This is a genomic window from Petrotoga sp. Shatin.DS.tank11.9.2.9.3 (assembly GCF_003665005.1).
In the GTDB taxonomy this organism is placed as follows: domain Bacteria; phylum Thermotogota; class Thermotogae; order Petrotogales; family Petrotogaceae; genus Petrotoga; species Petrotoga mobilis.
Window position 1 is genome coordinate 230,686 of sequence record NZ_JGVT01000006.1, and the last position, 57,671, is coordinate 288,356.

Genomic DNA, 57,671 nt, shown 5'->3' on the forward strand with positions numbered 1-57,671 from the left:
AGTACGGAAGAAACGGCAGGAAACGTAGAAGAAGTGACCTCAGGTGTAGACGAAGTAGCAAGGGCAGCACAAGGTGTATCCCAAGACGCACAAAGACTAAGTGAAGAAGCAGATGAAACAAGTAAAGCTGCAGAAGAAGGAAGCAAAACGATAGAAAGTATAAGTCAAGCGGTGAAAGAAGCGGTAGAAAGGACAAAAGAAAGTCAAAAAGAAGTAGAAACACTCGCAAGCAACGCCAAGAACGTACAAAGTATAGTAGAAACGATAAACTCGATAACGGAACAAACGAACCTTTTGGCACTAAACGCAGCGATAGAAGCAGCAAGGGCAGGGGAAGCGGGAAGAGGATTTGCAGTTGTAGCGGATGAGATAAGGAAATTAGCGGAAGAATCAAGAAATGCAACGGATGAAATATCCCAGATACTAACCAACATAACGCAAGGAACGAACAAAGTAAACGAATCGACGAACAAGGTAGTAGGAACGATAGGAGAAATAAACGAAAAGATGGTAAATGTACAACAAAGTTTCAACAGGATAAAAGAAAGGATAGAAAGGATGGACCAAGGGATAGAAAACATGACGGCAAGTGCAGAGGAACAAAGTGCGAGTGCACAAGAGATGAGCACAGCGATGGACAGGGTAGCGAAAGCTGTGACAGAAATAAGTGAACAACTAGAAAGGTCAAGAAGTGTAATAGACGAACAAGTAAAACAAGGGATAGGGATAAACGAAGAAGCGAAAGAGTTGAGTGAGTTAGCCACAGAGTTAAAAGGATTAGTTGGAAGTTTTAAGATATAAAAAGATCTATTTTGATAAAAGGCAGACTTAATTAGTCTGCCTTTTATAATTGACAAATTAAATTCACTTAAAAACAAGTGCTATTTTTATGATATAATTTTATTGAAGATAAAAATACAAGGGGGTGTGTAAAATGAAGAAGAAATTTTTTATTTTCATTATCACATCTTTATTTATCAACTTGTTTGCTGTTCAAATAAATATCGCCGTTGAATCAATAGAAGATCAAATTCAATTACTAACCTCCCAAATAGAGAATTTTGAAAAACAAAATCCAGACATTGATGTTGAAATTTATTCGATTCCAAGTTACCCAGGTTCAACTTACAAATTTTACGGGACATTTGTAGTTACCAATGCGAAAGAACCTACGATCTTATCTCTTGATATGGAGTGGATAAATGAATTTTCACCTTTCCTGGTAAACTTAAATCAAGATTCTGAATATTTTGATGTAAACAATCTTGATCCACAAATCTTAGAAATGGTAACAATTAACGGTGAATTAAAAGCAATTCCTTATTATGTTGAAACAGGTGTTTTATATTATCGAAAGGATTTATTGGAAAAATATGGATATGAAGTGCCGACAACTTGGAATGAATTGATTACAATTGCAAAGGATATTTCTCAAAAAGAAGGAATAGAAGGATTTGTCTGGCCTGGTGCTAGATACGAAGAATTAACGACTTTTTTTCTCGAAATTTTGTATTCTCATGGAGGCAAGATATTTGAAGGAGATCACTTAGTTCTAGAACAAGCAGAAAATAAAGAAAAGGCTTTACTTAGCCTAAACCTGTTAAATAACATTATATCTGAAGAAATTAGTCCAAAAGGTGTAACAACTTACAGAGAAGAAGAATGCAGAAACATATTTCAAAGTGGTGATGCCGTTTTCATGAGGAATTTGACCTATGCTTGGCATTTATTAAACAGCGAAGATTCAGCTGTTAATGGAAAGGTGGGGATCGCTCCTATTCCAAAAACTGAATTTACAAATCAACATGTATCTGTTCTTGAAGGAAAAGCATTGGCTATCAACCCAAACTCCTCTGATGAAGAAAGAGAAGCTGCAAAGAAATTTATAAAATACTTGACTTCTAATGAAAGTCAAACACAAAGATTAATACAATTAAACTTTTTACCAACTAATTTAGAAGTATTTAACGAACCAACTATCTCTGAAGTTGATCCCAATTTATTGAATTTTAGATCATCTTTAGAAAATTTAGTTTTAAAACCAAAATCTCCTATATACACAGAGATTTCTTTTGCTATACAAAATAATGTGTATGATGCCTTAACTGGAAGAATTTCAGTTGAAAGGGCTTTAAACAACATGATATCAGAAATAGAGTTTTTATTACGTTAAAGGATTCACTTAAAAAATTAATATCGGAGGTGTAATTTAGTGAACAGTGTAGATCGACAACAAGTTATAAAAGACTTAGTAGTTAAGACAGATTCAAAAATAGTATTACTCGTCATGGATGGATTGGGAGACCTGCCAAAAGATGGTAAAACTCCTCTTCAAGCGGCATACAAACCCCACATGGATGCTTTAGCGAAAGAAAGTGATTTAGGGCAAAGTGTACCTGTTCTACAAGGAGTCACTCCTGGCAGCGGTCCAGGGCATCTTTCCCTTTTTGGCTATGACTCATTAAAGTATGACATAGGAAGAGGTATATTGGAAGCCCTTGGATTAGGAATCAAAGTAGATAAAAAGGACGTTGTTGCAAGAGGTAATTTTGCAACAATAAAAGATGGAATAATAGTTGATAGAAGAGCTGGAAGGCCATCCAGTGAAGAATCAAAAAAAATTGTAGAAATTCTCTCTGAAAATATTAAAAAAATAGACGATGTTGATATAACTTTCTACCCAGGTAAAGAACATAGACTTGTAGTTAAATTTACAGGAGATGGCTTATTTGATGAAGTCACAGATGCTGACCCACAAAGAGAAGGGCTACCAATGGAATGGGCTAAGGCAACTAATCCCGATTCAGAAAAAATGGCTAATATTGTCAACAAATTGATAAAAGAGATAGGGGAAGTCTTGAAAGATCAACCAAAAATGAATTTCGCACTATTACGAGGATTTTCCAAGCATCCTCTATTGCCATCTTTTGAAGAGAATTATAAATTGAAAGCCGCGGCTATTGCTACCTATCCTATGTATAAAGGGCTTGCCAAATTAGTAGGAATGGAAGTCTTAGAAGCAGGCCAAACAACAGAAGATGAGGTCGAAACACTGAAAAAAGTATGGAATGATTATGACTTCTTCTACTTTCATGTGAAAAAAACTGATTCCTATGGTGAAGACGGAAATTTCGAAGAAAAAGTGAAAGTTATCGAAAACACCGATAAAGCCGTGAAAGAAATTTTAAACCTGAAACCAGATGTTTTAATCATCACAGGAGACCATTCTACCCCTGCTTTACTAAAAGCACACAGCTGGCATCCTGTTCCTGTTTTGCTCTATTCAAAATATGTAAGAAAAGGATTGTCTGTTTCTTTTGATGAGTATGAATGCGCAAAGGGAACCCTTGGAACGATATCAGCCTTGGATATTATGCCGTTAGCTTTGGCAAATGCTTTAAAACTAGAAAAGTACGGAGCTTAATCAAAGTGGGCCATATGGCCCACTTTTTAAATTATATTTGAAGTATCAAAAATAAACAATTTGTAACCGATTAAATTGCAATCTTGAGAAAAAACCTTTACCATTAGATCTTGTGTTGATTCCAAGATTACTTTATCTTGAAAAATACTGATTGTTATCTTTGCTCCCTTCCAGTAGATTTTGAAAGATAATTTCTCCCATTTTTCTGGTATCCAAGGGTTGAGATTCAAAACTCCACTCTCATCTACACTCAATCCCCCAAAACCATAGACAATGCTTTGCCATGAACCTCCAGTAGATGCAGCGTGTAAACCAAACTCCGTGTTTCCTTGATTATCTTCCAAATCAGTCATCACTGTTTTCATAAAATATTCATAGGCATTGTGATGATCTCCCACTTTCAAACCCATTATTGAATACATAGACGGACTCAAAGAAGATTTATGCATAGTCCTTTTCTCATAATAGTCATAATTCAATTTTTTCGTACTACTATCAAATTCATCTTCCAATAACAATAAAAGCATTATCACATCTGCCTGTTTCACAAGTTGAGTTTTATCTAATTTATTGATCTCTACACCTTTAGGCCACAGTGGCATTTTGTTTTTGTCCCACTCATTGATAATATAGTCCTTCAGTTTAAAATAGCCCTCAAATTGTTCTATAAGTTCTGTGTCGTCAAATTTTGGGATAAATATCTTTTCCGAAATTTCTTTCCAGTTCTTGAAAGCTTTTTCTGATAAACCCAAATTATTACACAGTCTATCATATTTTTTGAAATCTCTTTGTTTAAGTAAGTTAGAAATCTCATAAGCTTTTTTTAAATTCCACCTAGCTAGATAATTCGTATAGGCATTGTTATTTACGTGCTCATGAAACTCATCAGGACCTATAACATTATTGATTTCATATCTTTCTTTTTGCTCATTATACTCTAATCGAGATTCCCAAAATTTTGCGGTTTCAAAAAATATTTCTGCTCCATAATCAAACATGAAGTTCTCATCGTTAGTAGCTCGAAAATATTCCCAATAAGCAAAAGGAATATCTGCTGTAATATGTATTTCTTCATCACCGGTCCATATTCTCACTGGATTACCCAAATAATCTTTTCCCCACTTTGGAGTAGTTTCTAAACCATTATCTGTCGACTCCCATGGAAATTGGGCACCTTTGTATCCATTCAAAATGGCATTTTCCCTGGCTCCGTTTAGTGTATTATATCTGTATAGTAGAAGCGATTTTGCTGTTTCCGGTTGAGAATATATAAAAAACGGAACCATAAATATTTCGGTATCCCAAAATATGTGCCCTTTATATCCTTCCCCGTGTAATCCTTTAGCGGCTATACTAACACTAGTATCATTTTTATTGGCACATGAGGTTAACTGAAAAACGTTGAATCTAAAGCCTAACTGAGCTTTCTCATCACCTTTTATTTCTATATCAATATCATCCCAAATCTTTTCCCATTCTTCACAGTGTTTTTTTAACTCTTTTTCATAACCTTCAAAGGCAAATTCTACTAAAGCTTCTTCTGATACTTTTTCAACATCACTTATGTTATCTCTCGTTGTGTAAGTTACTCCGTATTTATATATAGTATAAACTTCATCTTTTTCAAGAAAAATCTCATAAAGTTCTTTTACTTTATCACCTAAAATTTTAAAAGAACGATTTCTTAAAAGGTTATTGTTATTTCTATAGCAACGCAACGTCGTTGCTTCGACTACGTCAATTGCTTTCTCTTTTGTAGAAGATTTTAGAAATATACCTGGCTCCAAATCTTTCATTTTTAGAACATTATAATGTTTTACCTCTTTATAAGGATCGTGAACAGAATTTGTAATTGATCCATCTATTGTGTTTTCGATTATAAGTTTTCCTGAAAAATTCTTCGGTACTATTTCATATTTAGTTGCCCATCTGTGGACATCATTCTTGCTGACAAATCTTTCGACGTTGATCGTTAATATTTCACCAGAAGTCAATTCAACTTCTAAGTTTGTTTTTAAAATTGCTTTTCTCATATCAAGAAATCTTTTGAAATTTCTAATTTTGTGATTATCTAAATTAATCCTTTTTCCATCGATATAGAATTTTATTGTTAAAGGGTCCGGATTATTCACGATCTCCTGTACTTCTGCTTCTGATTTGTCATATATACCAGCAATAAAGTTACCTTTCCAACCGTAACTTGAAAATTCATTGAACCCTCTAAGTCCTCGATAACCGTTTGCTAATGTGAAAATAGTCTCGTATTTTTTGTTTTCTTCTGGATTGTATTCATCTTGTACAATTTCCCAAAGGTTCAAAATTTGCTCCCTCCCATAAAACATATTTTTTAAATAGATTCAATTAACGTTAAATTAATGTTTTCAAAATTCTTAATTACTTTATCCGCACCTTTCAATACTTCTTCTTCTCCCACACCAATAACTTTCATTCCGGCTCTTTTCGCAGCTTGTATCCCTGCTACAGCATCTTCAAAAACGACACATTCTTCTGGTTTTAAACTTAAATAATTAGATGCTGTTAAAAAGATTTCCGGATTAGGTTTTGCATTACTTATCATTGTTCCATCTATAACCGCGTCGAAGACGTCTTCAAAATTTAATCGCTCTAAAATTAATTTTGTGTTTTTGCTTGCTGATGCAATTGCGATCTTAATACCTTTGCTTTTCAAAATTTTTATAAATTTCTCTACACCAGGAAGTAATTCACTTTTGTCCATCTTACTTATGTACTCAACGTACCAATTATTTTTCTTTTGTGCCAACTCTTCTTTTTCTTCTAGACTAAGATTTAAATTTCCCAAATCTAATATAATCTCCAAACTTTTCATCCTACTAACACCTTTTAACCTTTCGTTATCTTTTTCATTAAAAGGTATATTCAACTGGTCTGCAAGTTTCTTCCATGCCATATAATGATATTTTGCTGTATCGACTATTACTCCATCTAAATCGAAAATGCAGGCTTTTATCACAGATTAATCCTCCTTTGTATTTCTAAACTCAATACCTTCATCATCAAATTCTTGATCAATTAACCTTTAACTGCAGCAGCTCTACCTGTTTCAACAAACTGTTTTTGAAATGAAAGAAATATAATTATCATTGGAATTGTCATTATGATAGTTGCCGCCATCATGTACTGCCAGAAAGTATAATAAGATGTCTTAAAAAAATTTAATCCTAGGGTTAAGGTGTACATCTCTTTTTGAGAAGTAATTATTAAAGGCCATTGAAAATCATTCCAAGCACCTAAAAAAGTATATATAGCTAACGCCCCAACAGCAGGCCTAGCATTGGGTAACACTATTCTGAAAAAAGTTCCTCCAATCCCAGCCCCATCTATTCGTGCAGCTTCTTCCATCTCTTTTGGAAAATTCATAAAGAATTGCCTCATCAAAAATAGTCCAAAAATATTTGCTAATTTTGGAAACACCATTCCATAATACGTATTGACTAAATCCCAATTTACCATTAAAGTATATTGTGGTATCATGGTAACTTGAGCTGGAACCATCATGGTCCCTAAAAAAAGAGCAAACCACACTTCCTTTAAGGGAAATCTTAGTCTCGCAAAAGCATAACCTCCAAGGGTACCTATGAGAATGTTCCCAATGGTAATAAACCCTGCGTATAAAACTGTATTTAAAAACCATCTCGAATACAACGGAACTACTTCAAAAACCTTCGCATAGTTTTCAAATGTTAAAGGAGCACCAAAAGCCTTAGGTGGCCATTCAAAAACTCGTATCTTGGGTGGCCAACTCATTACATCGGTACCTTTAGTAATACCGTTTTCGTCAACATAATTCATAGGTACAAACGATACGAGTGCTGCCCATAAAAAGGGAAAAAGAGAAATTAAAGTGTAGACAATTAAAACAATATAAGATATTATCCTTGCAATTTTCCATTTTTTCTCTGTCATTGATTTCACCTCAATATTCTTCAGGGATGTATCTCCGTTGTAAAAACGTTATGAACATAATGATCGCAAAAAGTATCAATGCTAGTGATGAAGCATAACCCATATTTCCGTATTCAAAAGCATTTTTATATATGTAAAATGAGATCGTGATATTTCTCATATTTTCGATTAAAAAATAGATCTGATCAAACACTTGCATACAGCCAATAGTTCCCATGACTATAACAAACAATATCTGCGGTCTTAAAAGAGGTAGAGTAATCCTCCAAAATTTCTGTCCCCCAGAAGCACCATCTATCTCTGCAGCTTCATATAATGAATTGGGAATGTCTTGCAGTCCTGCTAAAAAGGTAATCATAAAATATCCCGCGGTAGACCATATGTTCATGAGCATTATTGAAAATAATGCGGTATTTGGGTTATTAAGCCAATCTATCGGTTGATATCCAAAATTGCCGAAAAGTCCAACAAGAATTCGATTTAAGACTCCTGGTTTAGAATAAATCAACCAAAAAATCATAGAGATAGCAGCAGATGATGTTATGGCTGGAAGAAAAAATACAACTTTGTAAAATTTAACACCCTTAACTTTTGAATTCGCTGCGACTGCTAACAAAACAGCTAAAAAAGTTTGTATAGGAACCACGATAATAGTATACAATAATGTATTAAAAAGAGATATTCTGACATAATCATCATTAAACATTCTCTGAAAATTTCCCAATCCGACAATTTGGGGTTTATATTTTTTAAATAGATCTTTTTCTTCTTTCATATAGGTTGTCATAAATTCAGAACTTGTCATAGTTGTATCTAATTTACCTTCGATAAAATCTTCCAAAAGTTTCTGACTATCAAAATATTTCAATATCGCTTCTTTTTGTTCCTCATTTAAATTAATGCCAACGTCGTATTGGATAAAAGTGAGTACGTCAAACCAGCTTTCTATTTCATCAACAGATTTCACATCTGTCTGAAACATACCTAGATGAAGCTCAATGGCTTCTTGTGGGTTAAGCGGTGCCTTGAATTTTTGTGTTTCTAAAGGATTAAAATTAGTAAAACTATAATAAAATATCATGATAATTGGATATATTACAAATAATAAGACTATAATTATAACAGGAGAAGCGAACAGATACCCAGATATTGCTTCTCTAGTTTTAGGTTTCACAAAATCACCTCTTTTCTTAAAAAATGATGAGGGGTTGCCCCTCATCATTTAATTAACTTTAATAAAAGCCTTGAAGACACCTAGTCTGATCTATTGAGTCACCCAAGAATTATAATTCTTTTCGATAGAATTTACAGCTTCTTCAATTGTAATTCTTCCTGCAAAAAGATCATTTAGTAAAGAGTTCAAATAATCGTTTGCTTTGGCAAATATCCCGGTAGGAGTAGGAACTCTCCATGGGTAACCAAATTCAACTGAATCATAGAATACTTTCTTCATAGGATCTGTATCTTCAGCGGCAACACTTTGCCTTGAACCAAGAACTCCTGCCTTTTCAACGAAAATTTCTTGTCCTTCAGTTACTAAGAATTTTAAAACCTCCCATGCTTCATCCTTATGTGGGGTTTGCCTATTCATACCCCAAGCAACGGTATATATCATAGTGGATTCCTCAACAAGACTTGGTATTTCAACTATACCTGTCTTTTCTTCAACATTTGGGAAAGATTCTCTTATATATCCCAAAGCCCAAGGACCTTCCATAACCATAGCAGTCATCTCTTTAGCAAACGCATCTCCGAGCCATCCTGCACCCAACGTGGAAGGTAAATAAGCTAAATCGTAGTTTGTAGCTAGTTCAGTATAAAACTTCATGGCAGCAACCGCTTCTTTTTCGGTTAAAGCAGTTGATAAATCTTCTTTCACCAAACTTCCACCAAAACTATGAATAAATGGAATCAATCTGTTAAAATCTGCTGCCAAAGACAAAGGTGCATCAAATCCTCTTTCTTTCAACAAGGCCGCTTTGTACAACAAATCAAACCATGTATCATCGTTAGTAGGATATGGAACACCATATTCATCAAAAATCTCTTCGTTGTAGAAAAGCGCAAGAGTTGAGAAATCTTTAGCTATTCCGTATATTCTGTTGTTAAACGTGAATGCATCTACCAAGTTAGGATAGAAGTCGTCGATATCAAAGTTATCTCTTTGTATGTATAGATCTAAAGGTTGCAAAACATTGGCTCTAGCAAGTTCTTCGAAAACATACACATCTACATAGAACAGATCAGGTCCTTGACCCCCAGATAACCTAGTCATAAGAGTTTGTTTATAATCTCCTGCAATGGGATCCCATCTGACTTGGATATCTTGATGCGAAGAGTTAAATTTCTGAACAATCTCGTTTATAGCTGATTCTTCAGCAGGGTTTCCAGGCCATCCAGTGATAGTAATAGTTACTGCGGAAAAAGATGAACCAACTAACAAAACCATTAGAACAAATAAAGCTAACTTTCTCATACAATACTACCTCCTTTAAAATGTTTTTATGGTACTAAATATGCTTCTGAATAAAACTCAATGTGCTTTGTCTCTTAATTAATTTTGAAGGAACAACCATAGAAATTGTATCTTTCCCATTTGCTATGTTATCTACAGCTTGCGCAGCACTGTATCCTATTTTTATAATGTTCTGGTCGATGGTACTTAAACCTACAAATTCGGAAAGGGGAATATTATCGTATCCAACTATTGGTACTTCTATATTCAACCCCCTCAAAAATTTCATAGCTGCATAAGCCATAATATCTGAGGCACAAAATATTCCATCATATTCAAATCCTTTTTTTAGAATAGATTTTAATATTTCGACTGTTTTTTCTTCATCAAAATCCCCGAATTCTACATCTACTTCAACGTCTAGGTCTTTTTGAGCACTTTTTACCCCGGCTAATCTTTGCTCTGAGACAGGGATTCCCATATTACCACTAATATAAAGAATCTTTTTACATTTTATCTGTTTTAAATGTTTGATAGCCATATAAGCTCCAGCTACGTTATCACTATCTATGTATACAAAATTGTTTTCATCATTTCTACCTATAACAACATATGGAAATTTTTCTTTATTTAAAAGATCAACCCTTTCATCATTTTTTCTGATGTCTAATAGAATAAAACCATCAACAATCTTACTTTTTATCGTATTACTATAATATTCAGCGACGTTGCCATTTTCATGGATATCTACGATTAGTTTAAGACCTTTTGAAGAAAAGTAATTTAAAACACCTTTTAAAAATTTTGTTGAGTAAGTATCCTCTAAAACCTTTCCACCTTTCACCGAAAAAATAACCGCGTAAATTCCCGTTTTTTTGCTTCTTAAGGAAGTCGCTATCCTGTCTGGTTTATAATCATATTTCTGAATTATTTTTATAATCTTGTTTTTTGTTTCAAGGCTTACTTTATCAGAATTGTTTAATACCCTGGAAACTGTCGCTACGGATACATTTGCCATCTTAGCAATATCTTTTATTTTTAGAGCCATAATAATTACCCCTTAAAACAGTTTTTGTAATCGTTTACATAAAAATAGAATGAGTTTAATTTCTTTAATACCTTTAAATATTGAACTTGAATTCTATACTTTTAATTTATTTTCAAGAATCAAGAGCATTAATGTAATCGGTTACATTAATTATATAAAAAAACTTTAAAACTAGCAAGTCCAATTAAAGGCATTTAAGGACGATTAAAACCATTTAAAGTCGATTATTTTGAAAATCCTTTATTTTCCTCAATATTTATATTTTTTTTGATATTTCAAAATAACTATTCGTTCTTTATCAAAGTTGGCTTTTTTCTTATCCATTTCAAAGCTATTTTTTCAAAAAATCTCATAAATCTAGTCCATAGTCCTTCTTTTTTAGATAGAGGCTTAACTTTTATCGTGTAAAATCCTAAGGCATTCCCTAGCGCAACATCAGTGAAAAGTTGATCTCCAATCACCACGCCTTCCCCAGGTTTGTAACCATGAAACTTTATTTTTTTTCTGATTTTAAATCTTAATGGCTTCATTGCAGAAGTCAATAAATCTACTCCTAACTCATTTAATTGTATATATAAATTCATAAAACGCTTTTTTGAGCTATTACTTGCTATTAATATATAGAATCCGAGATCTTTTAATTTTAAAAAAAGATCGATGACTTCTGGTTGTAAATAATCACTATGCCATTCATTGAGGGTATTATCGAAATCAAAAATTAAAATTTTATACCCCTTATCTTTGAGGTGCAAATAATCAATATCAAACACACTTTTTTCAAATTCATTTGGACCTACTAAATCAATAGCTCTAAAAAACCAACCTATAGTATAAAAAAACACGTTGTAAGCAAATTTCGTGAATCCAGCCATAAACTGTTTAAACTTATTTTCGAGTCCATAAGTATACGGATTTATCAAAATCGTATACAACCCCAGACGATTTCCTGCGCTAATATCTGTGATAAAAAGATCACCTATAATAACAGTTTCTGACTCTTTTGAACCGAGCTCTTCTAAAACGGATTTCAATTTTTTAGGATTAGGCTTTTTCATACTTGTATGTACTTTTACCTTCCCGTTAGTCAGTTTTTCAATTCTTTTTACCTTTTCCCTTTTGGCATTGGTAACTATTGCAACTTTAAAATCATCGTTTATTAATTTGTTTAAAAGGTTTAATGTTTTATCAGGAATATTGTCATCTCTCCATACAGTAATAGTAAAATCATAATCCATAAGAATAGTATTGAAACCAAGTTTTTTTAATTTTTCATAATCAATAGAGTATATATCAGGACTATATTCTCTAGGTATTGGAATGTACTTAAATAATCCCATTGTGCGGTTCAATACTTACAACCTCCACTTTTATGTCGGAATTTTTCAAAGAGTTGAGTAAAGTTAATGCTTCATCAACCAAGCCTGCTGGTACTATTATTTTAAAATACCCATTCTCTTGTTTTTTTCTAACGTTCATTATGTGTGCTTCAGCTTCGACCAGATAAATTAAAAGGTGAATATCTTCTTTTGCAATGTCTATGTAGATATCGTATTCAAGATGCAATTTTTCTTTCTTCATTAACTTATTTTTCCTCCTAGTTATTTATTTTTTTGGCTTCTTTAGAACTTCTAATACTTACTTTAGCGCCCCTTCGCCCCGCAGCCCACCCTAAAGGAAAAAAGAGTTTTATCCCTTTGCCTCGCTCCCCACCCATCTTTCCCCCATCCATCTCTTACAAAATTTCAGAAGACACTGTTGCTAATTCTGACCTTTCACCTTTTTTCATTGTAATATTAGCTGATAAAGGGTTATCTTTAAATTTTGAAGCTGTATAGACTAAGCCGTTAGATGAACTGTCCAAATACGGGTTATCTATTTGATATGGATCTCCCGTTAATACAATCTTTGTGCCTTCTCCAACCCGGGTCAAAATAGTTTTTACTTCAGCAGGAGTTAAATTTTGGGCTTCGTCAACTATCATGTATTGGTTTGGGATTGTTCTTCCTCTTATATATGAAAGTATCTCTATCTCCAATAAATCTTTCTTAGTTAGGTATTCTTCTGGTTTCTTCCCGCTACCTTTGAATAACAAATCTAAATTATCATATATAGGTTGTAACCAGGGTCGCATTTTTTCTTCTATATCTCCGGGTATATAACCAATATCTTTCCCCATCGGTATAACAGGCTTTGAAACCAAGAGTTTATTGTATAATTTTTCAACTTGCACACAATATAAGCCTGCTGCTAACGCTAGTAACGTCTTACCCGTCCCAGCCTTACCAACTAGCGTCACAAAAGGTATGTCAGGGTTTAAAAGTGCATCCAAGGAAAAAACTTGTTCTACGTTTCTAGGTTTTATTCCAAAGATCTCGCTTTCAAAATCTATCAAAATTGCTTGAAACTTCTTTGACTTAGAATCATATCTTAAAAATAAATCTCCATAATTAAGATATGTGTTTGGGAAAGGTTCTTCTTTGAACCCTAATTCTGAAAAATCATATTCATCCTTTTTTTCAACCTCTATACTTGGATTTTCATTTATGTAATAACCATCAGGTAGAAGTTTTATGTCTATTTTATCAGTCAAATAATCTTGGCTTTCTAATCCTAATGCATCAGCCTTGATCCTTAGGTTTAAATCTTTACTAACTATTATAGTTTGTAAGTCATCTGTTGTTTTTAAAAACATGGCGTAATATAATATGAAATCATCTTTTGATTCCCCAAGGTAAGTAGGGATTTTATGTTTTTCATCATTTTTTTCCAGTGCCAAGATCTTCAATGTTCCTCCACTGGGCAATTTTATCCCTTTATGTAATGGCGTCCCATTTCTAAAACTATCTAAAATTCTATTGACCTCTCTGGCAGATTTAGCCACTTTATCACTTCTTGTTTTTAACTTATCTATTTCTTCTATTACTGGAAATGGGATCAAAACATTGTTATCCTGAAAGTTGAGAATACTGTTAGGATCATGAATCAAAACATTTGTATCGATAATAAAGTTCTTAATCAAAATCAATCACCCCATTTTTTAATAAAATTGGTTATTGCTTCGAATGAAAAAAGTTTTATATATTTTTGGAAAAGTTTAGCTGTAGATAATGCATCATCCCAAGCTCTATGAAATTGCTTTATCCCTAAATTGAACTTTTTCGAAAGAAATTCAAGATTGTATGGGCCTTTATCAAAATAGTATTTTGAAATCTCGAGGGTGTCAATATAGTAATTATCAATTGAAAACATCCCACTTTCTTTTGCAGCAATATCTAGAAACCTCAGATCCATTTTTACGTTATGTGATACAATTATAGAATCATCAATATACTCTTTAAATCTTGGGAAAACTTCTGATAAGGATGGAGCGTTAGAAATATCTTGATTATTTAATTTATGAAATTTAGAGACCTCTCCAGGTATGAATATATTTGGATTTACCAAGGTATGAAATGCATATTTGAAATTAATTTTTTTATCGTATATGGGGATCGCTGCTATTTCTATAATCCGATCTCCTAACTCAGGGTTCAAACCGGTTGTTTCAAAATCTAAAGCTAAAAAAACTTTATCTTTAACTTTCATCACAATCTTTACCTCCACGAATAAATTATATCATATGATTTAAAAAATTTTTGGTCTTGATTTAAATAGTCATTTTAAGGTATAATTATCATTAGTGATGAGCGTCTGTAGCTCAACTGGATAGAGCGTCGGACTTCGGATCCGAAGGTTGTGGGTTCAAATCCCACCAGATGCGCCATATGCTCTATATAAGTCAAAATTACAAACAAAACATTACAGGGAGGTATCATTCATGGCAGAAATGGAAGTACTAAAAGTAGCTGCTAATTCAAATCCTGTTGCTGTTGCCGGTGCTTTAGCTGCTATCATTAGAGATAAAGGAAGCGCTGAGTTACAGGCTATAGGAGCCGGCGCAGTTAATCAAGCTGTTAAAGCTATAGCAATAGCCAGGGGGTACGTAGCTCCGAGCGGAATCGATTTAGTTTGTGTTCCAGCGTTTTCAGATGTTGAAATTGAAGGGGAAGAGAGAACGGCAATTAAATTTTTGGTTAAAGCAAGAGACTAAAAGAGGCTATGCCTCTTTTAGTTTTTTTAGTTTTAGAATTAAAAAATATGCGTATTTTTAGTTTTTTTTCATCTAGCTGTGTTATAATTGCTTTAGTTTCACTTCAACAAATTATTTTAATAAAGGGGGAATGTACAAAATGGACGTTTTGAAGGAACTGGAAAATATGTTAGAAACGTTGGCCGACAAATACAACGAACTAAAAAAAGAAAAAAACGATCTTCAAACTCAGTACGATGAATTGTTCAGCGAATACGAAAAAATAAACAACGAAAAAGAAGAGATGGGACGTGAATTGGAAGAATTAAGAAGAAAGAATGATGAAATTGAAAACCATCTAAACCAGTTAAAAAGTTCACTTATATCAAGATTAGGAGATGAGTTTAGAACTGGAGAATTTGATAATCCGGCATCTTCAAATACTTCATTCCAAGATGAACCGGATCAAAATCGTTATTAATTGATTCATTAAAATCATTTAAGGATGAAAAATCATGAAGAATTATCGCTCAATTGAAGTAAAAATCTTAGGAAAAGATTATAAATATAAAGTGGACGAACCCGAGGATGTTATAAAAGAAATTTTAGAAAACATAAAATCGGAAGTTGAAACCTATGCAAAAAAAATCGGTGGAGAAGAAGTGGATTATATCTTTCTCCTATTACTTCTAAATGAAAGATTAAACAGTATAAGAACGAAACAAGAAATCAAACAAATGGTTGATAAGTTCAGTGATATGTTGAATACCGCACTTAAAAGCAATGATGAAGGTAGCGATGAACAAAGTAAAAGTATTCAATGGGGGTAAGATATTTTCCAATTATGAAAATAGGACTTTTTGATTCAGGAATAGGTGGTTTAACGGTTTTAAAAAAAGTGATAGAAAATTTTGGTAATCATGAGTATTTTTATTTAGCTGATAATTTAAATGTACCTTATGGTTCAAAGCCTATTCCTTTTTTAAGAGAAAATTTAAAAAACATACTTTCTTTTTTTCAAAAGATGAAAGTTGATTTTCTAATTTCTGCATGTAATACAACAGATTCCATTGTAAAAAAAACCAATTTCGACACGAAAAATTATAACTTCACATATGTAAGTATAATTGACAACGCTATAAAAACAATAGAAAGAAACGATACTGTTCTTTTGTTAGCCACCGAGAACACCATTAATTTGGGGGCTTATAAGGAAGCTCTTATAAGCAAAAAAATAACCAATCTGGAAGAAAAGGCATGCCCATTGTTCGTTCCACTTATAGAAGAAGGTTATTGGGATGGACAGATGGCAGAGTCAGTTTTGAGATTTTATTTACAAGATTCCAAATCTAAGTACCACAAAGTAATATTAGGATGCACCCATTATCCAATTTTAGAAAAGCAAATTAGAAAATACACAAATTCTTCCATCGTTGATCCTGCAGATGGGGTTGTTGATTTTTTAAAAAATGAGATCAAATTAGAGAGAATAGATGGGAAAATTAAAGTAAATTTTTTAGTTACTGGCAACCTAGAAAAATTCAAATTTCTTTCCAAAGTTTTTATGAAAGACGTAAAGTATCACCCTATTTTTAAAAAAATCGTATTATAAACTATATAAAAGGCGATTGATAACATTGCTAACAAAACCAACAGTTTTTTTAATTACCGGTTTATCTGGCGCAGGTAAAACTTTATTGTTACAATCTCTAGAAGACGAAGGGTACTATACAGTTGACAACATACCCCCTCATTTAATAGAATCTTTTTTAAATATTTTATGCACTAGCAATGTCAAAAAACTTGCTATAGTAAGTGATATTAGATGGAAAGATCCCCAAAAATTGATCGAATTATTTAAAAATGTTGAAAGTTTAGCCAAATGTACTATGGAAATTCATAAAGTCTTTTTAAAAGCTGATAAAAGTGAACTAATCAATAGATACAAAAAAACGAGAAGAACCCATCCGTTAGGTCTTTCCTTAGAGAATGCCATTGATGAAGAAATAAAAGTTATGTCAGAAATAGAGAGTTCTTGTGACATAGTTATCGATACTTCCTCAACTGAACCAACTGAATTTAAAAAAAGATTCTTTCAGATGATAAAAGAAGATATGAAAAAACTAAAGTTAAATTTTATCAGCTTTGGATTTAAAAATGGTATTCCGCCAATCTCTGATTATGTTTTTGACGTGAGATATCTTCCAAATCCTTTTTATTTTCCAGAGATGTATGAACTAACTGGTTTAGATATGAAAGTAATGGAATTCCTTGAAAAATTTAAAGAAACTCATGAAACCGTTGATAAGATTGCTAATTTAGCGAAGTTTATTCAAGATAAATATTCTGAAAGTGGCCGTATAGAAGCATATTTTTGCATAGGTTGCACCGGAGGCCAACATAGATCGGTTTACATTGCCCAAAAGGTTTATGAAATTTTAAAAAAAGAAGGAAGAGAAGTAAGCATAGATCACAGAGATATAGAACGATAACATGGAAATATTCGTCAGGTGGGTAGATATGCTGTGAAAAATATTGTAACTATTGGTGGTGGAACGGGAACAAGTCAAATATTAAGGGGATTGAAATGGAATCAAGATATAGATATTGTTTCCATAGTAACCGTTACAGATGATGGAGGAAGTTCCGGTATATTGCGTGAAGATTTTAATATATTACCGCCAGGAGATATTAGGAACAATATCTTAGCTTTGGCTGAACAAGAAACCTTTCTGACTAAATTACTTAAATATCGATTTAATGAAGGATTCTTAAAAAATCATAATCTCGGTAACATAATTTTGCTAGCATTAACTAGAATTAACGGCAATAATTTTCCCTTAGCTATCAAAACATTGTCGGAAGCTCTGAAAATAAAAGGGAGGGTCTTTCCTGCTTCTTTGGACTCTCTAAAACTTGTAGCAGAACTTGACGATGGCGAAATCATTTTTGGGGAAACATCAATTGTGTTGAAAAACAAAAATATAAAAAGAATCTGGTTGGACGGCAATGCCGAAGCATTTGATGAAAGCGTTATGGCAATTCAAAAAGCTGATATAATAGTTTTTGGACCTGGCAGTTTATATACGAGTATTATCCCCAATATATTGGTAGACGGAATAAGAAACGCAATCAATTTATGCAAAGCAAAGAAATTATATATAGCAAATATTATGACACAGCCAGGGGAAACGACCAATTATTCTTTGAAAGATCATGTTGAAGAACTAGAAAATTATTTAGGCGAAGAATTAGATTACATCATAGCCAATAAATCAAATTTACCAAATGAAATAATTCAAAGATACCAGAAAATGGGATCTAGTCCGGTAAAGTTGGATATGGAAGAAGATAGAAGAGTAGTGGTATCTGATTTGGTTTATATTATAAACGATGAGGAACCGAAAATTAGACATGATCCAAAGAAAACATCAGAGTTGATTTTAAAATGCGTTCTATGAATTCATTTTCAGAAGCTTTAAAATTAAGCCTTGTGAACAGTGATTACATTTTCCCAGAAGCTGAGTTCTATGGTTTTTTCATAGGAAAAGGTGAAATTATTGAAAAAGAAACTGAAAAATTAATAAAAATATCCATAACATCTTTGAATAGTTTTAAAAGATTATACAAACTGTGCAAATTTTCTTTCACAGAAAAATTTGAAGTAAAATTTAACAACGAAAAAAGGTTAAATCTTGGTGGAACAGGTTCTATATTCTTAAACTATCAAACGATATATAAAATATTAAAGAAAAACAACCTTTATCTAAATGAAAATAAATTTTCCCCACCTTTAAAAAAAGATCCAGTAATTTTTGGATCTTTTATTAAAGGTTTATTGTTGTCTTGTGGATCTATATCAGTAAAAGAATCCTATCATTTAGAATTTAATTTGAAAACTAACAATGTATTTAAAGAGGATTTAGTTAGAACATTTAAGAATCTTTTAGGGGTAAATGCCAGATTTTTAAATAGAAGTAAGGGCTCAAAAGTATACATAAAATCACGCGATGACATTTTGAATATCCTTGAGCTTCTCAACGCCAAAGAAAAAGTAAAAGAACTTAGTGAATTAATGGATATAAGGGATTTACGTAGCAACGTCACAAGGACTATTAATTTAATATCTGCTAATTCATCAAAAACGGCTCATAGCTCAATAAAGCAAATTAACGATATACAAATTATTCAAGAAAGCATTGGTATAGATAGTTTACCAAACGACCTAAAACAAATTGCTGCTTTTAGATTAGAAAATGAAGATGCAAGTTTGAGTAACATGGCAGAATCTTTATCAATGAAAAAATCTACCTTGTACAACAAACTAAAAAAAATCTCAAAAATTGCCGAATCTCTAAAAAATACCTAATTTAGGTAAAATGGTGGTGCAATAATTATGAAATGTCCTTTCTGTGGTTACGAGGAAACTAAAGTTCTGGACTCAAGACCAGTTAGTAACGGCACTTCCATAAGAAGAAGAAGAGAGTGCTTGCAATGCCAAGCGCGCTTTACAACTTATGAAAGATACGAGCAAACAAGGATAAGAATAATAAAAAAAGATGGCAGAAGAGAACTTTACGATAGAAAAAAACTAATGAACGGGATCTTAAAAGCTTGTGAAAAAAGGCCTGTAAGTACTGATCAAATCGAAGAAATTGTTGATAATATAGAAGAACAATTAAGAAGAAGTGGCAATTCAGAAATTTATTCTTCTGAAATTGGTGATAAGGTTATGGAGCAATTGAAATCAATCGACCAGGTAGCTTATGTGAGATTTGCTTCCGTGTATAAAGAATTTAGAGATTTAGACAGCTTTTTACAAGCTATAAGAGAATTAAAAAATAGTTAATCACCATTATTAGAAATGGGAGGAGCGATACAAAAGTGGCTGAACAAGTATACCAACTAACCAGAGAAGGGTACGAAAAATTAAAGAGGGAACGAGAAGAGCTTAAAAAAAGACTTATGGGAGAAGTTGCCGAAAGAATTAAAGAAGCCAGGGAATTGGGAGATCTTTCAGAAAACAGTGAGTACGAAGAGGCAAAAAACGAACAAGGAATGATAGATTCCAGAATCAAAGAGATAGATTATATATTAGACAATGCAGAAATAATTGAAAATGGAGGCAACCACGATAACTCTACCGTAAGTTTGGGGAAAAAAGTGAAAATAAAAGACTATAGATTGAATAGAGAGCAGGAATTCGTTCTAGTTACCCCTCAAGAGGCAAATATAGAAGAAAATAAGATCAGTATTGAATCTCCTATTGGAAGATCATTACTAGGAAGGAAAAAAGGTGAAGTTATCAACATTAAAACCGCCAGAGGAAGTTCAAAAAAAATAGAAATCAAAGAGATAAGCTAAGATTTCATAGATCACAAAACTAACCTTACCAAGCAGGAGGCAAAGTATGGACCTTAGAAATATACGAATGCATCAATTAAAAGAAATGAGGGAAAAAGGATACAATCCGTATAAGTACAATTTTCAAAAAAATTATAATTCCCAACAGATCAAAGACCTTTTCGATAGTAAAATAGAGGCTGGCCAACAATTACCGGATGAAGTTTTTAATTTTGGCGGAAGACTGATGAATTTGAGAAAACATGGTAAATCTGCTTTTGCTGATTTAAAAGATGAATTTGGACGTATCCAGGTATATATCCGTTTGGATCAAGTAGGGCAAGAAAACTATGATTTTTTCAAAGAATATATTGATATTGGAGACTGGATAGGAATAAAAGGTTATCCCTTCAAAACGAGAACTGGCGAATTAACTCTTTTGGCTTTAGATATAGAATTACTCTCAAAAGCTATTCGCCCTCTTCCTGAAAAATGGCATGGCCTTAAAGATAAAGAAGTTCGATATAGGCAAAGATATGTGGATATGATCGCAAACGATGACACCATTAAAACCCTCAGAACACGTTTTTTAATCATAAAATACATCAGAGAGTATTTAAACAACAAAGGTTTTTTAGAAGTTGAAACCCCAGTTCTTCAAAGTATAATGGGTGGAGCAAATGCAAGACCTTTTATTACCCATCTAAACGTATATGATATAGATATGTACTTACGCATAGCCACGGAATTACATCTAAAAAGACTAGTCGTAGGTGGGATGGAGAAAGTTTATGAAATAGGGAAAATATTCAGAAACGAAGGTGTTTCAAACAAACATAATCCTGAATTCACATCTATTGAATTGTACCAAGCTTTCGCTGACTACAACGATATGATGGAACTAACCGAAGATCTCTTGTACAACATTACCAAAAAAGTTCACAACAAAGCAAAGATTATGTACCAAGGAGAAGAAATAGATTTCACACCTCCTTTCAAAAGAATAAAGATGAGAGAATTCATACAAGAAAATCTTGGAATAGATATAGTCGAGGCGAGTGATCAGGAACTGAAAGAGTTTTTGAAAAACAAGGGTGAAGAGGTAGAAATAGAAGACAGATACCATTACCTCGATAAAATATGGGATTTAGTCGAAGATAAGATAATTCAACCTACTTTTGTTATGGATTATCCTATCGAATTATCTCCACTGGCAAAAAGAAAAAAAGATGATCCAAGGTTAACCGAAAGGTTTGAATTAATAATAAAGGGCAATGAAATAGCGAACGCCTTTTCTGAATTGAACGATCCTCAAGACCAATTTGAAAGATTTAAAAAGCAAATGGAACTGAAAGAGTTGGGCGATGAAGAAGCTCAAATGATGGATCTTGATTTCATTAGGGCATTAGAATATGGTTTGCCTCCAACTGGAGGACTAGGAATAGGTATTGACAGGGTTTGTATGCTGCTTACTGATACTCCAACTATTCGCGACATTATACCTTTTCCAATTGTAAAACCCATGGCTTTCGAAGACGAAGAAGCCATGTTAAAAGAAGAAGAGACAAACGAATGAAAGAGGAGTTAAATGCATTTAAAAGCCTTTGGAAAAGTTAACCTTTACTTAGATGTAATTAGTAGGAGAAAAGATAATTACCATAATATTTTAACCCTTTTCCAATCTATTAACGAACACGACGATATTTTTATTGATTTTTCTGAAAGTGAAATATTCGAATCAGAACCTCCTTTAAATATTTCATGGGATAATAATATAATAAAAAAGTCCATAGAGACCTTTAAAAAAGAAACGGGTTTTGACAATTTTAACTTAAAAATTAAGCTTATTAAGAATTTACCTATGGGTGGAGGACTAGGGGGTGGAAGTGCCGACGCTGCTGCTGTTTTAAACTTCCTTTCAAAGAATTTTAAAATATCAGAAAAAGACTTATTCGAAATAAGTCGCAAAATTGGGAGTGATGTTCCTTTTTTGCTAAAAGGTGGAACCGCTATAGGTAAAGGTAAAGGAGAAATTTTGGAACTTTTGGAACCTTTAAAATTAAATATAAAAATATTCCAGATGAAATATAATATTGATACTAAAAAAATGTATGAAAAACTTGATCAAAATTGGGAAAGTATAAACCATTTTGGTAATCCATACAAACTATACGAAGCCTTAAAAAATAACGATATTATAACAGCTAAACAAAATGCGTTTAACGTATTCGAACAAGTGGTATTCAAAGAATATCCTAAATTGAAACAAAAAAAGGAAGACATCGAAAAGGATGAAGGGATTATATTTGCTTTGATGACTGGTTCAGGTAGTACGATATACAAAGTAATTGAGACTAACTGAACTCTTTATCCAACTTATAGACAAAAGCAATTATTTCGGCGGCTAATTCATACAATTCGGCAGGAATTTCTTCATCTAAATCTAAACCATAAAATTCTTCGACAGCTTTTTCGCTTTTAACTATTGGTATGTTTCCCTCTTCAGCTATTTCTATGATCCTTCTGGCTATTGAATCGATACCTTTAGCAACGACTTTAGGTGCCTGATCCGTTCCTTGCTTATACCGTAAAGCTACCGCTTTCTTTGAATTAGACATTTTTTTCATCACTTCTTTAAATATTCTTTCATTGTTTCAACAATGTAATCCACATCTTTTCTACTTACCCAATAATTAGTTACAAATCTAAATTTTCCATTTTCTGGTGGATTTATTTTGATACCTTTTTCTAAAAAAAACGATACCATTTCCCCAAAATTTATATCTTTATTTATTTTGAAAAAAACCATATTTATATGAGTATCGTCTAAGTTCAAAGAAATTTCAGGGATTTCACTCAGCCTTTCTCCAAGATATCTGGCGTTTTCATGATCTTCTTTTAGTCTGAATCTCATCTTTTCAAGGGCTATTAACCCTGCTGCAGCTAAAAACCCAGCCTGCCTTAAACCTCCACCCATCAGTTTGCGTTTCTTTTTGGCCTTTTGGATGAAATCTTTACTCCCAGCCACAATAGAACCTACAGGAGCACATAAACCCTTTGAAAGGCAAAACATTACTGAGTCACAATACTGAGTTATCTCCTTGGGATCAACATTCAAATAGGTTGCAGCGTTGAACAACCTAGCTCCATCCAAATGAACGGGGATCCCATTCTCATGAGCTATCTCAGATATTTCTTTCATATTTTCAAGAGTCACAACCCTTCCATTGGAATGGGCATTCTCTAAGCATATCAAACCCGTAGATGGGAAATGTAGATCATCTTCTCCCTTTCTTATTCTATTTTTAATATCTTTAGGTGACATAACTCCCTTATCACTATTTATAGTTCTCAATTGTACGCCAGCGATTACCGAAGCTGCTCCGACTTCGTGAACAACAATATGGCAACTATCATCAAGGATAACTTCATTTCCCCTTTCACAATGCGTAAAGATAGAAAGTTGGTTACCAAACGTTCCACTAGGAACAAAAAGTGCATCTTCCTTTCCTACTACTTCTGCAGCGTATTTTTCTAATTTTTTCATCGTTGGGTCTTCATCGTAAACATCATCACCAACTTCTGCCTTAAACATTGCTTCTCTCATCTCTTGAGTAGGTTGCGTAACGGTATCACTTCTGATGTCTATGTATCTCACTAAAAATCCTCCTCTTTCTTAAAGCTCTTTTAAATTTACTTTCTTCTTCAAATATTTATTAACTCTGTACGAAAAAGTAGTTAAAATTATTACTCCAATCATAATTGAAGCTCCAATCATCTGCAATCCAGAAAATCTCTCTCCTAAAAAAATAAATGAAAATAACGAAGCAAATATTGGTTCTCCAATGAATATAAGAACGGTTGAATTAGAACCAATTACCTTTTGATATTTAACTTGCAGAAAATTCACAACTATGGTCGCAGCTATCGCAGTGTATATAGCTGTTAACCAAATTGGAGCACCTAATTTCCAACTAGAATTGAATGAAATTGATACATTGATTATAGCAGCAAATAAAAACTGATAAGCTAAAAGCGAAGTTTCTTCAACAACTTTTGAAAATTTTGTTATTAAAACAATATGAACTGCAAACAAAACGGCACCCAAAAACGTTAAGAAATCCCCAAAATTAAATCCTGAAATACCTCCAAAAAGCATGTAAGAACCTAACAAAGACAAAGGAAAACATAACCACTGAATGAAGTTGGGTTTTTCTTTTTCAATTAAATAAGAAATTATAGGGGTAAATGGAATATATAAAGAGGTAATAAATCCACTTTTTGAAGCATCTGTAAAATTGATTCCATAAGTTTGAAAGGCATGTGCTAATCCTAAAATTATTCCTAAGGTTGCCCCATATTTGAAAGAATGTTTTTTCCAAATAAGGAAAGACAAAACAGCCGCAATAGCAAACCTGATAAACAAATAAGGCAAGGTCTGAAGATCTGTTAACACTACCTTGTGAATTGGAAAGGTAGAACCCCATATTATAGTAACTAACAAAAGCCATAAAAATGCTTTGATCAATCTATACTCCCCCATATTCCTCGTTTGCTTTAAGATATTATACCAAATTTTTAATTCGAATTTAAGAAGCATTCTTAATTAATCTTAAGAATTTTTAATACAAATCGTTTCTTTTTGGTGTATAATTGAAAAAAACTTATCTAAAAAAAGGGGGTAACGTTTTCAAGTTAAAGAATCCAACTATAGGCACTGTAGAATTCAAAGAGTTGACTAATTTCATTAAATTATTTTTAGAAAACAAAAGTTACAAAGTTTGGGTGGGAACAGATAGCCATGCAAGAGATGGAGTGGTAACTTTTGCTACCGCTATAGTAATTTACAAAGTAGGTAATGGGGCTACTTATTTTTATTATGTCACTCACGAACGTAGATCATATGATATGTACTCAAGATTGATAAGAGAAGCAGAATTTAGTTTAAACACCGCAGAATTTATCGAAAATCACTTAAATTTAATAAAGCCAGAAATACACCTTGATATAGGTTTAAACGGTAGATCAAAAGAGGTTTTTAATGTTGTCACTGGCTATGTGAAGGGTCTGGGATATGATTATAAAATAAAACCAGAATCTTTTGCAGCTACCAATGTTGCTCATTTATATACTAAATGAAAATATTTCTGCAATTGATGTTTCAATAGGATTATGGTCGTTTTCAATTCTCATCTTCTTCAAAACATATTTTGCATTTGAACCTCTTTAAATCTCCATAAAACAACTAGTCTGAATGTCTTTCTATAAAAAAAGTTGCTGATAACTTACCTTATTTTTTGAATTTTTGTGTGGCTCCCACACTTAAGACAATCAATGTTTTTTTAATATATTGATTAATAATAGCATTCGAATTTTTGCTAATATTATTTTACCACTAATCAATTTGCTTAGAAAATCATTCATATTTTCAGATTACTCTGAGAATTCTTGACTTGATTCCTTTTATTTGATATAATTTGTATATACAAGTATGAGTAGACATATTTGTGTATCTTTATTGAAGGAAGGTAATTTAAATGGCCGATTATAAAACGCCAATCTATCAAAGGATTGCTGACAAAATAGTTTCAAGAATATATGAAGGGGAATATCCAATGAACTCATTTCTTCCATCGGAAAATGAACTGGCGGAGGAATTTCATGTAACAAGAACTACGATAAGAAAAGTTTTAAGTTTATTGAAACAGCAAGGGACAATTAAAAGTTACCAAGGAAGAGGGTATAAAGTTCAAACTCTTTTATGGGAGCAAAGCCTTTTAAAGTTTTACAGTTTTGGAAAAAGTATAGCTAATAAACTTGAAAATTCTAATACTAAACTTATATCGGTAAAAAACGTCTCTGGCTTGGAAGATGTTGATGAATTTGAAAACCTAGAATTATGGGAGATTACAAGGTTAAGATTAGTTGGTGAAATTCCTTTAATATTGGAAACCTCTTACATCCCTGTCGAATTTTTAAAAAAAGTGGATAATGAAAATCTGAAAACAAAACCCTTGTATGATTTACTTGCCAGAGAAGGAATAAGATGTGTCAATGCAAAAGAATATCTTGAACCAGTTCTTCCTTCACTAGAAGCCCAAGAACTGCTAGAAATTGAAGAAAATATTCCCCTTTTTCAAACCACAAGATACACATATGATTCAGAAAATAGATTGGTAGAATTCAGGGAAAGTTTGATAAGAGCTGATCATTTTAGATTCTTTACTGAATTGAAATTGTAGGGGAGAATAATAAAAATGGATGAGAAAGGCAGATCAAAATTATTGTTAAAAATGTTCATCACATTTTTCAAAATAGGGCTCTTCACTTTTGGTGGCGGGTACGCAATGATTCCTTTAATAGAGAAAGAAGTCGTAGAAAATAAAAAGTGGGTAGAAAAGGATAAGTTTACAGACACTGTTTCTTTAACTCAAACTATACCAGGAGCCGTGGCTATCAATATTTCTATTTTAGTGGGATACAATATAAATGGAGTTTTAGGAGCAGTTATATCAACAATAGGGGTTTCTTTACCTTCTTTTATAATAATATTGGCGATAGCTTTTACCCTTACGAAAACAGCGGGCCTCAGCGTTTTACAAAGTGCCTTTGAAGGTATAAGACCTGCTATAGCCGCACTTATTGTATACGCCGCAATAAGTTTATCAAAATCGGTTAAATGGTCCATCGTTTTAGTTTTATTAACTGCAGGGGCTTTTGTTGCAATTGGAATATTTAAAATTAATCCTATTTATATAATTGTTATCGCCTTCATTTTAGGGAGCCTTTACTCTATGCCACAAGGGAGAAAAAAGTCATGAGAACTTTATTTGGCCTGTTCTTTTCTTTTTTTGAAATTGGGTTATTTGGATTTGGCGGTGGTTACGCTATGATTCCACTAATTCAAACACAATTGGAAAGAAGAGGTTGGATCCCGCTTCAAGAATTTCTCGATTTAATAGCTATATCAGAGGTTACTCCGGGCCCAATAGCAGTAAATAGTGCTACTTTTGTTGGGTATAGGGTTTTTGGGATAGTTGGTTCTTTGGTCGCAACAACTGCTGTTATATTACCTTCGTTAATTATAGGATTACTGGTAGGCAGATATTTTAAGAATGGAAATGGCGATACTCAACAAAATATTCTTAAATTTTTAAAACCTGCTGTTATCGGGTTGATACTTGGTTCAGCGTATACAATTGGAATCACTAATATCGTAAATTTGGCGAGTTTTCTCATATTTATTGGGGTTTTGATGCTCCTGTTTTTCACAAAATTAAATCCGATTTTTATAATAATTATGACAGGAATAGTGGGAATTATCTTTTACTAGGATTCAAATCTTTGTAACTGAGAATATTACCAACTTTTCTTGCCGATTTGATAGCTCTTATAATGGATATTTCTACCACTTCTGCTGCCACTTCACCAATTAAAGTAACGTCACTTGGTAAATCACCCGTAGACAAGCAAAAAATAGCATCTCCATCGTACATGGTGTGAACAGGTCTTATTGCTCTTGCCATTCCGTCGTGGCTCATTTGAGCCACTTTGTTTGCTTCCTCTTTGGACAATTTTGCATTTGTAGCTACGACAGATAGAGTTGTATTTTCACCCGGATTAGCATTAAAAGTCGATTTTTTCATATATTCAGATATATTCAAAAATTTATTGTTTTTATCAATAGCTCCGGCTATTATTTCCCCTTCTTCGTAAACATCTCCTGTAGCGTTCACAACCGTTATCGCCCCGACTATTATCCCGTTACCTAATTCAATGGAGTAACTTCCTACCCCACCTTTCATAGCACTATTAACGCCTGCCGCCTTACCAACGAGTGCCCCGGTTCCTACACCAACGCATCCTTCTTCAACGCAATTTGATGTTGCTAAATTTGCTGCAATATAACCAGATCTTTTATCTGGCCTAACGTTTGGGTCTCCTATATCCAAATCGTAAATAACTGCAGCAGGTACTATGGGGACTTTCACGGTACTTGTTTGAAAACCTATACTATTTTCCTCTAAAAATTGCATGACCCCACTTGCTGCATCTAAGCCAAAAGCACTTCCCCCGGTTAATAAGACAGCGTGTACCATTTGAACAAGATTCCCCGGTTTTAGTAAGTCAGTTTCTCTTGTACCTGGGGCTGAACCTTTGACATCAACCCCACCTACCGCCCCATTTTCGGCTAGAATTACCGTACAACCTGTTAAGGATTTATTGTCAGTATAGTGTCCTACTTTTATTCCTGGTACGTCTGTTATACCATTGAGCATATCAAATCTTCTCCTTTTTTAAAATAACCAGTTGATTGTATTATTGTTTTTTAGAAAAATTTTGGAGTAAGGAAGAAATCTCACATTTCAATCTCTTCAATAAATACCCATAAATATTGGTAAATATCAAATAAATAAATATTATAAAGAATAGCCCTTTTCCCTGAGTTGCAAAATCCGGAAGAAGTTCACCAAAAAAGGTAAACATTAGATAAAAGGCAAGAATCGAAAGAATTGAAATAAATAAGTGTTTGAATAACCTTTTTTCTACAACAATATAAGCAAGGATCGGAAGAAAAAAGAGTAAAAATATTCCAATTGCTTCAACAACAAATCCACTGATAAATATTAAAAAGAAAATTGAAATACTGAAGATAAATGCATATCTTTTTTCTAAAAAGAAAACTCCCAGAGGAAGAGTTAAACTAACCACAGTGGGAGCAATTCTCAAATATCTTGACATAAGGAATAGCAAGAAAAAAAGGATAACCAAAAAAGCTGTCTTTATAAGGGGATTTTTTATAACTAAATTCATAAATTTTTAAAACCAATTACAAAGATCTCCGCCACCACATTCACAAAGGGTATCTAAACAGACAGTGGCTCCTAAACATTCTAAACAATTACCACATCCACTTCTTCCATAGCTATAGTAACCAGCTCTAAAAGTATCCATTTTTTCTCTAAACTTTTCATCTTCCTTATATTTTAAAAATAGGTTTTTGAACTCTCCCTTTTTTATTTGCTCTAGAATGGTTTGTTGCTCTTTCATCAATTTCTCCTCCATCTAAAATTTTTGTGACAGAATTTCTGTGATATATCAAAGAAAAAGTCGCTAGCTTTTTTACTAAATGCTTGTTAAAATTTGCGACTTCTTCAACATTTTCTAAGAACTCTTTTGAACATAAATCGTAAGTAAATAAAATTCTTTCTTTTTGATCTTGAGTTAATTCATCTAATTTTTTTACCCCAAAAGAGTTTGCTATAGAGTTAAAATTTCTTTTTTTTATATCTTTGTTAAAATCGTACACACTATCTACCAAATATAGCAAATAAGCTGTCACAACAGGCATGGTTGCTGGATATCCTTGAGGGAAAAATTCATCGAATAACATCTCCATAATTCCTTGAGATGGTTTGGCATAATCATCCAAATCTAAATTTTGTTCTTCTACCCTTTGTTGCATTTTTAATAGATGTTTGTATTCATTGATAGTTGTGGGATCAAACTGTTCAAGTAACTTCATTTCCAACTTTTTCAAAATTTTCTTTGGAACTGGTTTCCCTTCTAAATTGTAATCTAAAAGTTTTCCATAGATTATAAGCAAATTGAGATACGCATAAGGTGTCATAAAAGAATTATTTTCAGGTTTAAATCGTTTTTTTAATCCTACATATGGACATCTGAATTCGTTTATATTCTCAACAGGGTTGTTCAACATGGAAAAGAAAACCACTTCTTTTACCGTCGTGAGTCGGTAAAATTCTCCTAAATTTTCTTTCAAAGAATGGCATAATCCACAATAGTAATATAGGTAATTTTTCCTCTCTTCTTCTGTTGGAGTAAAATATATAGATATGTATCCGTACATTATTTTAACCTCATTTGTTTTAATTTTCCTCTATTAGGATAAAGGAGTTAGGTGAATTTAATAAACTTTCACTGTATGTTTCTTTGAAAATGTCTTATCCCCAATATTTACACTGAATTGAATTTCATACTCTCCTGATCTATCTAAATTTATAGTCTTAACGTTCGATAAATCAAATACCTTAGCCGTTCCCAATTCTGTTATATATACTCGAGATAAATCGTTATTCTCGTAATTATAAATTAGCTGTCCTTCATAGAATAACCTAAAGATCACTTGTGAAATTTCAAAGGCTTTTGGTTCTTCATTAGAATTTCTTAGTAAACCTTCAAAATAAAGCTGATCTCCTCTTGAGGCCGCCGAAATAACATAAACTAAAAGGGAAACATCGTTGTAATTTCTATCTATTTGATTAACTATATTCAAAGTGGTTACATAAGTTTGCTCAAAAGAATCAAATTCGAATAATAAATAATAATTTCCTGGATCGAAATTTTTATTGATTTCAAAATCTAAAGGTATCGAAGACAGAGGATTCAAATTTAATGTTCCAAAGGAAAATTTCTGTGAATGGATAACCTTTTCTTTTTGTTTTATTGTTAGCGTTCCAAATAATTCTTTGTTAAAGGTTTCATTGGTCCCATTTATTGCTAATATGCTAATAGAAGGGAATTCCGTAGTTAAGTAAAACATCTCTTTAGCAGAAACATCTATAATCAATCCTTTATTGTATTCAAAGGTTTTAACAAGATTTACACTTTCGTCATTTAAGATAAAGGACACTCGGGCTTCATAGGTTCCTTTTTCTAAATCTGAAATCTCCTTTTCTCTTAACAGGTCAAAAACTAAAATTGTTTTATACGGTGAGATATCAGCTTCTACAGGTTGTGAGAACACATAACTGTATTCAACCTCAGAACTTTCCTGATTTACTATCAAAAATGAAAAGTTATCAATTTCTACATGAGAATCATTGTTGTTGGTATTTTGTATAGTAACTTTTATATCTAAATTATCTGGATAGTAATATTCTTCTTTTGATTCTAAATTGATATGAATCCCTTTTATAACTACATTGTAAGGTAAATCAAATCTTGAACCTCTACGCCCCATAATAATAAATATGAACACTAACATGGACAAAAATATAACGATGTAAAATGTCCATCTAATTATTCTTTTTTTAGATTGTTCTCTTCTTTCTCTTTCTTTTTTCCTTTCTTCATCATACTTTTGCCATTCTTCCGGGCTTTTTGAAAAATATTGCATGAATTCATCTCACTATTTTCAATATTATTTAGAAGGAAGATAAGTTACTTAAATACTGATCTTCATTGATTACCCCTTTATTAAAAAATTCCCGAAGTGTGGGCAACGGATCTATATAACAATCAGAATCTTTGTATTTTTCACTTACAAAATTAATACTCTTACCTTGTGATATGTCTCTTTTCAAATTTTTTGAAATTATCAAACCTTCAAAAACAGTTATAAAACCTTTTTTCCCTGTATTATAACAGTGTTCACATCCATTTCCTTGGCAAAAAGGACAGTTTTTAGGGATTAATCTTTGATTAAGGATGAGATCTAAGCTTTCAGAGAGATTTCTTACTTCTATTCCAAACATCTTCAACCTTTGAAGCACTAAAAAAACATTCTTAGCGTGTAACGTGGAAAATACCAAATGACCTGTTATCGAAGATTCAAATAACAATTTTGCAAAATTTTCCTCCCTAATTTCGCCCACAACTATTAAATCAGGATCTTGTCTCAATATATATTTTAAAATATCTGCTTTGTCTTCCTCGTTTTTTGATACTATTTGAATTATACCTGGATTAATATACTCTACTGGATTTTCTATGCTATGAACTTTTCTTCTTTTTTTGAACTTATTAACTATGTATTGCATCGTTGTAGTTTTGCCAGACCCTGTAGGACCAGAAAAAATAAGCATTTTTGATTTTTGATCAATTAATTTTTCGACGTTAGAAAGAATCATTGGTCCCATGAAAACTTTAATGTCGTTTATGTTTCTCAATTTTCTTAAGACACAACTTATTCCACCAGAAGATCTAACAAAGGAAGCTCTATAATTGATGTTCTGGAAACGAAAAGAACCATCAATATTTTCAAAATCTTTTACTATATCGTACCCACAATTGATAAGCAATTTATTTAGCACTACTTCGTATTCATATGCCCCCATGGTTTCTATAGTTATTAAATCTCCACAGTATCTGGCTTTAACATCTACCTTTCCTTCATGAGGCTCAAAATGAAAATCTGTAATATTTTCATCGTCATATTGTTTCAAAAAGTTGTCTAAAATATTTTCTTCTACTTCATAATTCTTTAGGTCTTTATTATACAAGAGGTAGAAATTAGAGGGTTTCCTTTTCATTATTATTGTTGTTGGACTTCTTCTCCTGAAGTTTCTTCTACATGATCTTGCAAATACTTGTTCAATCTGGATATTTCTTCGGCAACCACACCTTTTCCAAACTGTCTATATAATGCTGGTTGTTCATAAAGATCTAGATAGTTTTCTTCTCCAGGCAGTTTGTCGTAACCGGATGCTATAACCGTTACCTTAATAACTTCAGGAGGCAAATCTATAATTGTAATTCCCATTTTTAGTCGTGCATCATCTATTGCGTATGAACGTAAAATTTCATTGACAATTTTGACATCTTGTGTGGTTGGAGTCTTACCCGCGATGTTTACTAAAGCAGCTGTTGCATTCCTTACAGGATCCTCTAAAATTTTACTATTCAATGCATTTTTTATAGCTTCTTCAGCTCTTTTTTCTCCTTTCGCAAGTCCAATACCAAGCATCGCAGAACCTTTTATGCGTAATACCGACGCTACATCTGCAAAATCTAAATTGATCATACCTGGTTTGGTTATCAAATCGGAAATACCAGTAATTGCTTGAATAAGTATTTCATCAGCTTTCTCAAAGGCTTTGTCAATCGGAATATCATCATCGTTATCTATAAGTTTATCGTTTGATATTTTAATTAAACTATCCACATACTTTTTAGTTTCTTGAAACCCTTTCAAAGCTATTCTTTCTTTTGTTGATCCTTCAAAGTGAAAAGGTAAGGTAACTATTGCCACAGTTAAAATACCCATTTGTGTAGCTAAATCAGCTATAATAGGTACAGCCCCTGTTCCTGTACCTCCCCCTAAACCCGCGGTTATAAATAAAAGATCTGTATCTTTCAAAGTTTCTTTTAAATCATCCTGACTTTCTAAAGCTGATTTTTTACCAATTTCTGGATCTCCACCGGCACCTAGACCTTTTGTCAGTTCTTTACCCAATTGAATTTTTGTAGGTGCGTCATTATTTTCTAATACCTGTACATCCGTGTTTGCAGCAATCAGTTCTACATCATCAATGCCTTTTTTTATCATTCTTTGAATAGCATTATTCCCTGCTCCTCCAACGCCTATTACTTTTATCTTATAACTCGTTTTCCTACTAAACAATTTATTTCGTTTGTTGATTTCTTCCATTTCAAAGGGCATCTTCTTCTTCACCTCCCGTTATTTTCTTAAAAAAAGTCTTTAAGGTGGATGTTGTTTTTTTGGAAGATTTATTTCTTTTGGAGGATTCTGAACGCGTCTCTTTGTTTTTTTCATAAAGATTTTCTTCTAACAAATCGATTCTGTACCTTTCTATTAACCCAAAAACAGTTTGAAATTCCGGATCCTTAGCTAATTCTTCTGGAATGTTCTTGAACGAGTCAAAAGATACTATGGAACTTTTCCTGAAATTTTCACCCATCAGTTCTTTAACGGTGATTTCAATATTTTTTATTTTCGAGCCTCCCCCGGTCAATACTATTCCTCCCTGTAAAGCACCTACTTCAAAAGTTCTTTCATAACCTATTTTTGAGAGTTCGCCATTTAACCTGCTTATAATTTCTCTGACTCGAGCAAAAATAATTTTATTTAAAAGACTTAGAGGAACATAAGAATACCCACTACCTGTCAATAATTGGAAATTCACCTTTTTCATTGTTTTCGTTTCTCTTGAACATGCCCCTTCCTCTTCCAATAACCTATGTGCCTCTCTTTCAGAAACCTTGAGTATATTGGAGATATCTTTTAATACATATTTAATTCCATACGGAAAAGTGTAGAATAATTTTGGAATTCCATCTTTAAAGATGATTATTCTACAAGAATTGTACCCAAAGTCTATCACAGTGATGCCGACATTTCTATCGTTGGGGGTGGTAATTATATAACTATTCGATAAAGTTGAATCGTATATAGGAATTTCAGAAGTATAGACAATATCTTTTAAGACGTTAATTAACAGCGAAAAGGAATTTTCATCTACCCATACAATGTTTAGTGTTGTAGTTAAAGATTTTTCAGCAAAAAAAGAAACTGGATTTTTTACCTTTTTTTCGTCGATATGAAACTTCACAAAGTTTGAATCTAAAATTATTTTTCCCTCGTCTGTGTATTTTTTGATAATGCTTTTCTTGATGTTTCTGAGTTCCTCTTCTCTTATTTCTGTCCTTTTGCTAAACTCAACAGTAAAATGCTCTTCTGTGATATTCAAAGAGTTAGTGGAATATCCTACAATAATTTCTGGATTTTTAATCTTCTTTGGAGACTCCTGGTTCAACTTTTCTATAAGCGTTTCAATTGATCTACGTAGTGATTCCATATCTTGTATTTCACCATTAATGATACCGTCCACTGGAAGTTTACTCAGTGAAATTGGCACAATACTTCCATCTTCTTCTATTTCAAAAAGTACTCCCTTTAGAAAAAAACTACCGATATCTATTCCAATCAAATAATTCTTAGCCATACTAAAGCCCCCGATCATCGATTTTAAAGAAACTATGGTTACTAATGAAATAATTCCCAGGTCCCAAAAATTCTATATTACTAAGAGTGATCAAAAAATCTTTAATTTCTGGTAATTCAAGGTACTCAATTCTAATGTTATTATAACAAAGTATTTCTTTATTCGGAAAATTTATTTCTCTAATCGACGTATTACAACAAATACTTTTGACAAAATTGAGTTCTTCTTCTTTTTTTATTTTATCTTTCGAAAAAATTACTTTGATGAATTTTGGATAGGGATGATCGCTAACAAATGTTATTTTATCATAAATATCAAAATAAAAATATCTATTATTTATTTCTACGTAATAAATACTTTTCTCAATTTCTACTTTATCTTTATAAACAAAAAATTCTTCTTGAGTTTCAAAAAAAGGGAGGAGATTGTAAACACAAATTATTAAAAGTAGAAGGTAAAAAAAGGTTAAGATTAACTTTTTCCATTGCACTAGATATCTAGCTCTTTCACCTTATTAGCATTAGATTCAATAAACTCTCTTCTAATAGAGGGATCGTATCCCATGAGTATTTCTATCATCTCTTCTGCCATTTCTAAATCTTCCATCTTTATTTTTACAAGTTTTCTAGTGTCTCTATCCATAGTGGTCTCTCTCAATTGGTCAGGGTTCATTTCTCCTAATCCTTTATATCTTTGTATTCTCCATTTTTTATCCCCATATTTTTTCTTCAACTCTTCAAGTTCTTCGTCGGAATAAAGATAAAAATGTTGTTTACCAATCTCAAATCTATACAGAGGAGGTTGAGCAATGTATACATATCCTTCCTCTATTAAAGAACGCATGTATTTGTGAAAAAGCGTCAACACTAAAGTTCTAATATGTGCGCCATCAACATCTGCATCAGTCATGATAATGATTTTACCGTATCTCAATTTAGACAAATTGAACTCTTCTCCTATACCAGTTCCTAATGCAATGATAATATTCGAAACTTGTTCATTTTTTAAAAGTTTTAAAAAATCAGTTTTTTCTGCATTTAGAATTTTCCCCCTCAAAGGTAAAATCGCCTGGTACATTCTATCCCTAGCTTGTTTGGCATTTCCCCCAGCCGAATCTCCTTCAACTATAAAAAGTTCTGATTCGTTTAAATCCCTCGATGTACAATCTGCCAATTTGCCTGGTAGAGTTGTATTTTCGAATATTGTTTTTCTTTTAATGCTGTCTCTGGCTCTTTTAGCAGCAAGTCTTTTTTTATATGCTAAAAACATTCTTTCAAAAATATTTTTTGCTTCTTTTATATTTGCATCAAAATATAAAGATAATTTCTCTGTAGTTATTTGATTTACTGCTTCTCTGGCAACTTTAGATCCCAATCTTCCCTTTGTTTGACCTTCGAAAACAGGATTGGGCATTTTTATATGTATTATGGCTAATAATCCTTCTCTCACATCTTCTCCACTAAAATTCTCGTCTTTTTCCTTTAAAACATTGTACTTTCTTGCATATTCATTTGATAATCTTGTTAGAGCTTGTTTGAATCCAGATTCATGTTCCCCGCCATCGATAGTCCTAATGTTGTTCACAAAAGAGATTACTTCGCTTTCTTCAGAATCCGTATAGACAAAAGCTGCTTCCACTTGAATTTCTGACTCCACTTTACTATATTGATATGATCCGTACATGTAAACCGGCTCGGAAATAGAATTCATCTTCCGCCGTTTCAAGATGTAATTTATAAATTCGTTCAAACCGCCAAGAAAATGAAATTCTTGCTTGTAATCTCTTTTTCTATCTTCAAAGATAACTTTCAAGTTAGGATTTAAAAAGGCTATTTCTTTCAACCTATTCTCTATTAATCGTGATTCAACAGTTATATCTCCATCATCGAATATTTCTTTATCAGGGAGAAATTTCACAACAGTCCCACTCTTGTCTGTTTCGCCTACAATAATTACATCTGTTTGAGGAACACCTCTTGCATACTTTTGATAGTATATTTTCCCGTCTCTGTAAACCTTTACCTCCATATATTCGGACAAAGCGTTAACAACCGATGCTCCTACTCCATGAAGTCCTCCACTAACCTTATAGGCTTTTTTATCAAACTTTCCACCAGCATGAAGCGAAGTCATAACTAACTCCAATGTATTTTTATTTTCAGTTGGATGTATATCTACAGGTATACCTCTTCCGTTATCCTCAACTTCAATAGAATCATCCTCATTCAAAGTAACTCGAATTGTATCACAAAACCCGTTAACATGCTCATCTATGGCGTTATCGATTATTTCATAAACCATATGGTTTAACCCTGTTTTACCCGTTGATCCTATGTACATTCCAGGTCTTAACCTAACAGGTTCTAACCCTTTCAAGACCTTTATATCGTTTCCAGAATAAGTTTTTTCTACCATTTAAACACCTCCACAAGCGTTTCTCAAGAAACAATTCTAATTCTATTTATCGTTTCATTTTCCAGAATAGAATTTATCGCGTTCAATAATAATTTTTCCCTAAAAAGTATTTCCTGTTTAACATAATTGTCAGCACAGGCTATTTCCACTATCTTATCTTTTAAGAGATAATTTTTAACTGTTACATTTTTTGATAAATTCTCAGGAATATACTTAGGTAATTCTTCTCTTAATCTTTTTATTATATATATTTTTTTGTAAACCAAATTTTTTTTAGAAAGTTGTTTTAAAACACCTTCAAATTTTTCCTCCATTTTAGACCATCTTAATAGTAAAGTATTCCTCTCAATCTTCTATTTTTTCTGTTATAAAATCTTTCCAATTGTCAAGAATAGCTTCCGTTACTACACCAGGTACAGTAAAAGTAAAATCAGGAAAAATTCTTCTAACAGGTACTACACCTCTTGAAGTGTGGGTAAGAAATACTTCCTCGGCAGATAAAAGTTCCCATACTTGAACATTTGCTTTCTCTTCAACTTCTAAAGATAAATCATTTGCTAACTCAAGGACATCTTCTCTAGTTATCCCTGGTAATATCCCCGATGAAATATGAGGAGTCAATAAAACACCTCCACTGACATAAAAAATATTAGAGTATGTACCTTCGGTTACATTACCGAACTCATTTAAAACGATGGAATCATAATAATAATCATATTTTTTATGGATGTATTTGATTGAACCATTTAAAGGTGTTTTTACATAATAAGGAATAATAGGAGACGAAGTTTTTCTTTCTCTCGCTATATTAACTACAACACCTTCTTCGATCAAATCTACATCCTCTTTCAACTCTTCAACAAAGCAATAAAATGTTTTATATTTAGAAGTGAAAGGAGTTACATATATTTTAAATCTGAATTCTTCATAATTATGAATCTTTTTTGCCTGATTTAAAATTATTTTTATCTTTTCAAGAGGTGGTATTTCAAATGCCATAAAATCAGCAGATCGTTTCAATCTATCATAATGTCTTTTTAAATTGTAAGGAATACCTGAATAAGTTCTAAGTACATCATAAATCGAATAACCATTCACGAACCCTTCATCATCTCCACTAACCAATGGAAATTCTACCCACTCTTTACCATTATAGAACATTCGATACCACCCCTTTATTTTCTTTAGACAAAGAAGATATCACCGTACTAAAAAACTCACCTTTTTCAATTTTTTTCTCATGAAATTGAACATTATGGGGGATGTAATATTCATCGTATCCAAAAAGACCTTTTTTTGAGCTACTTTCTGTTAATACTTTAACTCTAGACCCTAACATATCATTCAAGTAATTTTTTCTTGAGAGATCAGCAATTTTATCCATTTGTGAAAGTCTGTCTTTTTTTTCATTTCCAGGTATCTGATTTTGCATCTTAGCTGCTACAGTTCCCTCACGTAATGAGTACCTAAAACTATGGACTTTTAAAACCTTAAGTTCTTCAATTGAATCAAACAGGATTCTTAAATCTTCCTCATCTTCACCAGGAAAACCAACTATGAGATCACAAGTAATAGAAAACTTTGAGTCGTATTTTCTTAAGTTTTCGATGGCTGTATAAATCATTTTTCTATTATATTTTCTATGCATTGATTGTAAAATTTTATCAGAAAAATGTTGAATCGAAAGGTGTATGTGTTTTTCAAATATTGGATAAGAATTCAATATGGTAGACAAATTGTCAGTAATTATTTCAGGATATAGAGACGTTATTCTTATTCTAATTTCTTTATCAGCAAAACTCTTCCCGATTTGATTTAATAGTTCTTCTAAGGTTTCTGAATTGTCCATTCCATAATATCCCAAATTTGTTCCAGTTAGCACTATTTCTTTATACCCTTTTTCAATAAATTTTTCTATACTTTTTATAACTTCTTCTGTTGGTAAACTGACTATTTTTAATCCTCTCAAGAATCTTATTTTACAGAATGTACATGAGTTAATACATCCTTCTTCAATAGGTAAAAAGATCCGTGTTCTGTCACCATACGGTTCGTTGGGAACTAATATGTCATATTTTTCATTATGGAACCAAAAATGTTTATCTGAGTATATACCTTCTTCACACAATAAACGGTCTATTTGTTTTTTTTCTAAATTACCTAAGACCAAATCAGCGCCTACTTTTTTTAATTCTTCGGGATCAGATACAGAATAACAGCCTGTAGCTATAATCTTGGAATTTTCATTTGATTTTTTTAATCTCCTAATTGTTTGCCTTACCTTTCTTTCAGCCTCTGAAGTTACGGCACAAGTGTTTAAAACGTAGATATCACTCTTACCCATTTTTTCTTCAAATACAATATCAAAATGAGGAGATAGTTTCTCGGCCATCGCTTGACTTTCAGCTTGGTTCATTTTACATCCAAAAGTAATAAAAGAAACTTTACGCTTCATATTCTATTTCACCAGTCAATGTTCTACTAAGTAAACCTATTCTTCTAATAACCCCCACTAATCTTTCATTGTCATCAACAACTGGCAGAACCTTTAATTTATTTTTTATTATTACATCTGCTACATGTAAAACCGTATCATCAAAGTAAACCTTAAATGGCTTTTTTATCATAAAATCAGATACTGGACGATCCAATATTTTTTTTAATCCATTAAAAAATTGATGGCTATCCGGTATAAAAGAAGTAGTTTCCATAAGCTTCAAATACCCCGGAAGTGAGGCGTCAATGATACCACTTTCGCTTAAATATCCCACCAGTCTAAAATCACTTGTAACTATGGGAAGCGCAGATAAATTATGCCTACGACATACCGTAATAAAACGCTCTACTTTCTCATCTTCCATTAAAGACGTTAGATCTCTCTCCATTATTTCCTTAGCTTTCAAGGTAAACACCTCTTTGTTATTCTAATCTTTCAATGGAAAACCTACTTAAACTTCTTTTTATATCTTCTAAAGTTCCTATCTTTTTTTCTATATAATCCGTTTTGGAAATGGCACTAGCCATACCGAATTTTGCAGCTTCAAAATAATTAAAATTATAATTTATAATATAATATATTATTCCCGACATAAATGCATCTCCTGCTCCAAAAAGATGTGATTTCTCAATCCTTTCTTCTGGATTAAAAAGCCAGACACCCTCATTTGTTGTTATCACATCACCAAAAATCTGATAACTCATAACAACTAATCTGGCACCATTTTCTATAATTTTTTTTGAAGCATCAATAAAATCATCTATACTTTCAAGGGTTTTCCCGAAAATTTCTGCTTTTCTTCTAAAGTCTGGTCTAACAACGGTAGGGCAATTATTTAAAATAGCTTTTTCAAAACACGGTCCAATTGATTCCATGTAAGTAGTTTTTCCTCTTTTCTTAGCTTCAAACATCAGATCGGAATAAACATCAGTTTTCAAGCCAGGAGGAACACTTCCTGACACTACGACATGTTCCACTAATGAAAGAGAATTTTTATATCTCCTTAAAAAATGATCGTAATCTTCATCATTAATGAAGGGACCTTTACTGTTTATTAGAGTCATTACTTCCTTCAAGGGATCTATTATTTCAATGTTTTCTCTACTTTCTTCTTCTGAATAAACAAAATTCATCGTTATATTTTCATACGCAGAAAGCTTACTCTGAATAACCCTACCTATGTGTCCCCCCAAAAAACCTGTTACTATCGATTTCATTTGCAAATTAGATAGCATTATTGAAACGTTAATACCCTTACCTCCTGGTTCCATTTTGGAATTTGAAGGATTTTCTATTCTATACATGTTACCTACTTCAAAATTATCAATTATAACTTCTCTATCCAGCGAAGGATTTAATGTGACAGATAAAAAATCGTACTCCATCGATTTCCTCCTAATACCATTATTATTTTACTATTATGGAAACCCCACACTTGCTATAATGCCCTTTTCTTCCCACCCCTCGTTTCTAAGAAAGGACTATGTACTATAACTCTCTATCTTATTAGAATAATCTTTTATTTTTTATATTATACCATATCAAACCTAAGTATTATTAACTGAAAAATTAAAATAACGGGTAGAAAATACCCGTTATTTTAAAAGATAATACTACTTTTGAAGAATCAATATTATGCTTTTTTATCCAGTGCTAATTTTTCTTCATTTTCTGAATATCTTCTCATCCTTACTTTGTAGTTATATACACCTCTTTTTGAAGGATACTTCTCAGCGTAGCCTTCTTCGTACCAAAGTTTATCGGCATATTTTTTCCATTCTTCGGCAAGTTGGTCTAATTCAGGAGCTAATTCATTCACGGTTCGCTCACTACCAGGATGTTGTGGAATAGCGTTGAACTTCTTTACCATTGCCCTGAATACTTTTGGATTGTCTATTATGGGGCATGGTCTAAATAAATTATTGGAATAGGGAATGGTCCTCTTATAAGCCTCAAAAAATGGTGATTTTAAAATATCTATAATTCGTTTTTCCCTTATATTATCCACGGCAAACTGTTGGAAGACACATGGTTCAGCATAACCTTTGGCGTTTATATGTAAATATTTAGCTCCCGCTGCTAAACAACCGTTAGTTAAGAAACCATGATTCCAAAAATCAGCAACAAACGCAAACTTTCCACCTAACCTTAACTCTTCCAATTTGTAGAATCTTTCATACCTTTGTTCGGCAGTAGGTACTAAATCCATCGAAGCATCTGCTCCTACGGGCATAAATTGGAAAACCCATGCATAACTCACATTGTTTTCTTTTAAATATTCCCAAAAATCATCACTCATTATTGCATCGTGATTCTTTCTTGTTGCTGTGACAGAGGCTCCATATATTACCCCATTTTCACTTAAGAGCTTCCAAGCGTTTTGAATTTTTTCAAAAACACCCTTACCTCTTCTCCAATCGGTATCAGCTTCATATCCTTCTACTGATATAGCCAATGTAGCGTTACCCAATTCAGCTAATTTTTTAGCGTTTTCTTCATTAATTAACGTTCCATTCGTATAAAGCAAAAAGTAAGAATCGCTGAACTCTTCTAGTACATCGAATAGATAAGGATACACAAATGGCTCTCCACCGGTTATAATGAAGAAATAGATACCTAAGTCATTAAATTGTCGAATTACATCAAAAATTTCTTCTTTGGATAGCATATACTTGTGACCGTACATAGCAGCATAACAGCCAACACATCTAAGGTTACATGCATATGTTGGAGAAAGCACAGCTAATTTTGGAAGGACTATCCCATATTCATGCATCTTATCCTGCCTTGTTTTTTCACCAACTGCAAATTCGTTGATGATTAGATTGTTTATTATTTTTTCAACAACTTTGGGGTTAGATTTTTTGAACAAATTAGCCCAGTTCACTAGCATTGGATCATGATTTTCCGCTCCTGTTGCTAACTTTCTAAGCCCACTTTTTGCAGGTTCCTTAGAGAATTTCGATAATGTCCATAACAACTTCCCGAGTTGATCCACATCAGAATGCCTTACAACGTTGGTTATTAATTTAGAACTTTGTTTAAGTAACATGTTTTTCATTGAGTCCACAACTGCCATACCGGACACCTCCTAATTTTTGTTATCTTCTGTAAAACTTAAAATCATTTTTTTAAAATTATTCTTTATTTCGTCATTAGAAAATTCTATTCCTACGGCCCTGTATATAACTAAACCATCAAACATCGCTTGTAACATAAACGCTTTAGTTTTCGAATTGAATAACTTTTCAAATTTATCAAGAATTTTCCCATAATTTTCTCTGAATGTTTGAGTTAAAATTTTCATCATACTTTGATCATGTGTAGAATTTATTAAAATTTCAAACAATCGCATCAATTCTTTTGAAGGGAAAGTATTTAAAATTTCTGAATAAAGATTCGCATAAAAATCGGCACTTGCCTCCGCACAATCCTGAGAGGGCACAGATTCGTTTTCTTCAAAAAAATTTTGAACTTTTTCTAAGAGAGCACTGAAAGCAGAAACAATTAGTGAATTTTTATTTTTGAAATAGTTATATATAGAACCCTTAGACAAATTACACGAAGAGGCAACATCTTCCATAGTTAAATTTGACAACCCTTTTTCACTTATTAATTCCAACGTTTTTTCAGCTATGTATTTCTTTCGTTCTTGTTTATCCAAAACTTTCACACTTGTGCTCATTTACCTCACCTCTTTAATTGACTGACCAGTCAGTCAATTAAATTATATACTATTGTGAAAAATAATTCAAATATGACTGAATTTGTCTAATTTAACAACGTACATTTTATAATAAGACATAACCCTTTATTTAAAGTCAATAGAAAGCACTTATATTAAATAAAATAACAATCGTATGTTCTTAACTTAATATTTTCAGAAAAGATATTCTAATTACATATCTTTGTTGAAAAAGTTACTTTTTTGTTCTTTTTGAATTGGTTGACTCTTTTCCTCCATATTTTCCAAAGTGACTCTTAAAAAAAATATAGTTGAAAAATCCCAGTTATGTTATAATTTAGTTGAAGAAAATATTTTTATAAATTATAAGGTGCAAATGAATGCTATTTGTAGTAGTAAGGGTTGACCAGATCAGTCTAAAAAATAAAAATAAAATGTCTTTTATGCATAAACTTAAAAACAACATCCAAAGTAAAATTCCCCAGAACTTGATTTTCAAGGTTAACAACAATAGAATATATCTAATACCTCAACAAAATAAGGGAATAACCGTTAAAGATATCGATATTCTAAAAAAGATTTTTGGAATACATTCATCTTCAATAGCTGAAAAAACTGAATTAAATATAGATTCAATTAAAAATAAAGTCTACGAAGTAGCAAAAAAATCTCTTGAAAGCAACAATTATAGTACTTTTAAAATAAACGTCAATAGAGCCAATAAATCTCTCCCCCTACAACAGTCAAAAATTTGCTGGAATAATAGGTGAATTTATATTGAACAATTTCCCTAAACTAAAAGTTAACTTAAATAACCCGGAGCTTGATATAGAAATAGATATTAGAAAAGAAGGTACGATTATATTTGACAATCGTTTAAAAAGACCAAGCGGATTACCCATTGGTACATCTTCAAAAGATTTAACAAAAAATGGAACAATTAAATTATCCCAAAAATTCGCATTGTATAAAACATCTATTTTACCATACGAAGATTCATGTAGCGTATTTATACCTTCTAAACCTGCCACTAAATCAAATACAAATTACATAAAATCAATTGAGGATTCTTTACAACATCTAAGTAAATTGGAAAAAGATGCTTTAGATGAAGTTAAAAAGTATAAGATTGAAGATAGTAAAGTCTCAGAAATTGATCACTTTGAATCATAGTCTCATGTATCTTAAAGAAAAGTGAAGAAAAAGGAGGACAATTCATGAAAAAGGTATTAGAAACAATAAAAGCAATATTCTTCACAATATGGTTAATTATCGGATTTCTCGGAGTTGTAATTGTATATGGAAGTTATGTGTTGATAAAAGCCAATATCTTGGAAAAAAGAAAGGGACACAAAGTCTCTCAAGAATATATTAGAAAGGTTGTATCTTGGTTTGGAAAAGTTACTTTTAAATTCTTAAATAGTAAGATTTCAGTTCATGGTGAAGAGAATATTCCTCAGCAAGGCCCTTATGTAGTAGTAGCGAATCATCAAAGCCTTTTCGATATTCCTTTAATTTTAGGATATATATATCCCACAGCTTTTATTGCAAAAAAAGAGCTTTCTATGATTCCTATATTAGGAAATTTCATCAAAAGACTTGGCTCTATCTTCATAGATAGGAATAATTCAAAAAGTGGCGCTATAGCTCTTAAAAAATTTGCAAAAATATCTCAATCAGGGGAAATTATAACTATTTTTCCTGAAGGAACAAGGAGTTTAGATGGTCAAGTAGGTGAATTTAAAAAGGGAGCTCTTTTAATCCCTTTTAGATATAATATAAAAATATTACCTGTCACAATAGATGGAACTATCAAAATGAGCAAAAAAGGAAGCGTCTTTATCAAACCTTCGAATGTTAATCTATTCATACATGAACCAGTCGAGCCAAAACTTTTCGCTAGCGAAGGAGAATTAAGAGAATGTCTCAAAAGCATAATCAGCGAAAAGATTACAAGCGAACCTCAACTAGCTTTGAAAGAAACAAGAGCGTAATTTCAGTTTTTTAAAGGAGGTTTTCAAACATGAAAAAAGTAAGCAATGTTACTATGGGAATAGATAAAGTTTCAAATTCACCGATAGTTTTTTTAAAGGTAGAAGATACAAACGTTGTTGTACCAATATGGATTGGGCCATGTGAAGCTGGTGTTTTGGCTTTAATATTGAGAAACGAAGATTTTGAAAGACCTTTAACGCACGATCTCATTGGTAATATTATCGAACAACTTAAAGCTCAACCTATTAAGATAGAAATTGACCAATTCAAGCAGGATATTTATTACGCTAAATTAGTCCTGAAAGATAGTGGTTCAAAAGAGATCTATATCGATGCCAGGCCTTCTGATTGCATAATTTTATCATTAAAAAATAACTTACCTATTTACATAGACGAAGAAATAGTATCCGAACACGGTATTGAAGCTTCTTTTATAAACGCAGAAGAACAAAGCGAGTTCAGACAAGATATTGAAAACTTCGATATAGACGAACTGAGAAGGAAGTTCGAAAATAAAAATAAAACTGAAGATGAAGATGACGAATAATTTTTTCTAAAAGCACGAGGTGAATCAATGGAATTTCTAAAATTATTAGAGTTTAAAGATTTCTTTGACAAGAAGATAAAGAATTTTTTCAAAAATTTGGACCTGGAAGATCATTTAAAAAAGCCACTGTTTTATTACATAGAAAATGGAGGCAAAAGACTTAGACCCTGGATAATATATAACTTCGGACAAATAATCTCTATAAATAAAAAGAATTTAATTGACATTGCGATAGCTGTCGAAATTTTACACTCATCATCCTTGATACATGATGATCTACCTGCCTTAGACAATGCAAAGTTAAGAAGAGGAGCTCTAACTACTCATTTAAAGTTTGGAGAATATAAAGCCATACTAGCTGGAGATTATGGATTCACTCTCCCACTACAGATTGTTGCCGGTTTAGATAATATTAAAGAAGGGAACAAACTTCTCTTAGTGGATTATTTTATAAAAACCATTTTAAAATTATTTCAAGGAGAAATGGAAGATCTAATCTTCGAAAAAGAAGATAAAAATGTAGGTGAGAAAGAAATTCTTGAGATGTATTCAAAGAAAACAGGGGCGGTTTTTGGTTTTTGCTTTGCATCTCCTTTTTTAATGGCTGGGGAAGCAGAGCTTGCTAAAGAGATGAATAAAATAGGAACTGATTTTGGTGTTTCTTTCCAAATTTTCGATGATCTAAAAGATATCTTTACTAAAGAAGAAGATATTGGAAAAGAAACTAATAAAGATGTAAACAAAAAAACTCTTTTAAATTTTTATAATTTTCAAGAAACACAAATAATAGCCGATAATATTTATATAAATGTTTTACAAAAATTGGAAGACCTAAATCTAAAAGAACTATCTCAACTTTTGAAAGAAGTTCGAAAGATTATAGAAACAAGGTAAAAGTCTCAAAAGGAGTTGACTGAGCTATAAAATTCAAACCTTTCAACTTTTTAAATAAAATTAAATATATGGAAAAAAAATACAAAATTCTCTTATCGATTGTTGTAATAGGTATTTTAATTCTTGTTTTTTCTATTATTTTTAAAAACATATTTTTGCCTCCAAATCAGATAACTCCTTCTTCTACCAATATTCAAATAATGGTTCCTGATTTTGCTTTTCCTTCAAAGAAACACATTGATATAAGCGTTGTGGATAAAAGTTCTGCGGAATATCAAGAATTGATCAACTACAAAAATTTTTACGGTGAAATATATAAAATTACTTTCTCAGATGAAAGTAATGAATCCTCTATTTTACCAATTACCTTAAGATACAAGATTCCAAAGGATAATTACTTTGGAGATAACTTCGTCAATTTCTCCTTGGCTTACATCACACAGGAAGAACCTCCTGTTATCTCTGAATTCAGTGGAGAAAAAATAGTAAAAATAGATGACGAGTATTACATAGAAGCGCAAACATTCCAAATAACTAAAGTAAATTATATAGGTCTAGTCATTGAATCTCCAGAAGAATCATCCAGTGGGCTCAAGGTTATAAAAGAAGCGCCACCAACCCTTGAACCTGATATTATTTTAATTCCTGGAACTGATATTAATTTCTTAGGAAAGATAATGAATGTACCTGAAAATGGTTATCCACAATCTTTTTGGTCATCCCTTTTTCCAAATAGAACCATTTGGAGTTACAATTACCCACTGACATCTACTAGAAGTAAAAATTACAACGATTCTTTTATCAGTTTTGTTGAAAGAACAGGGATTGATAGTTACATTGAATTTGAAGGAAGGCGTCTCGCTCAAGAACTTTCTAGATTTCCTAATAAAAAGTTTGACATTATTGCACATGGCATTGGCGGATTAATTGCTAGATATGCTTTGGAGTCTACTCAAACAATTCAAAATGTTGAAAATTTAGTACTCATTTCTACTCCAAATAAAGGTAGTAACCTAGCAAACCCCCTTTTTTTCAATTTACTCTTTGGGAAAAACACAGATATTTTATCTCAATTGTTTAATGTTGAGTATAGCACGATATTAAAAATCACTTTGCAAATTGGTTCTTACCTAGATCAAATAAATTCTTACTATGAAGATCTTATTCCTGACTCTGAATTTCTGAACAAATTAAACTCTTTTGGCACAAGAAATGACATCAGATATTTAACGATTATTGGTACTAGTCCCGCAATTGATGAAGATTTATCAAATAAATATATTGCCAGGCTGTATCCAGAATTTGTTCGAGGAAAGGGAGATGGAATAGTAAGTGTTGACAGCGCTAACTTAGAAGGGATTGATAAAACTTACTATTCTCAAAAGAGCTTTTATGAAATTTACAATGATTCAGATGTTTTGAATATAATAGTTAATTTTTTAGAAGAATCCGTCCCTTCATATTCAGTGGAGCCCTTTACAGATGATAATTTCGTCGAATACACATACGAAACAGTAGAAGGTACCCCAACTCCAGATCAAAGTGAAAATCCCCGCCCAACTATTATTTCTACTTTTAAACTCCCTTCAGCGTATAAAGAAAGTACAATTTTGCTCAATTCTGAGAAGCAAGGAGAAATAGACGAAGATACAATGAGCATTATCGAAGTAGGAGAAAATATTTACTTTAAAAGTCCTAATGCTATTTACAACAGCAAACTAGAAAAAATATTTTCAAATAAAATTATGGGTGGATTAGTATTCAACAACCAGTATTATATATCTACTGTTGATGGAGTATACATTTTGAATGAAAACGGCAAAATTGATAAAATTAATTCAGAAATACCTTCTAAAGGTACTGAAATTTATTATTTACCAAATGTAGGATTTTTAAGTGTTGAATACGAAACAACCAACTGTAATGTCTATCTCAACGATTCTTTGATAAATCAAGATAGTAATTTTATATCGTTAAAAGAAATAAATGGGGGAGTATATGTCATCTTTGAAGATAAAATAACAAAACTACAAAACAAGAACAGCGTGGAATTAATAAATACTTCTACCATTCAAGAAGTTTTGGGAACTCAGTTAGGTGAGATTACTGATTTTGCTTTGTATAATAATAACTACTTTATTTTATTTTCAAACTATAAGTTGGTCCTTTGGGATAGCTCAAAAAATGGGTTCCAACTTATAGGAGACGGAAATATAGGAAGATTAAAATTACAAATATTTAATGATAAATTATTTGTTTTTGGAAGAGATCATATAAGCTACCTATTTTTAAAAGAAGCTACTTTCTCTGGCATTTTCCAAAGATCTGAAACTAATTTAATTGATGTCCTCATAGATAAAAAAGGTAAAGTCTGGATAGTTACCAAAAATAACCAAATTGAAATAATCACATTTTCCTTGTGAGGTGAATCATCGTTAAGAAAGCTCTCACTCTGTTGATAATTCTGCTCCAAATAATGTTAATATTTGCTGATAATTACGAAGTTGCCTACGAATACTATATGAATGGTTTAAACTACTATAGAAATGCCCAATACGATTTAGCTCAAATTTTTTTTGAGCAAGCCTTGCAACTATCACCTAGATTAGAAAGTGAAATACCAGAAATAAAAATGTATCTAGGATTATCTGCATTTCACAACAAAGATTATGCCACAGCTAAAATATACTTGCAACCCCTAAAAGGTATCCCCATTGTGGATGAAGCTCTAAGTGTTATTGAATCTACATCTCAACAATCAGAGCTTTTAGACACATCAAACCTAAAAATTAATAATACTCAACCGTTGGAAGAAGAGCAGCAAAACTTTAATCTTTTAACCTTTTTTACCATAATGCTAATAATATTTGCTATTTCCTTAGCTGCCTCATTTTTTACTGTTTTTTTGATTCGTCGACATGTTACTTTTGAGAAAAGAGAGAACGAGTTAAATAATATGGAAACTCTGACCAATATAAACAAAGTAGAAACTCAAGGAATCAAATACAAAACAATAGACCAATTTAATGAACCATACATAAAAAACGTTTGGCAAGTATCATCCCCTTTAAAAAAACTTATTGGGATAACTTCAAATGAAGACCCTTCACTAGAAGAAGCTATTGTATCCAAAGACCAAAAAGATGGCAAATTAAGTGAGATAGAAGACCTTGAGAATAAACTTGATAAGGATATAAACGATATCTTGAAAGAATCAAGCCTGGAAGAGATTGAAGAAATTCTAAATGAGTTAGAAGGTAATGGTGACAAAAGTAGAGTTCAAGAACCAGCTACTCTTGAAGAGGAAAGTAACGGAAAGAACCAAGAAGCGTATTCTCATTTGGAAAATGTCATAAAACCTGATTCTGAGATAAAAAATAACTTTTCTTCGATAATGAAAAAAGAAGAAAAAGAATTATTATTTGAAGATGATTTAGATGTTGGGCTTTTTGACATAACTAAGGAATTAGAGACAAAAAAGATTTCTCAAAATAATATACAAAAGTTCTTTCATAAATTATTTTATGACGTTAACAAGGATAAAATATAATTAAAATATTAAATATTGATTTTGTTTTAAATTATTGGTATAATATATTTGATTTAAAATAAAAATTTCAAATGCGGATGTGGCTCAGTTGGTAGAGCTCCAGCTTCCCAAGCTGGGAGTCGCGGGTTCGAGTCCCGTCATCCGCTCCAAAAACGAAAGGGGCTTAATGAAGCCCTTCTTTGTTTGTATGAGGTGTAAAAATGGCTTTGAAGATTGAAAGCGGCAAATTTAAGAATACCAATATAGAAACAGTTGATGATCGTAGGACGAGATATACTCCCGCTACTTTAAGAAGAGCTCTGATAAGCATTTTTGATTTTACAGGAGCTAATTTTTTAGAATTTTTTGCAGGTAGCGGCATAATGAGTTTTGAAGTTTTAAGTAATGGGGCAAAAAGTTCTACAATGGTTGATATTTCGACTAAGGCCGTGAGCTCGATTTTAAAAAACGCTGAATCTTTAGGGGTACTAAATAAAATAAAAGTTATAAAATCAGATTTTAGAAAATCTATTACAAAACTTTCAAATGAACAGTTTGATTACATATTTGCTGATCCACCTTTTAATAACAGTTATGTCCAAGAATTTTTGAAATTCATAGATTCAAATGTATTTTTAATTAGAAACGGCGGCTACATCATTATTGAAAAATATAAGAATGAAAAATCTGATTATATACCTAAAAATTTAATTAGAGAAGAAGTAAGAGATTACGGTGATATTGAAATTCTAATCTTTTTTAAACCTTAAAAAAAGGGCCTTAATAAGGCCCTAATTTGGAAATGAATTCTTCCGGGGACAGAACACTCCAGGAGGGAGGGTAACCTACAAAAGTGCTCTGTAGAGATATTATACATCATGAAATTTTTTTCTCAAAATCTAATTATAGGCAATTACTTTCAATTAGCAGCGATTAAAGTCGTTTAACCCCATTTAAGTCAATAAATCTCAAAAATAGAAAAAATTTCATTATTTGATATTATATTTTTATCAAATGGAACGTTGGAAAAAAGAGGTACGTAATCTAATGTATGCCCAAAAGTACTCCAATTTATACCCACAGGATCGTTTAACGCTTCATAAAAACTTTTGATTATTGGCGATTGATAAGTTACATTTTCTTCTGAATTCTTGGTATCGTAAAACTCTTTTTCTAAATCAAGCGTCAAACCCAATTTTTCTTGAAACTCTTCATAGTTCTTAGATTGGTTAAATGTACTTATCAGCTTTTCATAAGAAAACTCAGTGGGTTGAAGCTTATTCAGCGCCAAAAAACCATCGCCTAAACTCAAACCTCCTGTTGAATGATCCGCAGTTACTATGATTAAGGTTTCTTGAGGATATTGCTTATAAAAATCGATAGCAACTTTTACTGCACTATCAAAGTCTAATATTTCGTTTATCAATGAATAAGTATCATGTGCGTGTGCAGCGTGATCGATTCTTCCCCCCTCTATCAGAATGAAAAAAGGAGAACCTTTAAATTTACTCAACGCATAATTTAAAGTTTCTTCTAACGTAACTCTTTTCGGATCGTCTGTTAAAAAAGTAAAATTTCCATAATACAACATAACAATTTCATTACCAGGAAACGGAATTTTACTTAGTTCTTCTGTGTATAAATATCCATACTCTTTTGTGTTTCTATCCTTAAAATAAGCTTTTCCTCCCCCTATGAAAAGATCAAAATTGCTTTCTAAAAGATCTTGCATTATCTCTTGGTAATCTCTTCTATTTTCAACGAAACTATAAGCTCCCGCCGGGGTAGCATCGATGATGGTGTTAGTTGTTATGACACCAATTTTGTACCCTCGTTTTTTTAATTCATAAGTAATGGGCAGTATCTTTTCATCATCAGGATTAATGTTTATCCTGTCGTTGTAGGTTTTTTCTTTAGATAAAATTGCCGTTATGGCTGCTGCTGAATCCGTTACTCCGTTAATCGAAGAAGTTTCAACCATTCCATAGTAAGGTAGTTCAAGCATGTGCAGTTGATCTGTGTATAAATATTGTTTGTACATATTAGATAACTGCATATGTGGAATTCCCATTCCATCGGCTATAAACAAAAAAACATAGTCAAATGAAAAAGAAAAATACCCTAAAAGGGCAAGGAGAAAAACCAACAGAATTTTTTTCACTTCTAACACCTTCGTTGTTTAATTAATGTTTTCGACTAAATTTTCAAACCTTTTGTCATCTAATCTATCAAAATTATTTAAAATGTATCTTTCTATATCAAATATTTTTTCTTTGTCAAAATCCAACCATTCCATGAAGGATATTACACTTTCCCCATAAGGTTCATCATAAAAACCTGATTTTTTGAGTTCTAACTCTTTCAAATACTCCTCTGGATAAACTTCTCTAAGAAACAATAATGAATTAGTTTCTGCTAATATTTCATGCCAAGTATCCGTTGGGGAAGCCTTCACCTTGTAACCGAAAAAATAATGAGATAACTCATGAACTAAATCCTTGCTAGAATTAACAACGTAGACACTTGGCAAAACTTGAAAAGACCTACTTTGATCCATATAAATAATATACATAGGTTCATCGATTTCTGAAATATTTTCTAAAAAGTCTTTAGATTCAACAACTAACTCCTCTAACCATTTTTCATTATAGAAAAAATTATCAAGGTTATAAAGGTTATAAAGAGTATTTTTATTTTTGAAATAAACCATTGCCGATGAATCGTTACTTTGCCTTTGAACTAAAGAATCTCCGCTTTGACGTAGCAAAAATCCGTTTTGTACATTTAGCAAGATAAACTCCTCAAAAGGTATTTCTTCGTAAAAAAAGATGTTTTCCTCTTTGAAGGTATATTGAATGTCATCATAGAAAATCACCTGTGTTAATCCCGTCGAAAATACTCTAATATTGTTATCTCCTTCATCAACTAAAGTAACAGGATAAAAGAAAAAAAATAGAAATAAAATAAAAACAAAAATAGCGAGTAGAGCACTTTTTCTATTATCGATGCCCATTTTTATTCCTTTCTTCACACTTAAAATATTATCCAATTCTTATACTAATTATTAGGTAGATCACATACAAAGAAAGCAATACAGCTCCCAAACCTCTTCCAACTTTTCTATCTTTTTTCATCATCGTACCAAACAACAAGACTAAAGCCAGTAAAAGACCATATGACACATCAAAAGCAACTGATCTATCCGCGCTGGCACCATTTATTAATGCTGATATGCCCAGTATGGCAGCGATATTGAAAGTATTGGAACCAACTATATTTCCCATCACAATATCATCTGAATGTTTGATCGCTGCAACAATAGCGGTTACTAATTCCGGAAGGGAAGTCCCTACTGCAACAATAGTCACCCCTATCAAAGATTCTGAGATTCCAATATTTTTAGCAAATATAACTGAATTGCTTACCGTCAGTTCTCCTCCTATTATCAACATAGCTAATCCTAAGGCAGAGAAAGTGATTATCTTAGCCCAAGACTCTTCCTTTTCGACTTTTTTCATTTCATCGCTTTCGACAAGTTGCTTCCTGAGTTGTTGATCATTTTTTGCCATATAATAAAGATAAGCCGTAAAAATAAGAAAAAAGGTTATCAGTATCATACCATCGTATCGAGTTAATACGCTATTCCCTTCCATCATCATTGCAAATATAACCACTGAAATAATAACCAAAAAAGGCATTTCTATGTTTACTGTAGATTTTTGAACTTTTGTTGGAGATATTAAAAAAGAGATCCCTAAAATTAATCCAATATTTGCAACGTTCGAGCCAAGAACGTTTCCTAATCCAACACTGGCTCCTTTTATTGATGAAGAAACGGTAACAACTAATTCAGGTGCACTGGTACCAAAAGCCACCACAGTCAAACCTGCAAACAGTTCAGAAACACCTAGTTTTCTTGTCAATCCAAGGGCTCCTTCTATTAACCTATCTGCCCCTCTTATTAATAGAAAAATACCTAAAGCTATCAATAGAATATTTATCAATCAATATTCACTCCTTTTTTTCGACGATTACTCTCTTATTTCTGAGGTATACAAAAAGCAAAGAACCCAACACTATCAATATAAAGCTTATAACTACAGCAACTCGTAGATCCCCAATATAGAGACTGTCCGTTCTTAACCTTTCAATAGGAATTCGCCCAATAGAATAAAGAATTAAATACAGAGCAGTCACTTCTCCATATGTTTTTCTCTTATTTCTAATAAAATAAAACAATATTAGAAATACCAACAAATTCCATGCAGATTCATACAAGAATGTTGGATGAAAATACTCATAGGCTTCATACCCTGGCATTCTATCCGGTAATGAAATGTACATCTTCCAGGGAAGATTTGTTGGTGAACCGTATGCCTCATGGTTGAAAAAATTACCCCATCTTCCAATAGCCTGAGCTAACGGTAAAACAAAGGTGAATAAATCTAACCCTTGAAGAAATGTAAAGGTACACTTTTTTTTCAAACGTGTATACAAAAAAACTACCAAAAAAGCAGCCAATATTGCTCCATGTATAGCCAATCCTCCATGCCAAATCTTAAAAATTTCTGAAGGATTTTGAGAGAAATATTCAAGATTAAAAAGAACATAATATAGCCTTGCACCTATAATCCCAAATATAATTCCCAAAGAAACAGCTGTGAAAAGATCGTCTTCATTTATTTTTTCTCTTTCAGCTTCTTTTTGAGCAATAAAAGTTGCCAACAGTATGGATGAAGCAATTAACAGTCCATACCATCTTATTTCTAATGGACCAACTGTGACTAAAACAGGGCTGAAATACCATTCCCCAGAAAAACTTTTTGGTAAAATAATTATACTAATGACTAAAAAAGAGGCTATCGAAACCAACAAAGTGCTTAAAAAGACTTTATCTCTTTTCATGTTTTTCCTCCTAAAGACTTAAAAATCTCTATAGAACGTTGACCAAATGTATTGAATCTCCATATCTTGTTTGCAATTCGTGTTTTAAATTAGGATATCTATCGAAACTTTGGATAGTTGCTAAAAATCGCTCTACCTTTTTTCTTGAATTCTCTATTATATTTATATCTTCGACTAAATCCAAAAATTTAAATTCTGGTATCCCGTGCTGTTCCACTCCAAAGAATTTTCCTGGTCCCCTCCATTTTAAGTCAATTTCTGCCACTTCAAAACCATCTAACGTCTTAGAAAAGGAGTTCATTTTACTTTTTATCTCATTGTTGGCATCATCATCTATTACTAAAAAACAATAAGACTGTTTATCACTTCTGCCCACTCTTCCTCTGAGCTGATGCAATTGAGATAATCCAAAACGATCGGGATGTTCGATGACCATTACCGTAGCATCAGGGATATCTATCCCCACTTCTACTACCGATGTCGAAACTAATATATCATACTCTTTTTGAACAAATTTGTCCATCACGTCATTTTTTTCTGAAGGTGAAAGCCTCCCATGCAAAAGCCCCACTTTATATTCTTCAAATACTTTACTTAGCTCTTCATACATACTGATAGCGTTTTTTAATTCTAAGGCTTCAGATTCTTCTATCAATGGATACACGAAAAAAACTTGATTCCCTTGATCCAATTCTTCTTTAACAAATTCATACAAACTTTTTCTGTTGGATTCAGCAATAAGTATTGTTTTAATAGGTCTTCTACCTTTAGGCATCTCATCAATTAAGCTAACGTCTAAGTCGCCGTAAAAAGTCATTGCCAAAGTCCTAGGAATGGGAGTAGCAGTCATTACCAAAATATCTGGATGATTCCCCTTTTTAATAAGTTCAAGTCTTTGATTCACTCCAAATCTATGTTGTTCATCAATCACCACCAACCCTAGTTTTTTAAATTCAACATCCTGTTGAATAATTGCGTGAGTACCAACTACAACATCAATTTCTCCTAATTTTAGCTTTTCTTTTATTAATATTTTGTCGCTTTCCTTAGTATCTCCTGTTAGCAAAACTATTTTCAAACCTAACGGCTCTAAATCTTTTGAAAGCTTCTTAAACTGTTGCTTAGCTAAAACAGAGGTAGGGTTCATAACTGCTGCCTGATATCCAGCTTCACAAACATCTATAATCGCTAGTTCTGAAACAACGGTTTTACCAGAACCAACATCTCCCTGTAAAAGTCTATTCATAGGATATGGAGAAATTAAATCTTTTCTTATTTCTTCATAACTTCTTTTCTGAGCTTGAGTGAGTTCAAAATTTAAAGTATTGAGAAATTTTTTCGTTAATTCTCCTTTTATCTCTTTCGTCTCACCTTTTTTCATTTCTTTCATCTTTAATTTCAGATATATCATTGCTAACTCAAATAAAATTGCCTCTTCGTATTTTAAAGAGTACCAAGATCTTTCTTTGTGATAAATACTTAAAGGGAAATGAATTCCCTTTATTCTCTTTTTCAAATCTAATAAATTGAATTCTTGGACAAATTCTTCAGGTAAAAATTCTTCTAAAAAATATGTCTGTTGGATGGCTTCTTTTGCTATTCTTCGCATAGTTGTTTGGAAGATACCAAAGGTTAATGGATAAACCGGCAGAATTTCACTTTTGAAATCCTCATCACTTTCAATCACTTGAAAATCTGGAGACTTCATCTGTTTCATACCGTATGAATATTCTATCTTTCCATAAAAAGCGGATTTCACACCTCTTTTTAAATAAGATTTAACGTAATCCTGGTTGAAAAAAGTAACGATTATGACTCCACTGTCATCTTCCACAGAAAAGTTGTAAATAGTTAAACCTTTATTTATTTTTACTTCCTCACTTTTTACTACATTTCCTATTATTACGACTTTTTCGTCCTCTTTGGCGTTGAATATTTTAACCACCTTTCTTCTGTCTTCGTAATCCCTAGGTGGATAGTAAAAGAAATCTTTTAACGAAAAAATACCTAATTTATTTAGAATTAAAGCCCTTTTTGTTCCTACTTTTTTTATATATTTTATATCGGTGAGTGGTGCCAATTTTTTTTCTGGTTTTTCCAAAACTTCATCAACTAAATACCGCTCTTTTAAAATCTTTAAGGAATCCTTTAAGCCTTCTAGACGCCTTTCTTTACGTTCTTCTGACAATGTTTTAAGAGGTTTTGTATAAGC

At 32.2% G+C, this 57,671-nt stretch carries 59 protein-coding genes and 2 tRNA genes (2 of these 61 only partly in view); 28 read left to right on the forward strand and 33 right to left on the reverse strand.

What is annotated here, in order from left to right; all coding sequences use genetic code 11:
- The 3 genes from BZ25_RS10495 to BZ25_RS07755 all read left to right on the forward strand — a co-directional run.
- On the forward strand, window positions 1-801 hold the 3' end of the coding sequence (locus tag BZ25_RS10495) for a methyl-accepting chemotaxis protein (RefSeq protein ID WP_121567515.1). 1,512 nt of this gene lie to the left of the window's left edge; 801 of the gene's 2,313 nt are visible here — the last part of the coding sequence; its start codon lies off the left edge, out of view; the stop codon is at window positions 799-801.
- A gap of 133 nt (window positions 802-934) precedes the next feature.
- Complete coding sequence (locus BZ25_RS07750; protein ID WP_121514379.1) at window positions 935-2,173, forward strand: ABC transporter substrate-binding protein; 1,239 nt, start codon at window positions 935-937, stop codon at window positions 2,171-2,173.
- Between the two features lie 39 nt (window positions 2,174-2,212).
- Window positions 2,213-3,424, forward strand: a complete 1,212-nt coding sequence (locus tag BZ25_RS07755) for a 2,3-bisphosphoglycerate-independent phosphoglycerate mutase (protein ID WP_121514380.1) — start codon at window positions 2,213-2,215, stop codon at window positions 3,422-3,424.
- A gap of 26 nt (window positions 3,425-3,450) precedes the next feature.
- On the opposite strand, the gene BZ25_RS07760 is transcribed toward BZ25_RS07755, so the two are convergent.
- From BZ25_RS07760 to BZ25_RS07805, 10 genes are all read right to left on the reverse strand, one after another.
- Window positions 3,451-5,766, reverse strand: a complete 2,316-nt coding sequence (locus tag BZ25_RS07760) for a glycoside hydrolase family 65 protein (protein ID WP_370034947.1) — start codon at window positions 5,764-5,766, stop codon at window positions 3,451-3,453.
- Between the two features lie 5 nt (window positions 5,767-5,771).
- A complete protein-coding gene (pgmB, locus tag BZ25_RS07765; protein ID WP_012207996.1) occupies window positions 5,772-6,416 on the reverse strand; it encodes a beta-phosphoglucomutase in 645 nt (214 codons plus the stop codon).
- Between the two features lie 59 nt (window positions 6,417-6,475).
- Window positions 6,476-7,369, reverse strand: a complete 894-nt coding sequence (locus tag BZ25_RS07770) for a carbohydrate ABC transporter permease (protein ID WP_012207997.1) — start codon at window positions 7,367-7,369, stop codon at window positions 6,476-6,478.
- A 10-nt stretch (window positions 7,370-7,379) separates the two neighbouring features.
- On the reverse strand, window positions 7,380-8,543 hold the full coding sequence (locus BZ25_RS07775) for a carbohydrate ABC transporter permease (protein WP_041533988.1): 1,164 nt from the start codon (window positions 8,541-8,543) through the stop codon (window positions 7,380-7,382).
- 90 nt (window positions 8,544-8,633) lie between these two features.
- Window positions 8,634-9,845: an ABC transporter substrate-binding protein gene (locus BZ25_RS07780; RefSeq protein WP_121514382.1), complete on the reverse strand. Its 1,212-nt coding sequence runs from the start codon at window positions 9,843-9,845 to the stop codon at window positions 8,634-8,636.
- Between the two features lie 34 nt (window positions 9,846-9,879).
- Window positions 9,880-10,872, reverse strand: coding sequence for a LacI family DNA-binding transcriptional regulator (locus BZ25_RS07785; protein ID WP_121514383.1), 993 nt, complete (start codon window positions 10,870-10,872; stop codon window positions 9,880-9,882).
- Between the two features lie 284 nt (window positions 10,873-11,156).
- Window positions 11,157-12,221 carry a YqeG family HAD IIIA-type phosphatase gene (locus tag BZ25_RS07790; protein ID WP_012208000.1) on the reverse strand — a complete coding sequence of 355 codons (1,065 nt, stop codon included), beginning with the start codon at window positions 12,219-12,221 and terminating at the stop codon, window positions 11,157-11,159.
- Window positions 12,196-12,450: a DUF4911 domain-containing protein gene (locus BZ25_RS07795; protein WP_121514384.1), complete on the reverse strand. Its 255-nt coding sequence runs from the start codon at window positions 12,448-12,450 to the stop codon at window positions 12,196-12,198. Before BZ25_RS07795 ends, BZ25_RS07790 begins: the two co-directional genes overlap by 26 nt.
- 154 nt (window positions 12,451-12,604) lie before the next feature.
- Window positions 12,605-13,891, reverse strand: a complete 1,287-nt coding sequence (locus BZ25_RS07800; RefSeq protein ID WP_121514385.1) for a PhoH family protein — start codon at window positions 13,889-13,891, stop codon at window positions 12,605-12,607.
- A gap of 2 nt (window positions 13,892-13,893) precedes the next feature.
- Window positions 13,894-14,457, reverse strand: coding sequence for a PolC-type DNA polymerase III (locus tag BZ25_RS07805; protein WP_121514411.1), 564 nt, complete (start codon window positions 14,455-14,457; stop codon window positions 13,894-13,896).
- Window positions 14,458-14,558: 101 nt separating this feature from the next.
- Between BZ25_RS07805 and BZ25_RS07810 the strand changes: the two genes are divergently transcribed.
- The 12 genes from BZ25_RS07810 (at window position 14,559) to ispE (ending at window position 22,646) form a co-directional block, all read left to right on the forward strand.
- Window positions 14,559-14,635, forward strand: a tRNA-Arg gene (locus BZ25_RS07810).
- 63 nt (window positions 14,636-14,698) lie between these two features.
- Complete coding sequence (locus tag BZ25_RS07815; protein WP_041534184.1) at window positions 14,699-14,962, forward strand: stage V sporulation protein S; 264 nt, start codon at window positions 14,699-14,701, stop codon at window positions 14,960-14,962.
- A 139-nt stretch (window positions 14,963-15,101) separates the two neighbouring features.
- Window positions 15,102-15,422, forward strand: coding sequence for a hypothetical protein (locus BZ25_RS07820; protein WP_012208005.1), 321 nt, complete (start codon window positions 15,102-15,104; stop codon window positions 15,420-15,422).
- Window positions 15,423-15,456: 34 nt separating this feature from the next.
- Window positions 15,457-15,771, forward strand: a complete 315-nt coding sequence (zapA, locus tag BZ25_RS07825) for a cell division protein ZapA (RefSeq protein ID WP_012208006.1) — start codon at window positions 15,457-15,459, stop codon at window positions 15,769-15,771.
- Between the two features lie 14 nt (window positions 15,772-15,785).
- Window positions 15,786-16,553: a glutamate racemase gene (murI, locus tag BZ25_RS07830; protein WP_158245422.1), complete on the forward strand. Its 768-nt coding sequence runs from the start codon at window positions 15,786-15,788 to the stop codon at window positions 16,551-16,553.
- 16 nt (window positions 16,554-16,569) lie between these two features.
- The gene (gene rapZ / locus BZ25_RS07835) at window positions 16,570-17,433 is read left to right on the forward strand and encodes an RNase adapter RapZ (protein WP_012208008.1); all 864 of its coding nucleotides are present in this window, start codon (window positions 16,570-16,572) and stop codon (window positions 17,431-17,433) included.
- 33 nt (window positions 17,434-17,466) lie between these two features.
- Window positions 17,467-18,402, forward strand: a complete 936-nt coding sequence (yvcK, locus tag BZ25_RS07840) for a gluconeogenesis factor YvcK family protein (RefSeq protein ID WP_121514386.1) — start codon at window positions 17,467-17,469, stop codon at window positions 18,400-18,402.
- Window positions 18,390-19,310, forward strand: coding sequence for a DNA-binding protein WhiA (whiA, locus tag BZ25_RS07845; protein ID WP_103065350.1), 921 nt, complete (start codon window positions 18,390-18,392; stop codon window positions 19,308-19,310). Before yvcK ends, whiA begins: the two co-directional genes overlap by 13 nt.
- 27 nt (window positions 19,311-19,337) lie before the next feature.
- Window positions 19,338-19,790 carry a transcriptional regulator NrdR gene (gene nrdR, locus BZ25_RS07850; protein ID WP_012208011.1) on the forward strand — a complete coding sequence of 151 codons (453 nt, stop codon included), beginning with the start codon at window positions 19,338-19,340 and terminating at the stop codon, window positions 19,788-19,790.
- Window positions 19,791-19,825: 35 nt separating this feature from the next.
- A complete protein-coding gene (greA, locus tag BZ25_RS07855) occupies window positions 19,826-20,305 on the forward strand; it encodes a transcription elongation factor GreA (protein ID WP_012208012.1) in 480 nt (159 codons plus the stop codon).
- Between the two features lie 46 nt (window positions 20,306-20,351).
- Window positions 20,352-21,860: a lysine--tRNA ligase gene (gene lysS, locus BZ25_RS07860; RefSeq protein WP_121514387.1), complete on the forward strand. Its 1,509-nt coding sequence runs from the start codon at window positions 20,352-20,354 to the stop codon at window positions 21,858-21,860.
- 12 nt (window positions 21,861-21,872) lie between these two features.
- Complete coding sequence (gene ispE, locus BZ25_RS07865; protein WP_121514388.1) at window positions 21,873-22,646, forward strand: 4-(cytidine 5'-diphospho)-2-C-methyl-D-erythritol kinase; 774 nt, start codon at window positions 21,873-21,875, stop codon at window positions 22,644-22,646.
- On the opposite strand, the gene BZ25_RS07870 is transcribed toward ispE, so the two are convergent.
- Genes BZ25_RS07870 through BZ25_RS07880 form a run of 3 tightly spaced genes read right to left on the reverse strand, consistent with a single transcriptional unit; the run spans window position 22,639 to window position 24,812 of the window.
- The gene (locus BZ25_RS07870; RefSeq protein ID WP_121514389.1) at window positions 22,639-22,902 is read right to left on the reverse strand and encodes an EscU/YscU/HrcU family type III secretion system export apparatus switch protein; all 264 of its coding nucleotides are present in this window, start codon (window positions 22,900-22,902) and stop codon (window positions 22,639-22,641) included. The genes ispE and BZ25_RS07870 overlap by 8 nt on opposite strands.
- 8 nt (window positions 22,903-22,910) lie before the next feature.
- Complete coding sequence (ltaE, locus tag BZ25_RS07875) at window positions 22,911-23,942, reverse strand: low-specificity L-threonine aldolase (protein ID WP_121514390.1); 1,032 nt, start codon at window positions 23,940-23,942, stop codon at window positions 22,911-22,913.
- 18 nt (window positions 23,943-23,960) lie between these two features.
- Window positions 23,961-24,812, reverse strand: a complete 852-nt coding sequence (locus BZ25_RS07880; protein WP_233546274.1) for a DMT family transporter — start codon at window positions 24,810-24,812, stop codon at window positions 23,961-23,963.
- A gap of 125 nt (window positions 24,813-24,937) precedes the next feature.
- Between BZ25_RS07880 and BZ25_RS07885 the strand changes: the two genes are divergently transcribed.
- From BZ25_RS07885 to BZ25_RS07900, 4 genes are all read left to right on the forward strand, one after another.
- Window positions 24,938-25,423 (forward strand): ribonuclease H-like YkuK family protein, encoded by a 486-nt coding sequence (locus tag BZ25_RS07885; protein ID WP_121514392.1) that lies wholly within the window; start codon window positions 24,938-24,940, stop codon window positions 25,421-25,423.
- Between the two features lie 398 nt (window positions 25,424-25,821).
- Complete coding sequence (locus BZ25_RS07890) at window positions 25,822-26,526, forward strand: GntR family transcriptional regulator (RefSeq protein ID WP_121514393.1); 705 nt, start codon at window positions 25,822-25,824, stop codon at window positions 26,524-26,526.
- A gap of 15 nt (window positions 26,527-26,541) precedes the next feature.
- Complete coding sequence (locus BZ25_RS07895) at window positions 26,542-27,105, forward strand: chromate transporter (RefSeq protein ID WP_121514394.1); 564 nt, start codon at window positions 26,542-26,544, stop codon at window positions 27,103-27,105.
- Complete coding sequence (locus BZ25_RS07900; RefSeq protein WP_103065358.1) at window positions 27,102-27,617, forward strand: chromate transporter; 516 nt, start codon at window positions 27,102-27,104, stop codon at window positions 27,615-27,617. The genes BZ25_RS07895 and BZ25_RS07900 overlap by 4 nt, the downstream gene beginning before the upstream one ends.
- On the opposite strand, the gene BZ25_RS07905 is transcribed toward BZ25_RS07900, so the two are convergent.
- The 15 genes from BZ25_RS07905 to BZ25_RS07985 form a co-directional block, all read right to left on the reverse strand.
- Window positions 27,604-28,563 (reverse strand): P1 family peptidase, encoded by a 960-nt coding sequence (locus BZ25_RS07905; protein WP_121514395.1) that lies wholly within the window; start codon window positions 28,561-28,563, stop codon window positions 27,604-27,606. The genes BZ25_RS07900 and BZ25_RS07905 overlap by 14 nt on opposite strands.
- 701 nt (window positions 28,564-29,264) lie before the next feature.
- A complete protein-coding gene (locus BZ25_RS07920) occupies window positions 29,265-30,155 on the reverse strand; it encodes a DUF5685 family protein (RefSeq protein WP_012208025.1) in 891 nt (296 codons plus the stop codon).
- A gap of 57 nt (window positions 30,156-30,212) precedes the next feature.
- Window positions 30,213-31,424: a hypothetical protein gene (locus tag BZ25_RS07925; RefSeq protein ID WP_121514397.1), complete on the reverse strand. Its 1,212-nt coding sequence runs from the start codon at window positions 31,422-31,424 to the stop codon at window positions 30,213-30,215.
- Window positions 31,425-31,452: 28 nt separating this feature from the next.
- The gene (locus tag BZ25_RS07930; protein ID WP_121514398.1) at window positions 31,453-32,559 is read right to left on the reverse strand and encodes a GspE/PulE family protein; all 1,107 of its coding nucleotides are present in this window, start codon (window positions 32,557-32,559) and stop codon (window positions 31,453-31,455) included.
- A 2-nt stretch (window positions 32,560-32,561) separates the two neighbouring features.
- Window positions 32,562-33,689 (reverse strand): cell division protein FtsZ, encoded by a 1,128-nt coding sequence (gene ftsZ, locus BZ25_RS07935; protein WP_121514399.1) that lies wholly within the window; start codon window positions 33,687-33,689, stop codon window positions 32,562-32,564.
- Window positions 33,679-34,992, reverse strand: a complete 1,314-nt coding sequence (locus BZ25_RS07940) for a cell division protein FtsA (protein WP_012208029.1) — start codon at window positions 34,990-34,992, stop codon at window positions 33,679-33,681. The genes ftsZ and BZ25_RS07940 overlap by 11 nt, the downstream gene beginning before the upstream one ends.
- Window position 34,993: 1 nt before the next feature.
- Entirely contained in the window at window positions 34,994-35,482 is a 489-nt protein-coding gene (locus BZ25_RS07945) for a hypothetical protein (protein ID WP_012208030.1), read from the reverse strand.
- Window positions 35,482-37,407 carry a type IIA DNA topoisomerase subunit B gene (locus BZ25_RS07950; RefSeq protein ID WP_012208031.1) on the reverse strand — a complete coding sequence of 642 codons (1,926 nt, stop codon included), beginning with the start codon at window positions 37,405-37,407 and terminating at the stop codon, window positions 35,482-35,484. Before BZ25_RS07950 ends, BZ25_RS07945 begins: the two co-directional genes overlap by 1 nt.
- Before the next feature lie 23 nt (window positions 37,408-37,430).
- On the reverse strand, window positions 37,431-37,721 hold the full coding sequence (locus BZ25_RS07955) for a DciA family protein (protein WP_012208032.1): 291 nt from the start codon (window positions 37,719-37,721) through the stop codon (window positions 37,431-37,433).
- A 31-nt stretch (window positions 37,722-37,752) separates the two neighbouring features.
- Window positions 37,753-38,568, reverse strand: coding sequence for an aminotransferase class IV (locus BZ25_RS07960; protein ID WP_012208033.1), 816 nt, complete (start codon window positions 38,566-38,568; stop codon window positions 37,753-37,755).
- Complete coding sequence (mtaB, locus tag BZ25_RS07965; RefSeq protein WP_012208034.1) at window positions 38,558-39,862, reverse strand: tRNA (N(6)-L-threonylcarbamoyladenosine(37)-C(2))-methylthiotransferase MtaB; 1,305 nt, start codon at window positions 39,860-39,862, stop codon at window positions 38,558-38,560. The genes BZ25_RS07960 and mtaB overlap by 11 nt, the downstream gene beginning before the upstream one ends.
- Complete coding sequence (locus BZ25_RS07970; protein WP_012208035.1) at window positions 39,852-40,310, reverse strand: HPP family protein; 459 nt, start codon at window positions 40,308-40,310, stop codon at window positions 39,852-39,854. The genes mtaB and BZ25_RS07970 overlap by 11 nt, the downstream gene beginning before the upstream one ends.
- 16 nt (window positions 40,311-40,326) lie before the next feature.
- Window positions 40,327-41,289 (reverse strand): 1-phosphofructokinase family hexose kinase, encoded by a 963-nt coding sequence (locus BZ25_RS07975; protein WP_012208036.1) that lies wholly within the window; start codon window positions 41,287-41,289, stop codon window positions 40,327-40,329.
- 248 nt (window positions 41,290-41,537) lie between these two features.
- Window positions 41,538-42,983 (reverse strand): radical SAM protein, encoded by a 1,446-nt coding sequence (locus BZ25_RS07980; protein ID WP_121514400.1) that lies wholly within the window; start codon window positions 42,981-42,983, stop codon window positions 41,538-41,540.
- A 12-nt stretch (window positions 42,984-42,995) separates the two neighbouring features.
- Window positions 42,996-43,589 carry a TetR/AcrR family transcriptional regulator gene (locus BZ25_RS07985; RefSeq protein ID WP_121514401.1) on the reverse strand — a complete coding sequence of 198 codons (594 nt, stop codon included), beginning with the start codon at window positions 43,587-43,589 and terminating at the stop codon, window positions 42,996-42,998.
- A gap of 380 nt (window positions 43,590-43,969) precedes the next feature.
- Here BZ25_RS07985 and BZ25_RS10570 point away from each other — a divergent pair, with 380 nt between their 5' ends.
- The 9 genes from BZ25_RS10570 (at window position 43,970) to BZ25_RS08030 (ending at window position 51,324) form a co-directional block, all read left to right on the forward strand.
- Complete coding sequence (locus BZ25_RS10570; RefSeq protein WP_121514402.1) at window positions 43,970-44,359, forward strand: THUMP domain-containing protein; 390 nt, start codon at window positions 43,970-43,972, stop codon at window positions 44,357-44,359.
- 7 nt (window positions 44,360-44,366) lie between these two features.
- Window positions 44,367-44,762: a hypothetical protein gene (locus BZ25_RS10575; protein WP_255415884.1), complete on the forward strand. Its 396-nt coding sequence runs from the start codon at window positions 44,367-44,369 to the stop codon at window positions 44,760-44,762.
- Window positions 44,763-44,806: 44 nt separating this feature from the next.
- Window positions 44,807-45,583: a 1-acyl-sn-glycerol-3-phosphate acyltransferase gene (locus tag BZ25_RS08000; protein ID WP_121514404.1), complete on the forward strand. Its 777-nt coding sequence runs from the start codon at window positions 44,807-44,809 to the stop codon at window positions 45,581-45,583.
- A gap of 29 nt (window positions 45,584-45,612) precedes the next feature.
- Window positions 45,613-46,131 carry a bifunctional nuclease family protein gene (locus BZ25_RS08005; protein ID WP_012208040.1) on the forward strand — a complete coding sequence of 173 codons (519 nt, stop codon included), beginning with the start codon at window positions 45,613-45,615 and terminating at the stop codon, window positions 46,129-46,131.
- Between the two features lie 27 nt (window positions 46,132-46,158).
- Window positions 46,159-47,025: a polyprenyl synthetase family protein gene (locus BZ25_RS08010; RefSeq protein ID WP_121514405.1), complete on the forward strand. Its 867-nt coding sequence runs from the start codon at window positions 46,159-46,161 to the stop codon at window positions 47,023-47,025.
- Between the two features lie 68 nt (window positions 47,026-47,093).
- A complete protein-coding gene (locus BZ25_RS08015; RefSeq protein WP_147429941.1) occupies window positions 47,094-49,448 on the forward strand; it encodes a triacylglycerol lipase in 2,355 nt (784 codons plus the stop codon).
- Window positions 49,449-49,480: 32 nt separating this feature from the next.
- Window positions 49,481-50,575 carry a tetratricopeptide repeat protein gene (locus BZ25_RS08020; protein ID WP_121514407.1) on the forward strand — a complete coding sequence of 365 codons (1,095 nt, stop codon included), beginning with the start codon at window positions 49,481-49,483 and terminating at the stop codon, window positions 50,573-50,575.
- 73 nt (window positions 50,576-50,648) lie between these two features.
- Window positions 50,649-50,724, forward strand: a tRNA-Gly gene (locus BZ25_RS08025).
- Window positions 50,725-50,775: 51 nt separating this feature from the next.
- Complete coding sequence (locus tag BZ25_RS08030) at window positions 50,776-51,324, forward strand: RsmD family RNA methyltransferase (RefSeq protein ID WP_012208044.1); 549 nt, start codon at window positions 50,776-50,778, stop codon at window positions 51,322-51,324.
- A 188-nt stretch (window positions 51,325-51,512) separates the two neighbouring features.
- Here the strand turns inward: BZ25_RS08030 and BZ25_RS08035 are convergent, their stop codons facing one another.
- The 5 genes in view from BZ25_RS08035 to recG are tightly spaced (at most 28 nt apart) and all read right to left on the reverse strand, a layout consistent with a single transcriptional unit that may run on beyond the window.
- Window positions 51,513-52,715 (reverse strand): alkaline phosphatase, encoded by a 1,203-nt coding sequence (locus BZ25_RS08035; RefSeq protein ID WP_012208045.1) that lies wholly within the window; start codon window positions 52,713-52,715, stop codon window positions 51,513-51,515.
- 18 nt (window positions 52,716-52,733) lie between these two features.
- Entirely contained in the window at window positions 52,734-53,585 is an 852-nt protein-coding gene (locus BZ25_RS08040; protein WP_147429942.1) for a hypothetical protein, read from the reverse strand.
- Between the two features lie 10 nt (window positions 53,586-53,595).
- Window positions 53,596-54,558, reverse strand: coding sequence for a calcium/sodium antiporter (locus BZ25_RS08045; RefSeq protein ID WP_121514408.1), 963 nt, complete (start codon window positions 54,556-54,558; stop codon window positions 53,596-53,598).
- A gap of 7 nt (window positions 54,559-54,565) precedes the next feature.
- The gene (lgt, locus tag BZ25_RS08050) at window positions 54,566-55,459 is read right to left on the reverse strand and encodes a prolipoprotein diacylglyceryl transferase (RefSeq protein ID WP_012208048.1); all 894 of its coding nucleotides are present in this window, start codon (window positions 55,457-55,459) and stop codon (window positions 54,566-54,568) included.
- 28 nt (window positions 55,460-55,487) lie between these two features.
- Window positions 55,488-57,671: the 3' portion of an ATP-dependent DNA helicase RecG gene (gene recG, locus BZ25_RS08055; RefSeq protein WP_012208049.1), read on the reverse strand. The gene runs 162 nt beyond the window's last position; only the last 2,184 of its 2,346 coding nucleotides appear in the window; its start codon lies off the right edge, out of view; its stop codon occupies window positions 55,488-55,490.

Excerpts from the sequence above, each read along its gene's own strand:
- whiA (WP_103065350.1), top strand. The coding sequence starts at position 18,390 with ATGCGTTCTATGAATTCATTTTCAGAAGCTTTAAAATTAAGCCTTGTG.
- BZ25_RS08000 (WP_121514404.1), top strand. The coding sequence starts at position 44,807 with ATGAAAAAGGTATTAGAAACAATAAAAGCAATATTCTTCACAATATGG.
- BZ25_RS07820 (WP_012208005.1), top strand. The coding sequence starts at position 15,102 with ATGGACGTTTTGAAGGAACTGGAAAATATGTTAGAAACGTTGGCCGAC.
- BZ25_RS07960 (WP_012208033.1), bottom strand. The coding sequence starts at position 38,568 with ATGTTCTATAATGGTAAAGAGTGGGTAGAATTTCCATTGGTTAGTGGA.
- BZ25_RS08030 (WP_012208044.1), top strand. The coding sequence starts at position 50,776 with ATGGCTTTGAAGATTGAAAGCGGCAAATTTAAGAATACCAATATAGAA.
- BZ25_RS08005 (WP_012208040.1), top strand. The coding sequence starts at position 45,613 with ATGAAAAAAGTAAGCAATGTTACTATGGGAATAGATAAAGTTTCAAAT.
- BZ25_RS07985 (WP_121514401.1), bottom strand. The coding sequence starts at position 43,589 with ATGAGCACAAGTGTGAAAGTTTTGGATAAACAAGAACGAAAGAAATAC.
- BZ25_RS07870 (WP_121514389.1), bottom strand. The coding sequence starts at position 22,902 with ATGTCTAATTCAAAGAAAGCGGTAGCTTTACGGTATAAGCAAGGAACG.
- nrdR (WP_012208011.1), top strand. The coding sequence starts at position 19,338 with ATGAAATGTCCTTTCTGTGGTTACGAGGAAACTAAAGTTCTGGACTCA.
- BZ25_RS07795 (WP_121514384.1), bottom strand. The coding sequence starts at position 12,450 with ATGAAGAAAGAAAAATTGCATCTTGAATACGATATCTACATAGACATT.
- BZ25_RS07920 (WP_012208025.1), bottom strand. The coding sequence starts at position 30,155 with ATGTACGGATACATATCTATATATTTTACTCCAACAGAAGAAGAGAGG.
- lgt (WP_012208048.1), bottom strand. The coding sequence starts at position 55,459 with ATGAAAAGAGATAAAGTCTTTTTAAGCACTTTGTTGGTTTCGATAGCC.
- zapA (WP_012208006.1), top strand. The coding sequence starts at position 15,457 with ATGAAGAATTATCGCTCAATTGAAGTAAAAATCTTAGGAAAAGATTAT.
- BZ25_RS07815 (WP_041534184.1), top strand. The coding sequence starts at position 14,699 with ATGGAAGTACTAAAAGTAGCTGCTAATTCAAATCCTGTTGCTGTTGCC.
- BZ25_RS10570 (WP_121514402.1), top strand. The coding sequence starts at position 43,970 with ATGCTATTTGTAGTAGTAAGGGTTGACCAGATCAGTCTAAAAAATAAA.
- BZ25_RS07980 (WP_121514400.1), bottom strand. The coding sequence starts at position 42,983 with ATGGCAGTTGTGGACTCAATGAAAAACATGTTACTTAAACAAAGTTCT.
- BZ25_RS07760 (WP_370034947.1), bottom strand. The coding sequence starts at position 5,766 with ATGTTTTATGGGAGGGAGCAAATTTTGAACCTTTGGGAAATTGTACAA.
- BZ25_RS07750 (WP_121514379.1), top strand. The coding sequence starts at position 935 with ATGAAGAAGAAATTTTTTATTTTCATTATCACATCTTTATTTATCAAC.
- BZ25_RS07780 (WP_121514382.1), bottom strand. The coding sequence starts at position 9,845 with ATGAGAAAGTTAGCTTTATTTGTTCTAATGGTTTTGTTAGTTGGTTCA.
- ispE (WP_121514388.1), top strand. The coding sequence starts at position 21,873 with ATGCATTTAAAAGCCTTTGGAAAAGTTAACCTTTACTTAGATGTAATT.
- mtaB (WP_012208034.1), bottom strand. The coding sequence starts at position 39,862 with ATGAAGCGTAAAGTTTCTTTTATTACTTTTGGATGTAAAATGAACCAA.
- BZ25_RS07895 (WP_121514394.1), top strand. The coding sequence starts at position 26,542 with ATGGATGAGAAAGGCAGATCAAAATTATTGTTAAAAATGTTCATCACA.
- BZ25_RS07925 (WP_121514397.1), bottom strand. The coding sequence starts at position 31,424 with ATGCAATATTTTTCAAAAAGCCCGGAAGAATGGCAAAAGTATGATGAA.
- BZ25_RS07770 (WP_012207997.1), bottom strand. The coding sequence starts at position 7,369 with ATGACAGAGAAAAAATGGAAAATTGCAAGGATAATATCTTATATTGTT.
- BZ25_RS07900 (WP_103065358.1), top strand. The coding sequence starts at position 27,102 with ATGAGAACTTTATTTGGCCTGTTCTTTTCTTTTTTTGAAATTGGGTTA.
- ftsZ (WP_121514399.1), bottom strand. The coding sequence starts at position 33,689 with ATGCCCTTTGAAATGGAAGAAATCAACAAACGAAATAAATTGTTTAGT.
- BZ25_RS07905 (WP_121514395.1), bottom strand. The coding sequence starts at position 28,563 with ATGCTCAATGGTATAACAGACGTACCAGGAATAAAAGTAGGACACTAT.
- BZ25_RS07805 (WP_121514411.1), bottom strand. The coding sequence starts at position 14,457 with ATGAAAGTTAAAGATAAAGTTTTTTTAGCTTTAGATTTTGAAACAACC.
- BZ25_RS08010 (WP_121514405.1), top strand. The coding sequence starts at position 46,159 with ATGGAATTTCTAAAATTATTAGAGTTTAAAGATTTCTTTGACAAGAAG.
- BZ25_RS07975 (WP_012208036.1), bottom strand. The coding sequence starts at position 41,289 with ATGGAGTACGATTTTTTATCTGTCACATTAAATCCTTCGCTGGATAGA.
- BZ25_RS07785 (WP_121514383.1), bottom strand. The coding sequence starts at position 10,872 with ATGGCTCTAAAAATAAAAGATATTGCTAAGATGGCAAATGTATCCGTA.
- lysS (WP_121514387.1), top strand. The coding sequence starts at position 20,352 with ATGGACCTTAGAAATATACGAATGCATCAATTAAAAGAAATGAGGGAA.
- BZ25_RS07930 (WP_121514398.1), bottom strand. The coding sequence starts at position 32,559 with ATGAAAAGGAAACCCTCTAATTTCTACCTCTTGTATAATAAAGACCTA.
- BZ25_RS07940 (WP_012208029.1), bottom strand. The coding sequence starts at position 34,992 with ATGGCTAAGAATTATTTGATTGGAATAGATATCGGTAGTTTTTTTCTA.
- BZ25_RS08015 (WP_147429941.1), top strand. The coding sequence starts at position 47,094 with ATGGAAAAAAAATACAAAATTCTCTTATCGATTGTTGTAATAGGTATT.
- BZ25_RS07955 (WP_012208032.1), bottom strand. The coding sequence starts at position 37,721 with ATGGAGGAAAAATTTGAAGGTGTTTTAAAACAACTTTCTAAAAAAAAT.
- murI (WP_158245422.1), top strand. The coding sequence starts at position 15,786 with ATGAAAATAGGACTTTTTGATTCAGGAATAGGTGGTTTAACGGTTTTA.
- BZ25_RS07890 (WP_121514393.1), top strand. The coding sequence starts at position 25,822 with ATGGCCGATTATAAAACGCCAATCTATCAAAGGATTGCTGACAAAATA.
- BZ25_RS07950 (WP_012208031.1), bottom strand. The coding sequence starts at position 37,407 with ATGGTAGAAAAAACTTATTCTGGAAACGATATAAAGGTCTTGAAAGGG.